This window comes from Acinetobacter sp. FDAARGOS_559 (genome assembly GCF_003940475.1).
Lineage (GTDB): Bacteria > Pseudomonadota > Gammaproteobacteria > Pseudomonadales > Moraxellaceae > Acinetobacter > Acinetobacter baumannii.
Window position 1 is genome coordinate 1 of sequence record NZ_RKJG01000002.1, and the last position, 57671, is coordinate 57671.

The 57671-nt window shown below is 35.1% G+C and carries 67 protein-coding genes and 2 pseudogenes (1 of these 69 running past the window's edge); 17 read left to right on the top strand and 52 right to left on the bottom strand.

Annotation, left to right across the window (positions count from 1 at the left end; genetic code table 11):
- The 21 genes from EGS71_RS00035 to EGS71_RS00135 form a co-directional block, all read right to left on the bottom strand.
- The coding region (locus EGS71_RS00035; RefSeq protein WP_133307016.1) for a conjugal transfer protein TraG N-terminal domain-containing protein at nt 1-2981 on the bottom strand (2981 nt) is incomplete at its 3' end.
- A 15-nt stretch (nt 2982-2996) separates the two neighbouring features.
- Nucleotides 2997-4424: a conjugal transfer protein TraH gene (locus EGS71_RS00040; protein ID WP_000692620.1), complete on the bottom strand. Its 1428-nt coding sequence runs from the start codon at nt 4422-4424 to the stop codon at nt 2997-2999.
- A 33-nt stretch (nt 4425-4457) separates the two neighbouring features.
- Nucleotides 4458-4787 (bottom strand): hypothetical protein, encoded by a 330-nt coding sequence (locus tag EGS71_RS00045; RefSeq protein WP_000644930.1) that lies wholly within the window; start codon nt 4785-4787, stop codon nt 4458-4460.
- 38 nt (nt 4788-4825) lie between these two features.
- Entirely contained in the window at nt 4826-5638 is an 813-nt protein-coding gene (locus EGS71_RS00050) for a conjugal transfer protein TraF (protein WP_001037429.1), read from the bottom strand.
- Nucleotides 5631-7688: a conjugal transfer protein TraN gene (gene traN / locus EGS71_RS00055; RefSeq protein WP_000591718.1), complete on the bottom strand. Its 2058-nt coding sequence runs from the start codon at nt 7686-7688 to the stop codon at nt 5631-5633. Before traN ends, EGS71_RS00050 begins: the two co-directional genes overlap by 8 nt.
- Nucleotides 7685-8392: a type-F conjugative transfer system pilin assembly protein TrbC gene (trbC, locus tag EGS71_RS00060; RefSeq protein ID WP_000733535.1), complete on the bottom strand. Its 708-nt coding sequence runs from the start codon at nt 8390-8392 to the stop codon at nt 7685-7687. The genes traN and trbC overlap by 4 nt, the downstream gene beginning before the upstream one ends.
- 14 nt (nt 8393-8406) lie before the next feature.
- Entirely contained in the window at nt 8407-9450 is a 1044-nt protein-coding gene (gene traU, locus EGS71_RS00065) for a conjugal transfer pilus assembly protein TraU (protein ID WP_000713230.1), read from the bottom strand.
- On the bottom strand, nt 9447-10085 hold the full coding sequence (gene traW, locus EGS71_RS00070) for a type-F conjugative transfer system protein TraW (protein WP_000672680.1): 639 nt from the start codon (nt 10083-10085) through the stop codon (nt 9447-9449). The genes traU and traW overlap by 4 nt, the downstream gene beginning before the upstream one ends.
- Entirely contained in the window at nt 10072-10572 is a 501-nt protein-coding gene (gene lepB, locus EGS71_RS00075; protein WP_001058570.1) for a signal peptidase I, read from the bottom strand. The genes traW and lepB overlap by 14 nt, the downstream gene beginning before the upstream one ends.
- Nucleotides 10573-10619: 47 nt before the next feature.
- A complete protein-coding gene (locus EGS71_RS00080) occupies nt 10620-11015 on the bottom strand; it encodes a hypothetical protein (RefSeq protein WP_000778182.1) in 396 nt (131 codons plus the stop codon).
- Nucleotides 11012-13738 carry a type IV secretion system protein TraC gene (traC, locus tag EGS71_RS00085; protein ID WP_000147410.1) on the bottom strand — a complete coding sequence of 909 codons (2727 nt, stop codon included), beginning with the start codon at nt 13736-13738 and terminating at the stop codon, nt 11012-11014. Before traC ends, EGS71_RS00080 begins: the two co-directional genes overlap by 4 nt.
- Nucleotides 13739-13747: 9 nt before the next feature.
- Nucleotides 13748-14392 (bottom strand): type IV conjugative transfer system lipoprotein TraV, encoded by a 645-nt coding sequence (gene traV, locus EGS71_RS00090; protein ID WP_000823132.1) that lies wholly within the window; start codon nt 14390-14392, stop codon nt 13748-13750.
- The gene (locus EGS71_RS00095; protein ID WP_000876194.1) at nt 14393-14653 is read right to left on the bottom strand and encodes a hypothetical protein; all 261 of its coding nucleotides are present in this window, start codon (nt 14651-14653) and stop codon (nt 14393-14395) included.
- A 42-nt stretch (nt 14654-14695) separates the two neighbouring features.
- A complete protein-coding gene (locus EGS71_RS00100; protein WP_000714143.1) occupies nt 14696-15418 on the bottom strand; it encodes a DsbC family protein in 723 nt (240 codons plus the stop codon).
- Between the two features lies 1 nt (nt 15419).
- Nucleotides 15420-16736, bottom strand: a complete 1317-nt coding sequence (locus EGS71_RS00105; protein WP_000063840.1) for a TrbI/VirB10 family protein — start codon at nt 16734-16736, stop codon at nt 15420-15422.
- Between the two features lie 9 nt (nt 16737-16745).
- Nucleotides 16746-17468 carry a type-F conjugative transfer system secretin TraK gene (locus tag EGS71_RS00110; RefSeq protein ID WP_000776095.1) on the bottom strand — a complete coding sequence of 241 codons (723 nt, stop codon included), beginning with the start codon at nt 17466-17468 and terminating at the stop codon, nt 16746-16748.
- Nucleotides 17449-18027 (bottom strand): TraE/TraK family type IV conjugative transfer system protein, encoded by a 579-nt coding sequence (locus tag EGS71_RS00115; protein ID WP_000376692.1) that lies wholly within the window; start codon nt 18025-18027, stop codon nt 17449-17451. The genes EGS71_RS00110 and EGS71_RS00115 overlap by 20 nt, the downstream gene beginning before the upstream one ends.
- Nucleotides 18028-18031: 4 nt before the next feature.
- Nucleotides 18032-18325, bottom strand: a complete 294-nt coding sequence (gene traL, locus EGS71_RS00120; RefSeq protein ID WP_000094493.1) for a type IV conjugative transfer system protein TraL — start codon at nt 18323-18325, stop codon at nt 18032-18034.
- A 21-nt stretch (nt 18326-18346) separates the two neighbouring features.
- Nucleotides 18347-18700, bottom strand: coding sequence for a hypothetical protein (locus EGS71_RS00125; protein ID WP_000424621.1), 354 nt, complete (start codon nt 18698-18700; stop codon nt 18347-18349).
- Between the two features lie 50 nt (nt 18701-18750).
- Nucleotides 18751-18987, bottom strand: a complete 237-nt coding sequence (locus EGS71_RS00130) for a hypothetical protein (RefSeq protein ID WP_001078617.1) — start codon at nt 18985-18987, stop codon at nt 18751-18753.
- Nucleotides 18988-19003: 16 nt separating this feature from the next.
- A complete protein-coding gene (locus EGS71_RS00135; RefSeq protein ID WP_000568625.1) occupies nt 19004-19630 on the bottom strand; it encodes a lytic transglycosylase domain-containing protein in 627 nt (208 codons plus the stop codon).
- A gap of 287 nt (nt 19631-19917) precedes the next feature.
- Here EGS71_RS00135 and EGS71_RS00140 point away from each other — a divergent pair, with 287 nt between their 5' ends.
- Both EGS71_RS00140 and EGS71_RS00145 read left to right on the top strand, forming a co-directional pair.
- Complete coding sequence (locus tag EGS71_RS00140; protein WP_223831807.1) at nt 19918-20196, top strand: hypothetical protein; 279 nt, start codon at nt 19918-19920, stop codon at nt 20194-20196.
- A gap of 25 nt (nt 20197-20221) precedes the next feature.
- Nucleotides 20222-20653, top strand: a complete 432-nt coding sequence (locus EGS71_RS00145; protein ID WP_001190813.1) for a hypothetical protein — start codon at nt 20222-20224, stop codon at nt 20651-20653.
- Between the two features lie 41 nt (nt 20654-20694).
- Here EGS71_RS00145 and EGS71_RS00150 read toward each other — a convergent pair whose 3' ends face one another.
- A complete protein-coding gene (locus tag EGS71_RS00150) occupies nt 20695-21333 on the bottom strand; it encodes a recombinase family protein (protein WP_001995382.1) in 639 nt (212 codons plus the stop codon).
- A 256-nt stretch (nt 21334-21589) separates the two neighbouring features.
- On the opposite strand from EGS71_RS00150, the gene EGS71_RS22395 reads away from it, so the two are divergent.
- From EGS71_RS22395 to EGS71_RS00200, 8 genes are all read left to right on the top strand, one after another.
- Nucleotides 21590-22249, top strand: coding sequence for a hypothetical protein (locus EGS71_RS22395; protein WP_000581089.1), 660 nt, complete (start codon nt 21590-21592; stop codon nt 22247-22249).
- Between the two features lie 3 nt (nt 22250-22252).
- Entirely contained in the window at nt 22253-22477 is a 225-nt protein-coding gene (locus EGS71_RS00160) for a hypothetical protein (RefSeq protein ID WP_001058203.1), read from the top strand.
- 484 nt (nt 22478-22961) lie between these two features.
- The gene (locus tag EGS71_RS00170) at nt 22962-23414 is read left to right on the top strand and encodes a hypothetical protein (RefSeq protein ID WP_000776261.1); all 453 of its coding nucleotides are present in this window, start codon (nt 22962-22964) and stop codon (nt 23412-23414) included.
- Between the two features lie 535 nt (nt 23415-23949).
- A complete protein-coding gene (locus tag EGS71_RS00180; protein ID WP_002011434.1) occupies nt 23950-24516 on the top strand; it encodes a hypothetical protein in 567 nt (188 codons plus the stop codon).
- Nucleotides 24517-24553: 37 nt separating this feature from the next.
- On the top strand, nt 24554-24832 hold the full coding sequence (locus tag EGS71_RS00185; RefSeq protein ID WP_002011416.1) for a hypothetical protein: 279 nt from the start codon (nt 24554-24556) through the stop codon (nt 24830-24832).
- Nucleotides 24833-24853: 21 nt separating this feature from the next.
- Complete coding sequence (locus tag EGS71_RS00190) at nt 24854-25237, top strand: transposase (RefSeq protein WP_001055589.1); 384 nt, start codon at nt 24854-24856, stop codon at nt 25235-25237.
- A complete protein-coding gene (tnpB, locus tag EGS71_RS00195; protein ID WP_000619347.1) occupies nt 25234-25569 on the top strand; it encodes an IS66 family insertion sequence element accessory protein TnpB in 336 nt (111 codons plus the stop codon). Before EGS71_RS00190 ends, tnpB (EGS71_RS00195) begins: the two co-directional genes overlap by 4 nt.
- Nucleotides 25570-25643: 74 nt before the next feature.
- Complete coding sequence (locus EGS71_RS00200; protein WP_001094424.1) at nt 25644-27227, top strand: IS66-like element ISAba25 family transposase; 1584 nt, start codon at nt 25644-25646, stop codon at nt 27225-27227.
- 205 nt (nt 27228-27432) lie between these two features.
- Here the strand turns inward: EGS71_RS00200 and EGS71_RS00205 are convergent, their stop codons facing one another.
- The 4 genes from EGS71_RS00205 to EGS71_RS00220 all read right to left on the bottom strand — a co-directional run bounded on the left by EGS71_RS00205 (nt 27433) and on the right by EGS71_RS00220 (nt 33870).
- Complete coding sequence (locus tag EGS71_RS00205) at nt 27433-27858, bottom strand: hypothetical protein (protein ID WP_000261891.1); 426 nt, start codon at nt 27856-27858, stop codon at nt 27433-27435.
- A gap of 90 nt (nt 27859-27948) precedes the next feature.
- Nucleotides 27949-31224: a MobF family relaxase gene (mobF, locus tag EGS71_RS00210; RefSeq protein ID WP_000953856.1), complete on the bottom strand. Its 3276-nt coding sequence runs from the start codon at nt 31222-31224 to the stop codon at nt 27949-27951.
- An 11-nt stretch (nt 31225-31235) separates the two neighbouring features.
- The gene (locus tag EGS71_RS00215) at nt 31236-33395 is read right to left on the bottom strand and encodes a type IV secretion system DNA-binding domain-containing protein (RefSeq protein WP_000644960.1); all 2160 of its coding nucleotides are present in this window, start codon (nt 33393-33395) and stop codon (nt 31236-31238) included.
- A 4-nt stretch (nt 33396-33399) separates the two neighbouring features.
- Complete coding sequence (locus EGS71_RS00220; protein ID WP_000192272.1) at nt 33400-33870, bottom strand: hypothetical protein; 471 nt, start codon at nt 33868-33870, stop codon at nt 33400-33402.
- Nucleotides 33871-34447: 577 nt separating this feature from the next.
- Between EGS71_RS00220 and EGS71_RS00225 the strand changes: the two genes are divergently transcribed.
- Entirely contained in the window at nt 34448-34777 is a 330-nt protein-coding gene (locus tag EGS71_RS00225) for a hypothetical protein (protein ID WP_001066685.1), read from the top strand.
- Nucleotides 34778-34806: 29 nt separating this feature from the next.
- Here EGS71_RS00225 and EGS71_RS00230 read toward each other — a convergent pair whose 3' ends face one another.
- The 10 genes from EGS71_RS00230 to EGS71_RS00280 form a co-directional block, all read right to left on the bottom strand.
- Entirely contained in the window at nt 34807-35001 is a 195-nt protein-coding gene (locus EGS71_RS00230) for a hypothetical protein (RefSeq protein WP_000560244.1), read from the bottom strand.
- 15 nt (nt 35002-35016) lie between these two features.
- Nucleotides 35017-35349 (bottom strand): hypothetical protein, encoded by a 333-nt coding sequence (locus tag EGS71_RS00235; RefSeq protein WP_000597531.1) that lies wholly within the window; start codon nt 35347-35349, stop codon nt 35017-35019.
- 144 nt (nt 35350-35493) lie between these two features.
- Nucleotides 35494-35778: a hypothetical protein gene (locus EGS71_RS00240; protein WP_000270931.1), complete on the bottom strand. Its 285-nt coding sequence runs from the start codon at nt 35776-35778 to the stop codon at nt 35494-35496.
- Between the two features lie 144 nt (nt 35779-35922).
- Nucleotides 35923-36420 carry a molecular chaperone DnaJ gene (locus EGS71_RS00245; RefSeq protein ID WP_000758689.1) on the bottom strand — a complete coding sequence of 166 codons (498 nt, stop codon included), beginning with the start codon at nt 36418-36420 and terminating at the stop codon, nt 35923-35925.
- A gap of 35 nt (nt 36421-36455) precedes the next feature.
- On the bottom strand, nt 36456-36770 hold the full coding sequence (locus EGS71_RS00250) for a hypothetical protein (protein WP_000708714.1): 315 nt from the start codon (nt 36768-36770) through the stop codon (nt 36456-36458).
- 1054 nt (nt 36771-37824) lie between these two features.
- The gene (locus tag EGS71_RS00260) at nt 37825-38583 is read right to left on the bottom strand and encodes a hypothetical protein (RefSeq protein ID WP_001053127.1); all 759 of its coding nucleotides are present in this window, start codon (nt 38581-38583) and stop codon (nt 37825-37827) included.
- A gap of 66 nt (nt 38584-38649) precedes the next feature.
- Nucleotides 38650-39033: a hypothetical protein gene (locus EGS71_RS00265; protein WP_000654348.1), complete on the bottom strand. Its 384-nt coding sequence runs from the start codon at nt 39031-39033 to the stop codon at nt 38650-38652.
- A gap of 138 nt (nt 39034-39171) precedes the next feature.
- Nucleotides 39172-39870: a hypothetical protein gene (locus EGS71_RS00270; RefSeq protein ID WP_000873188.1), complete on the bottom strand. Its 699-nt coding sequence runs from the start codon at nt 39868-39870 to the stop codon at nt 39172-39174.
- Between the two features lie 66 nt (nt 39871-39936).
- Nucleotides 39937-40119 carry a hypothetical protein gene (locus EGS71_RS00275; protein WP_000373385.1) on the bottom strand — a complete coding sequence of 61 codons (183 nt, stop codon included), beginning with the start codon at nt 40117-40119 and terminating at the stop codon, nt 39937-39939.
- Between the two features lie 48 nt (nt 40120-40167).
- Entirely contained in the window at nt 40168-40734 is a 567-nt protein-coding gene (locus tag EGS71_RS00280; protein ID WP_000710385.1) for a hypothetical protein, read from the bottom strand.
- Between the two features lie 200 nt (nt 40735-40934).
- On the opposite strand from EGS71_RS00280, the gene EGS71_RS00285 reads away from it, so the two are divergent.
- The 5 genes and pseudogenes from EGS71_RS00285 to EGS71_RS00305 form a co-directional block, all read left to right on the top strand.
- Complete coding sequence (locus EGS71_RS00285) at nt 40935-41294, top strand: type II toxin-antitoxin system RelE/ParE family toxin (protein ID WP_000312250.1); 360 nt, start codon at nt 40935-40937, stop codon at nt 41292-41294.
- Complete coding sequence (locus EGS71_RS00290; protein ID WP_001096429.1) at nt 41294-41593, top strand: helix-turn-helix domain-containing protein; 300 nt, start codon at nt 41294-41296, stop codon at nt 41591-41593. The genes EGS71_RS00285 and EGS71_RS00290 overlap by 1 nt, the downstream gene beginning before the upstream one ends.
- 451 nt (nt 41594-42044) lie before the next feature.
- On the top strand, nt 42045-42428 hold the full coding sequence (locus tag EGS71_RS00295; RefSeq protein ID WP_001055589.1) for a transposase: 384 nt from the start codon (nt 42045-42047) through the stop codon (nt 42426-42428).
- Nucleotides 42425-42760: an IS66 family insertion sequence element accessory protein TnpB gene (gene tnpB, locus EGS71_RS00300; RefSeq protein WP_000619347.1), complete on the top strand. Its 336-nt coding sequence runs from the start codon at nt 42425-42427 to the stop codon at nt 42758-42760. The genes EGS71_RS00295 and tnpB (EGS71_RS00300) overlap by 4 nt, the downstream gene beginning before the upstream one ends.
- A 74-nt stretch (nt 42761-42834) precedes the next feature.
- Nucleotides 42835-43959: pseudogene (locus tag EGS71_RS00305) on the top strand (IS66-like element ISAba25 family transposase); the annotation flags it as partial.
- A 74-nt stretch (nt 43960-44033) separates the two neighbouring features.
- Here EGS71_RS00305 and istB read toward each other — a convergent pair.
- Together istB and istA are read right to left on the bottom strand one after the other, a co-directional pair.
- Nucleotides 44034-44807, bottom strand: a complete 774-nt coding sequence (istB, locus tag EGS71_RS00315; RefSeq protein ID WP_001053381.1) for an IS21-like element ISEc57 family helper ATPase IstB — start codon at nt 44805-44807, stop codon at nt 44034-44036.
- Nucleotides 44807-45832, bottom strand: a complete 1026-nt coding sequence (gene istA, locus EGS71_RS00320; RefSeq protein WP_002009888.1) for an IS21-like element ISEc57 family transposase — start codon at nt 45830-45832, stop codon at nt 44807-44809. The genes istB and istA overlap by 1 nt, the downstream gene beginning before the upstream one ends.
- An 88-nt stretch (nt 45833-45920) precedes the next feature.
- On the opposite strand from istA, the pseudogene EGS71_RS00325 reads away from it, so the two are divergent.
- Nucleotides 45921-46382 (top strand): annotated as a pseudogene (locus tag EGS71_RS00325) (IS66 family transposase); the annotation flags it as partial.
- Nucleotides 46383-46593: 211 nt separating this feature from the next.
- Here the strand turns inward: EGS71_RS00325 and EGS71_RS00330 are convergent.
- The 14 genes from EGS71_RS00330 to EGS71_RS00405 form a co-directional block, all read right to left on the bottom strand.
- Nucleotides 46594-47130, bottom strand: a complete 537-nt coding sequence (locus EGS71_RS00330) for a hypothetical protein (protein ID WP_000731978.1) — start codon at nt 47128-47130, stop codon at nt 46594-46596.
- A gap of 49 nt (nt 47131-47179) precedes the next feature.
- Nucleotides 47180-47734: a hypothetical protein gene (locus EGS71_RS00335; protein WP_000790084.1), complete on the bottom strand. Its 555-nt coding sequence runs from the start codon at nt 47732-47734 to the stop codon at nt 47180-47182.
- Between the two features lie 19 nt (nt 47735-47753).
- Nucleotides 47754-47972 carry a hypothetical protein gene (locus tag EGS71_RS00340; RefSeq protein WP_001043201.1) on the bottom strand — a complete coding sequence of 73 codons (219 nt, stop codon included), beginning with the start codon at nt 47970-47972 and terminating at the stop codon, nt 47754-47756.
- Nucleotides 47973-48011: 39 nt separating this feature from the next.
- The gene (locus EGS71_RS22595) at nt 48012-48392 is read right to left on the bottom strand and encodes a hypothetical protein (protein WP_002011402.1); all 381 of its coding nucleotides are present in this window, start codon (nt 48390-48392) and stop codon (nt 48012-48014) included.
- A 213-nt stretch (nt 48393-48605) separates the two neighbouring features.
- On the bottom strand, nt 48606-49574 hold the full coding sequence (locus tag EGS71_RS00350) for an IS30 family transposase (protein ID WP_012308653.1): 969 nt from the start codon (nt 49572-49574) through the stop codon (nt 48606-48608).
- A 272-nt stretch (nt 49575-49846) separates the two neighbouring features.
- A complete protein-coding gene (locus EGS71_RS00355) occupies nt 49847-50104 on the bottom strand; it encodes a hypothetical protein (RefSeq protein WP_000834290.1) in 258 nt (85 codons plus the stop codon).
- Between the two features lie 104 nt (nt 50105-50208).
- Entirely contained in the window at nt 50209-51489 is a 1281-nt protein-coding gene (locus EGS71_RS00360) for a hypothetical protein (protein ID WP_001093570.1), read from the bottom strand.
- Nucleotides 51490-51501: 12 nt separating this feature from the next.
- Nucleotides 51502-52605 carry a toxic anion resistance protein gene (locus EGS71_RS00365; RefSeq protein ID WP_000933769.1) on the bottom strand — a complete coding sequence of 368 codons (1104 nt, stop codon included), beginning with the start codon at nt 52603-52605 and terminating at the stop codon, nt 51502-51504.
- 596 nt (nt 52606-53201) lie between these two features.
- Entirely contained in the window at nt 53202-54431 is a 1230-nt protein-coding gene (locus EGS71_RS00380; RefSeq protein ID WP_001024502.1) for a hypothetical protein, read from the bottom strand.
- 135 nt (nt 54432-54566) lie between these two features.
- Nucleotides 54567-55823, bottom strand: a complete 1257-nt coding sequence (locus tag EGS71_RS00385) for a ParB/RepB/Spo0J family partition protein (RefSeq protein ID WP_000096600.1) — start codon at nt 55821-55823, stop codon at nt 54567-54569.
- 3 nt (nt 55824-55826) lie between these two features.
- On the bottom strand, nt 55827-56600 hold the full coding sequence (locus EGS71_RS00390) for a ParA family protein (RefSeq protein WP_000724905.1): 774 nt from the start codon (nt 56598-56600) through the stop codon (nt 55827-55829).
- Between the two features lie 192 nt (nt 56601-56792).
- Complete coding sequence (locus EGS71_RS00395; protein ID WP_002016330.1) at nt 56793-57182, bottom strand: hypothetical protein; 390 nt, start codon at nt 57180-57182, stop codon at nt 56793-56795.
- Nucleotides 57157-57567 carry a type I restriction-modification system subunit M gene (locus tag EGS71_RS00400; protein ID WP_001998891.1) on the bottom strand — a complete coding sequence of 137 codons (411 nt, stop codon included), beginning with the start codon at nt 57565-57567 and terminating at the stop codon, nt 57157-57159. Before EGS71_RS00400 ends, EGS71_RS00395 begins: the two co-directional genes overlap by 26 nt.
- A 28-nt stretch (nt 57568-57595) precedes the next feature.
- On the bottom strand, nt 57596-57671 hold the 3' end of the coding sequence (locus EGS71_RS00405; RefSeq protein ID WP_001067227.1) for a hypothetical protein. It continues 422 nt past the right edge of the window; the window shows 76 of its 498 coding nt (coding positions 423-498); its start codon lies beyond the right edge, outside the window; its stop codon occupies nt 57596-57598.

The window sequence follows — 57671 nt, forward strand, 5'->3', positions numbered from 1 at the left end:
CTTCTGTTCCACTGGCCAAATGAAGCACCATTACTGTTTATATGGGTTTCATTTTTTGGCATAACCTTTTCTTTCAACTCGGTAAATGCTTCTTTCGCATGACCAATAGGATCAAAATCAATCGTGTCCTTAATATCTTTACGTTTCCATTCTCCTACTTTTTCTTCAAGCTCAAAGTTTCTATCTTTTGTGTGCTCAGTTTTATTATGTTGATTCTGCTGAATAACTGACATATTACCTTCAATATCATCCAGACTATTTTTCACACCACTAATTGCTGAAGATGGCCCCGTATTCACTGACACTTGTTTAATTCCAGTACCAATATTGCTAGAATTTTCAGCAAAATCCGCACTGATCCCACTTCGGCTTCCCACATTGCCTTTATTTGATCTAAAGTCACTTGGCAAATTAAATTCAATTGGCTTTCCGTCAGCATATGTGCTTGGAGTCTCTTTAATTCGTGCAGTTTCATTAGCTAAATAATCTTGCATGTATTGGGTTTGTTGCTGCGGACTTAAATTACTAAATTGAACCTGGTCTAGGCCAAAATGTTGAGCAACTTCTTTTTTAAACTTAGGATCTTGTGCATAGTTATAACCACTTTCCATTGAATGAGAGCTTGCAAAAGAAGTACTACGTGCTTCTTCATTTCTTGAACTTAATTGTGCATTTCTATTTTCTGCATAACTATTATTTTCATAAAGGCTGGCCGAACGTTCATGACCATTTGATGAGGTGTGAGTTTCATTTTGACTTTCATGTTTGTTATGTTCTAGATCATTACGATAATTAACTCCGGTAGATACACCGCGATACTCATCAACTGCTGAAGTTCTGTTTTGACCTTCATCTTGTGTACCACTCCAGTTAATACCTTTCTGACCTTGTGCATAGACTCCAACACCAGCTTGAATACCAACTCCAGCTTTACCACCTTTACCACCTTTACCACCTTCACCTTTAGATTCAGGTTGAACATTCCCCGGATTAGTTGGAGAGCCAGCAACACGTTTTTCTTCAGAGCCTCCACCACCACTTCCGGCACCACCACCTAAGCCTAAATTTCCGTTTGCTCCGGCAGACATGGCCGTATAATCTGTCTTACTTAATGAAACACCCGTATGTGTAGTATCTGATTCGTTTTGGTTCGTTCCAGTCGTATACCCTTTCGAATTTCCAACTCCTGTTACTGAAGAATTAGATACACCCCTCTCATCCGTTAAGCCATATGTTTCAGATCTGTTATATGAGTTTGTATTCGTTGAACCAGTTGCTGTGTCATATGTCGCACCAACGCCATATACAGAATCTGTACTCTGTCCATATCGGTTTTCGTTGCTTCTGCTTATTGATTGGCCTGTATGAAGAGATTGCGCTGTTGTATCTTCAAGCTTTTGAGTATTCATAACTCCAGATGGGGTTAGTGTATGGCTAGTTCCATACTCATTTGTTAAAGTTGTTAAACCTCGGCTTTGTGAAAGATTGCTATCATATTTGTTCATTGAAGTGTTGTTGACTGAAGATGAATCAATATTAGTTTCACCCAATGTCATATTACCCATTGCCATTGAACTGCCGATCGACGAACCTGCTGAGGTAAAGCGCCCAACTATTTGATTTCCAATTGCAGCTATATCACCATAAAATCCTCGTGCTATCCATGCAGCTAGAGGTATAGTTAGAATTACAAATAATCCAATAACAGTTTGAATATCAACGACTGTGGAGTCTAATACCCCCATTTTAGTAAAGGGAATGCCCTCACTAAAATCTAGAGCTTCTGCTTTCCGTCTTAGATATAGCATTGAAGCATGATTAATTAATGCGAAAATTAGAGGAAAAAGGCCAAGCGTTAAAAAGCTTGTAAAGTAACCGGATAAAATATTTACTGCCGTACTCGGTTTTAAAACTATTAACATGACCGCTATTGGGAATGTTGCATATAGAACAACTTCTAGCCAATTTCTCACTATCGGAATGACTTCAAATGCTAATTTTGATAAAACTGCGGCTGCACCTTTCATTTGTTCTGAAGCTGCTGCTGCACCTGCCGATGCCATTAATTCTTGTATACGAGTTTGATCATTAATAAGTGCCGGTAATTCAGTATTTGCATCTTTCATAATGTTATTAAACATACTTTGTTTAACAGCATCAGAAGCACTTTGATTAGCTCCAAGTATCCAGCTATAACTTGTTCCAACAGCATTTGTATACATAGATAAAGCAGTCGCTTCATTAAAATCTATAAATGCATTTTTTCCGTAATAGCGCATTGCTGCTGCAATACCATCGTTAACTTGTTGCTTTAATCTTGTTGCTCCTTCGACACATGTGACGGTTTCAGGTGCACCTTTCAAAATACCCAGAGTTACAAATCGCGCTGGATTTGTATTGGAAAATAGCTTGTTCCAACTATCTGTTTTCTGCATCAAATCTTCAGCATTCAATACCCCATCTTGCATGTCGTAAATTGAACATTCTTTGATATATTGCATAATATCAGCACGCAAACTAGGACTAGTGATACTCATTTTATTTGTGTTTCTTATTAGGGCTTGACCAAAGCCCATATCACCAGTTCCTGTTAAACTTAGGCTGCTAGGTACGGAAGTAAGTGTTTCATATTCTTTAGTTATCCATCCCGTTGTGAAATTTGTTGTGAATGCTCCCATTGCTAACAGCCAGGGAACATTACCCACAATTTTTGGTGGCTCTTGCTTAAGTTTATCAACTACGGCCACTGAACTAACCGGCGCCATAATGATTACTACAATAAAGTAAGCCCAACCAAAATTTCTAACAAACTTTCCTAAATCTCTATCTAAAGCAAATACAAAAAGCGAAGCCATGATCGCAGTTAAAAAGATGAATTTTAAAGCCCCTACCCAGTCGCTACTTCCCATGAGAGATGCAACAGCATTAAGGATTAAGTAGGTACTTTCAACGTTCCAGTACGTTTCAATTGTAAAGTCCATAATTATTATCCCTACTTATTTATCTAATGTGTTAGCGAAGACAATTGACTGTCTTAAAGCTGGAGCTAAATTTGAATGTAAAGTTCGCTCCATATGCTGAACTTCCTGGGCGATATTAAATGAGACATTGGAACGTGCGTAAGCAACTTGCGTGCTTTGGTTCAAGTCTGCTCTTGTTTTATCTAAGGTTTCTCTAATCTTAGTAACTTCTTGAGCAGTTACAGCATCAGCCGTTCCAGCAATAATATTGCCTAAAGCAGCTTCAACCATCTTTGAAGTTATTTCAAAGTAAGCAAGAGCATATTTCGCTGCTATCAGTTCTTTGTACTGGTCTAAGGCCATCATTGCAGCAGTACTATCACCACCATATCGAGTATTCAGTGCTATGATTTTATAGATCGGAATATCTGTTAAATTGATGAATTGAATGATTCCACCAGCATCAGTAATTGGGCGACGTTGCGAAATAGCATCCGCTAGTAATCTCATCTTTTCATCTACTAGCGAATAGAATGTTTCATTAGTTGTTAAGTTGTCTTGAACAAGAGATGTACATTCATCTTCACGTGTACCATCGACACAACGCCAAACTGGAAATTGTGCTTGTGAACTTGCACTAGTACCAATGAGTGTAGAAATATTATCGATTCTTCGCGGATAAGCGACTATTTTAGGCGTTCCATTGGTTGGATCTTCAGTTATAACTACTGTACCCACCATTGCCATGATTAAGTATTTTTGGTCTGTAGGTAATGCTGAAATTTTTGATAATGCTTTCCAAGTCAAGTTACCATCCGGTATATGATTTTTCATATTTGGATCTTGATTAGATAAATTATCTAAAGTTTGATTTGTTTGTTGTGAATTTCCCTTATTCTTGGTCCATGCTTCTGTCATATCACTGAAGATATTTTTTATTGTTCCAAAATTCATTGAAGATTGTTCGCGTCCACGCAATGCAACAGTAGAAGTTGCTGCATTAACAATCCCTTTCGCTGCCTCACACGAATCAATGTTCATTCTATTAATTTGTTGAGAGGCAGATTGAAGAGCTTGCAGAACGTTATCGCAAGTCGGACATAAATTTTGTAAAGCTAATTTAAAGCCATATCCCAATGCATTTGAGCCGATATTTTTTAGCATGGCTACAAATTGTTCTTTATTTACAAAGCTGAAGCCACCCATATACAAGTCAATGCCGCCACAACCAGCATTAGCTGAAGGAGGGGTAATAGCAGCTAGATTATATGTGGTGTTGGGAGTTCGCATAAACAAACTCCCACCTGTCATATAATTCATAGTCTGGCCCTGGATTGCGGTTGGCTGAGTAACATTTCCACGCGCATTTATTTGGTCAAAAACTTCTTGCATTGAGGCTGGATCGGCATTTGCAGAAACCGTAATACCAAATAGAACACCTATAATTAATGCTTTAATTTTCATAACATCACCTTAAGCCGTGAGGCTCCTTTATTATTAAGATACTTGAATTGGTTTATCGCAATTCTCATCAGAGGTTTTAGTACCACTTAATTCTGGTTTTTTAAGTTTTCTGCTCCTTTCGTTTAATGAACTAGAATGTAAATGTTGCGGATCCGCAATCTTAGTTTTACTAGACGTTAATTCTTTATGTTCATTACAAAAACGGCCAGATTCAACTTTGATTAATCTATTTTTCTGAAGTGAATGAGCTGTTTCTCTTTCACTATTAATCTTCAAAAAAACATCTTGCATTGAGTTTGAGCCAGCGAACATAGGGCCAGAACAAATCAAAGATAAGGAAATTACTATTAATTTTGCTTTCATAGAGACACCATAAGCCCTTCGGCTCTAATTAATTAAGTTTAAAAATCTTGACCTGGTTGGGTATTTGTAAGTACCCAAATTCTTTCTATGACTTCATTTAAAGACATTACACCAAATCCAATCGGTGCGTGATCTTTAGTTTTTTTAGATGCAATAAAGGTAGCGGGTACTTTTTCAATACCCCATTTTTGTACCACTGCACGGCCATCTACAGGATTTGGAAAGTCAGGTAATCCAGCTCCATCAACACTAACGCCAAGCACTTCAAAACCATACATTTGTGATAATTGTTTAAGTATTGGAGCCATTTGATGACAGTACGGACAGTCTGATCTGAAGAAGAATATCAATCCTTGTTCTTTACTTAAGTTCTTAAGATATCCATCAATTTGCGTTTGCTTTGCCTGTGCTTGAACTTTAATCGCTGCATTATTAGATGGGTTTCTTAATGAATAATCATAGTCTGGATTCTGATAAACTACTCGTCTCCATTGGTCTGTAAATACAGTTGCTTTGTTTTGTACAAGATGCCATGCATCAAGATAATTTTTGATGTTCTGTTCTGTCGGATACATGACTGCTATATCTTCTCGTTTTTTTAACTCAGCTCGAAGTTCAGTCGCAGTCTTTAATTTATTTAAATCAGTAATAGGATCAAATAAAGGAGCTTGTTTAGGAGTTTCCTTTTTTACTTCCTGAACCGGCGTTTCTTCTTTTGGCTTATTACAATACCAGTTGACTTTAGTTCGATCACAATTCCAAACAGAGTCATAATCCAATACATTATTGGCTTTTGTTAGCTGAGTTAGCCCACTAAATACAACCATTGAAGCTAAGATTAATTTATTCACTGTAGTAACCTCCGACGGCTTGCTTATTTACCCGTTCTCTAATCTTTTCTGCTTTATCTCCCAAATCAACGTTTTTTGGCACTACTGAGTTTTGAAATTCAGTCATATCAATTTTAGAGAAATCTAATTTTTGCAATTGCTCAACAGTAATTCCTTCACAAGTTTCTAATGAAAGACCAAGCTGTTTTCTGCCCTCTCGGTTAATTATCTTTGCCAAGATACTTTTGAAACAGCAATAGGAACGACTCTCTTCAGTACAACCAAAAATAGTTTTTGATGAGCACCATGTCCGCGCATGAGTACATAAACTACCGCCACGTTTTACGGCCAAGTCCCGTTCTTCTTCGTTACATTGAAGCCATCCACCAGTCAGATCTCCCTGAAGGTTTTTCATCATTGAATCATCGTTATATAAATCATCATATTGATAAGTTGAGCCTTCTGTTTGCTGAGCTGCTTGTTCCGGGTTATTACCCATAGCTTGAGTTTGCTTACTTCCAGTTGCATTGTTTGAAGCTTTAGAAACGTCAACTTTTATTTCTTTACAACAGCTCATGATGTTATGACCAGCTAATAGCTTTACAGTACATGTTCCCCCTTCTCCATTGAATACTCTCAACGAACCTGTTGAATCTTTTTCGCCATACACGCCCGCTTCTCGCGTAGCTTCCATCATTGCAATTGCTTGACCAAAATCTTTATCCGGTTCTGAAGATTCTTGATAGCATTTACCGTCAGTACATTTAGCCTCTACACATACTCTTCGATTTTCTTTTCGTGCTTCTGAAGTTTTGCATTGATATGTTTGACTATAAGTTAAGCAATTACCTGCTGAGTCTTTGGATGAACAAACACTTTTAATTTGAGAACAACCAGCATCTATTAAGTTTTGACAATCAGACACATTAGTTTTTTCCGCACACATGAATTGTTTTTCTTCATAAACACATTCGCCATCAATTGTTTTTTTGCATTCTGATTTTATCTCTTTGCATGGTTTAATAGTCGGGTTGTATTTATCATAACAACCATTAACCTTTTGTTTTTTACATGCGCACGCAATTCTTGTTTTAATATTTACACTTGTCCACCAATCTGTGCGTGCATTCCAGTTTTCAAGTCTAACTGTATTAATGCCTTCTTTGATGAATGGTTTTAGATCCACATTCGTTGTTCCTGAGCAACAATGAGCGCCCCCCCAATTAAAACTCCATGCTTCTTTACCATTGATATAAAGTCTTGAACCGTCGTTATTCATAAAATCAGTGAGGCGAAATTCAGCCAAAGATTCCAGATTCTTAACTTCAAAACTATATTCGGCAGTATGTACTCCTTTAGAACCATCAGTTCCAAATAGGCCAATTTTTAAAAAGCCATTTTCCATTGTGATTGTTGAATTATGAAATGGTTTAGTCACTTTTAAAGTAGTATGATCAATTCCGCTTCCATCTTCTCCACAAATCATGTCTTTTATTGGAGAAATACAATCAGTAAAGAGAATTTTGTTTATGCAGCTTTCTGTAGAACTAGTTGAAAATACTGAGCACTGTTTATTTTCAAAAACTGGTTTAACATCGAATTCTTTATTGAAACAAAACTGATTTGTAGAACCTTCAATGCTTGCTTGTGTAGCACTTTCACCAGATACCTTTATAGTTTCCTTAGAGTCTTTTACTAGGGGATCTTTTTTTGGATCAATTTCATAAATTGGTCTAGATGTAGCACTCTTATTAACTAAATTAATAGCCTCACATTCCAAGTTAAGTTGATTGCTTCCACTCATATTTTGGTTTTGGCAGTTCGTAACTTTCTGGTTTCCAATACTATTAACGTTTCCCATTCCATTTTGATAATAGGCGGATTCAGGTGCGTTAGTTGAAAAATTTGGTACTGTATTCTGACCATTTTGAGAATTTACTAAAGAGGATGTGGACTCAATAGAATTTTGGCCAAAATCTCTCCCTTCCTCTTCTGCTGTTTTTGCATGTATGACGCTTGACATACATGCAAAACTCAATATTGTTGCTAATACATGATGTTTCTTAATCATTGATTAGCTCCTTTTAAAAAGGTCAGATATCTCTTTGCGATCTGACTCAATTCAGCCGTTTCTTTTTTCTCCATTTGTTCTAAGGCATATTCAAGACTTATATCACCCGTAATTTTGCTATGATTTTCGGGTAATACACAGCCTTCTTCATCTAGATTTTCTTCTGCCCGTGGTTTTACTAAAACTATAGCCGGTACTGAATCAACCCGGTATTGTTTAAACGCGTTAGGGTTAATTTGAATATTGGCTGATTTAACGCCTATCTGGGATATGGCTTTCGCCATTTCCATGTAGTTACCGTCTTTAAAACCTCTAAAGACAACTACGCCACCAGCCTTAGTAACATCTGTCACTAGTTTGTTTAAAGCATCTTTGGGCATAGATAAGCTTGCAAAAGCTAAAATACCATCAACATTTTTCTTATTTTCTGCTTTACGTTTATATCTTGCTGCAATGTCATCAAGATTTATACCATTTGGTTTTTGAACATTAATATTTGGAAAGTTGTTAGGACGTGCCTCAACACTTTTAAAAATTTCAATTTGCTTTCTTGCTTTTTCTTGAGCCATTTCCCAATCAGACTTTTTGAAAGTCTGATTTTTTACTTTATCCATTTCCTTTTTAATTTCTTGTTCGCTAGGAAAATCTGCACTGTGTACATTGCAAGACAACAAACAAATTGATGCTAGGATTAATTTTTTCATTCTAGTTACTCCTTTTAATACACATAGAACGGTGAAATAGGGCCCAAACAGCAATTTTTCTTTCTGAATAATTCATATGAGAAATGTTCGCCAGTTACCGGCCATGATTTCCCGGCACCCCATACACTTGTCGTTCTGCCGAATGGCTGACAGCATTTACCATTAATTTTTTTAGTTTGTGCCACTGGATAGAGCATCTGATATTTATATGCTGTTTTATCCATAATTGGTTGCGGATAAACGCCACACAATCCAGCTTCTCCATTGGTTCCCCAAGTTAGGAACTGACGATGCATTTTTGCTGCTAATCGTTGTGCAATTAGTGATGAAGCTTGAATATGACTAACATGTGCGCCAACGTTCCCATTTAATGGATAAATTGAACCATTACATCCAGCACACCAGAACAGACCATTTGAACCAAAACCTGCTGATGCTAATACGCAATCCCCTGCACATGCAGCTTGTGTAAGTGGGTTTGTGAATAAGGCTGCTTCTGGAGATAAAATTGCAGACAACTCATCATCATTCCACATCGGATCCAACTCAGTCATATATCCGATATCAAAGTATCCAGTTTCAGTACATGGATGCTCATAGATCACTTCTAACCACATCATGATTGGATCTGTATACCAGTGCGCTTGATAAAATGAGTGCCTATTGTTGTCATCATGCAAACGTACTTCACCTTCCGGTGCTTCTACACCTACGTCCAATTCAGTTCCTAATGAAACCATACAATAAGGAGTACGAGTTACATCTACTCGTCTTACTGGCTCCCAAAAACCTGTTTGAATTCCTAGATAGATTCTTGGGATCGCACAACTACAGAACAATTGCGATGGATTACTATTATCTTCTTGTCCACCTTTCCACAATGGCATTCCTCCCATGCTGATAGGAAAAATGCAAGACCAACAGATATCGCTAATTGGATTAGCAAATTCGCCTGGGCAACGTAAGCTTTTAGATCCATTATTATTTGATCCAGAGTCAGCGGCGAAGCTTAAATTAGTGAAAATTAAAAGGAATAAAATAGTAAAAAATTTCTTCATTTCACTAACTCCTTAGCTGGGACTTCACTAATCTCAAGCATTTTTCCATTTTGTCTAACAATCGATGGTACAGATGTAATTTGTAATCGCTTTGAGATATAACCGTACTGGTCAAAGTAGACTTGACGTTTCCAAGCTCTAGTCAAATCGAACCAAGAGCCATCTACTAAAATTGGAGTAATTCGATTTTTATACAATTCAGTTAATTTTTTTACCGCTTGTACTTGTTCTGGATCTGAGCCTTTAAAAAGAACTAGTGTTTTAGTCATGGTCACGGTATCCAATGGATTTACACTTGTTCCTGCTCTAGCAACCACAACCCCTTCATCAGTTTTTATGTCATTAGATAAGTGCATGGTTGGGTCAAATAACCTGACCTTCTTTACTGTAACAGTAGAAATATTTTCAACTGGTTTTGGGTTTTTAGCAGAGTTCATGGCACGTGAAACAGCTTCTTGCTGTTTCCGCTTTAACTCACCGGTTTTCTCAAGAGCCTTTAATTTCGTATAAATTTGCTCTAATGCATCCGGCTCTTGAATTTTATATACAGCTCCATTAACCCCTAAATCTTTGGAATTAGAGTTAAATGAAATCGCTAAAATTGGTAATAAAAAAAGATATTTAGAAAATTTCATAAGCTTTCCCCAAAATATATTGCTTGTTAATTGTTCCGACCTTTGCGTAACGACTATCAAGCGAGTCTTTATGAGGAGTGCTTACAAATATTTCATTTTTAGGAATTACTTGTGATGAGATAACTTCGAGCTGAAGCTTTCCATCTGCACTTTGTTTTTTTGCTCTACCAATGTATTTATCATTTATAAAGACGTCTCGATCTTTAACAACGATACGATCACCTTCAACACCTGATACAATTTTTACAAAAATAACGTCTTTAGGATATTTGATCTGGCCTTGCCATAAAAAACCAACTAAATCACCCTTTTGTACAGGCTCACCTTTTTTAATTACATATACTTTCCCACTCAAGCTTGTTGTGTGATTGACCGTATAGATAAACCATTTTTGGCATAACATTAGCCCTACACTGACAATCAACATCAAAACAAATGTCACTAGTAAGACGTTTACAACCTTAAACCTTTTAACTTCATTATTCATGAATACACCCTAAGCCGTCAGGCTCCTTAATCAAAAAATCTGTCTAATTATTTTTGATAGATTGTTTCTCTAACCTGTTGTGTGTAATCTTTTACACGATTAGTATCACTTAAAAGCGCTGCTTTATTAACCAAAATACATTTGCATTCATCACTGATTTTTTGAACTGCACTATTAAGTTGCTTAGTAAATTTTTGATTTTCGATATCTGCTATTTTTGATTGTTGAGCTAAATCAACATTTGCTGAATCAAGATTTTTAACGCCTTGATATAACAAGTCTGTTAGCTTTTTCTCATGTTCTTTTACCAGTGTCAGAATATCGATCGTAGCTATCTTTGGACGTTTCATATCATTGTAATAATCCATAGCTCCCGCAATAACTATTACGATGATTGTTAAAACTAAACCTTGAGTCATTTTTTGCATAGTTGAAAGTTTCATACTTCTTCAGCCTCTTTTTTACGCATTAAAGCGTATGTTGCTTCTGTCATACTCATGCCTTTATTCGTGCATTCTTCAATGAAGTTGTAGTCGTCTTTGTTTGTTGATGCCATAGCTAAAGAAAACGGATCCGCAACATGTCTTACGATGTGCTGACCGTTTGGTGAAGTAACCATAATTTCTGAATACCAACCGTGGATACTTTCAATTGACTTAATTTGTTTAATGACAGCTTCAGAAAAGTTCGCTTTTTTCTCTTGAAGTAACTTTTCAAAGCTTTGTTCATCTTGGCGTAAGAAGAATTTCCAGTCTGAAGAATTATATGCAGCTCTAGCAGCATCATTCGCAAATGCGTCATCAATACCTTGAGTACCCATGCCAAATGAACCAAAGTATTTACGTGCTCTACGATAACCTTCTTCAATAAAAGCTGCTGTTTCTTCTGTATCATCAAGTAGTTGCCATGCTTCATCTACAAACACGATTTTCCCTTGAGATCGCGATAAATACATATCTCGCATGATTCGGTTCATAACACCGAAAAGCACAACCGTTTTTAATTCAGGTGAGTCTTTTAGTTCTTCCAGTTCGAGATATATCATCTCGTTATTCATATCGATGTTGGCTTTACCATTAAAGTAACTTCCATACATCCCGTTTGTTTTGAAATTTTCTAACTGAGTACCAAGAGCCCAACCTCGTGCATCAATATTTCCGTTTTGATCTCTAATTTCTTTCAAGAAGTCAGAGATTTGGTCTACGCCATTGTTATTGCGGAATTTTAACCATGTCTCTCTAATAGCTCTTGAAAGGAGAGCTTTATCGTAATCGTCTAATGGTTTGGATGGTGAAGCCATTTTTGCATACATAGGCAAGAGCATTTTCATCTCTTGGGCAAATGTATTTAAGGTTCCTTCTTTTTCCGAAAGTTCCTCATCTTCAATTACCTCTAGCCATGTGAAAGGATTCATACAAATCTTTTCGCGCTTTGCGAAATCAATTGCTTGTCCTTTACCGAGCGCTACGAAGTTTTTAAATGAGCGTCCTACGTCAATAATATATATTTTGAAGCCCAAGCTTTTGTAAGCTGCCAAAATTTCAAGAGAGAAAACAGATTTACCAGCGCCTGACGTACCACAAATATAAAAATTATAGTTCCCCTGTTTATTTGAAAATAAATCAAAAAAACAAGGTGTTCCTCTGCGGCCAAATACCATAATTACCGGTTTACCGAAACCTTGCCATTCTGACAAAATTGGCATCATATCTACGGCATTAATAGTTGTTTTAGTCGTAATCAGCTTTAATTTCTTCAAATCATCTCTTGCCTTTTTTGTCAAAATCATAGGCATTGATGAATAAAGAAGTGGCAGTTGTAAGCAAGATAACGGCATTACGCTAAAGCCGTTTGACTTCCATAAATTGTCAACGTTTGCAGAATAACTATCTAGTTGTGATCTTGGAGCGAATATCCCGATTGTATGATAGAGCTCGCACATCCCTCCACCTTTATGTAGGTGATATGTGATCGCATTCCAATCTCTAGCAATTTCAGCATACTCAGGCTGCCATTTTGCCATTTTACTTTCAGCATTCTGTGTTGAACGAGCTTGCTTTATTCTTGCTTTGGTTTCAGAAGATGTTTTATCTAAGATATGAATACCCATCGAAATTATGTAAGGGCATGGATACTGAAGGGAATTTTCAAAAAAATCGCCAATTACATTTCCCATTTCATAAAGATGTTTGAATTTTGGATACCTCATAACTCCAAAACCACGAAATGCAATTCGATTGTCTTCTTCTAGATCTTCATCGTCATCTTCTTCAATCCATTCAGAATCATAGACTCTTACTGATCTATTAGTTCCCTTAGTTTTATCAATTATAGGTTGACCAAATACTATTTCAGACACACCAACTGTTGCTGAATGACCACGTGGTGTTAACTGACTTTTTATTGATTCTAGACGATTATAATCTTCACTGTAGTATGAGCGAGAAACTTGGAATTCATGTTCTGGTGGAACGGTTCTAAATAAACTCTCAGGGTCAAGCATTGGCTTAATTATTTTAAGCAGTAACATTGGTGTTAAAACAATATTAGGTAATTTAGCTTGTTGTAGTTGAGCACTTGTCTGATGCAACAACTCTTCCATTTGCTTAATTAGTTGTGGGTCTTTATAACTACCCGAACGTGTAACTGATAGAATAATTTTTGGTTTTTTAATAACGTAATATGAGTCTCTTCCGAACTGTGGCCGTCCTTTACGAGACTGGATATGTTTGATTCGATTCTTTGCAAATTCTATTGCGAAATCAGACACTTTACCATTCTGATATTCCGCAACACGTAAATCCAAGTACTCTTGAAGATCATCTTCAAAAATTGTATTACCGAAGTTTAATATCTGAATACCTGTTTCCGCAGGGAAACTTGAAATAATAGATACTATGCGAGAAACGAAGTCCTCATTTGATCCTGTCTGCGGTATGATTTCTAGAGCAAAGCTTACGGAAGGGCCATCATTATAATAAAGACTTCTTTTCACATTAAACATGTTGTATTTAAATATCTGATACATGCCGTAGCTTTCAAGAATCTTATTCGTTAAATCTACAGTTGAGAATTTTTTACCTGTCGGATCATCACCTAATACGTGGACCTTAAACCAGTTTGCGAGCATGGCTCTAAAATTGATTAGTTTGTTATTTCCAGTCATAAGTTAATCTCACTGTCTAGTAAACTTAGAGATATCGACATTCAAGTCTTTTATTTCAGTATTTATTCCATTCAAAATTTCTTTACTATTTGGCTGGCTATTAACTGAAGCATTTACTGGTATAGGACCATCTGAACCTGTTTTAGTAGATTGCGGATCCGCAACTGTAATGGCTGGACTTGAATAGTTTGAAATTGGGGCTCCAATTGGTGCGTATGCATCTTGTAGACGTCGAGAATTGTGTTCAATCATCCACTTCCAATTGTCGATTACTAGATAGAAATATTGTTGATCGAATAAAGTTCTATCCGAAGATTCCCACGGAGCTACCCAAATTCTGAGAGTTTTCGGTTGGCGTAGTAATGGTTCATCTGCGTATGGAGCTACTGGCATTGCATTATCTTTAGTCGCACGTGTACGCTGCATATATGTATTTGCAATTACTTCTTTACTATTGCCATGTTTAACCTGCTGTGACGGCAAATTGTTTGCATTCAAATTCGCCATTACACCTGACATTGAGTCACACAAAATTCCATCTGGCGCTTTGCATGAAAATGAGCTTTGACCATTTAAACCGTCGAACCCTCCGTTAAATGCTGCACATCCACTTAGATTGATTGCCAAGCAAAGTAAAATACCTTTTCTTTTCATTTATAAATTCTCCAATGCTGTATGTGAATCAACGGCTTTTTCATTTTGGAAAGCCAAAATTGATTCATTGAATTTAGTTTCTTCATTCGGCTTCTTAGTTGTCTTAACAGGTGGACGAAGATGTACCTCAAGCTTAGAAATTACTTGATTAACATTTTTTGAGTTATTGACTGTTAAACACTTTTCTTGATAAGGGCTCGTTGCTAGAGCACTGCATCCTGAAAGTAAAAGAATGAATGGACAAATAATTAAATATTTCATTGACTCTCCTGAAGCCGTGAGGCTCACTATCTTTAGCTATCTTTATTTTGATTTCTGAGATGAATTGAGAAGTCGTTCTAGTTCAGAAACACCCACTGCTCCAGGCACCATTGAACCGTCTTCAAATATTAATGAAGGTGTACCTTGAATATTCATACTTGATGCAAATTCAATATTACGATCTATTGGGTGAGCGCAATTTTTGGATGAAGGCTTAATATTTTCAATCATGTAATCTTGAAATGCTTTACCAGGATTCTTAGAACACCAAATTGATACTGCTGTTGTTTTAGCAGTTGGGTGAATACTCTCTAACGGATAAAGGAATGTATAAATCGTTACATTATCAATCGATTGCAAATTACGTTCTAATTGTTGGCAATATGGGCAATCAGGATCGCTAAATACTACGAGCTTTCTTTTCCCATTGCCTTTAACTGTTTTAATTGCATCTTTTAAACGATCAGCATTCGGGAAACCAACTTCAACTATGTTTGAACTTGTTGGAGTCGTTGTTAAATCTGTTTGTGTTTTCATATCAAACAAATTTCCAAAAATGAAGTATCTACCATCTTTATCGGTATATGCCACATTTCTACCCATTACGACTTCATATATGCCGGTTAAAGGAGTTTTATTCACTTGAGTAACAGTAGTTGCCGGATAGTTTTTTTGGATATTAGACTTAATATCTTCTGCTACATCTGCATATGCTATTGAATAGGAACTAATTGCTACGGCAAAAGTTAATAAAAATTTTTTCATATTAGTCATCCATTAAAATGCGTTTTTGTTGATTCATTGGAGTTGCACTTTTAGTTATCAAAAATTGATTCGCTACTGTGCCACCTTGTTGAACAACAATCTCTAAAGTTCGCCCTGCACTAACTTCAATAACAGGAAATAAGTCATTTGCCCGTTGCATATAGAAATCAGAAAGTTTTTCTGCTCCACCTGAAATCGCACCACCTACTGCGGCTTGCTTCAGTTCACTTCCTGAAATCGTTCTAACAGTACCTAGCGCCGATTGGCTTGCTGTACCAACTGTACTACCGTACAGTCCACCTATAGCCTCCATTGCGGATGCTAATGCAGCTTTAGCAAGAATTTGACCTTGTTTACTTACTACACGGCCACGAATACCAGTTTTGCCGTCTTCTCCAACGACTTGACCTTTAATTTGAATTGGTACTGTTTGACCATTAATAATGCAGTTACCACTTTGAATTGTTGCTTTAACACGTTCACTCGATAATTCACCCCAAGCGGCTCCTACAAAACGACATCCTTTGATGTTCATTTTATAATTATTTGGCATATCGAATTTCCCAACTGTTTGGAATACAACTGGAATTGGGTCCGACTGTGCTTGTCCACCAGTTGGTGCATCTACGCCATTAATCATTACGACACGAACAAAACTCCCATCCGGGATAAATGTTGTTTTCTCAGGTCGTTGGCTTTTAACTGAAGTAGATGTTGTATTTCCTTGTTCATCAATTGACTTATTCATGTCAATAATGCCAAAGGTTTTAACTGGAGCTATATTATTTGGTAAAGGTATTCGCTCGCCTGTCTGAGGATCGATACCAGTTCCATTTGGATCTGATAGAATACTTTGTCCATGCAATCCTTGTTTATTTGGATAAGCTGAAGATGTACCAGCTATTCCCCCAAGATTTGGTGGATTTGTATTTGTTGGTTGTGCTACCACTCTTGATTCGGAACGATTAGCAATTTGACTAATACGCTCGTTCATTATTGATAGTTCTGACTTTAACGCATCATTTTGAGCAACTTGAGAGTTAACGGTTTGAGTTAAATCATCAATTTGCTTTTTTTGAGCTTCTTGATCAATTGCGGCCGTTTGTCTCCATTTATCTTGCTCTTCAGCATCACCCGGTTTTTCCACATTTACCGCATTTTCAGGTGCTTGAGTTTTATTCGTTTCTTCTGGTGGACTTCCAGAAAACAAGAAAATAGCAACAATAATGAATAATATTGTGCCTAATATGGCCAACCATTTAATTTGTTTTTTCTTGAGTTTGTCATTAGGATTTTCTAAATCGATATCGTTACTCATTTATATCTCCTAATTATTTTCTCTAACAACATAAACAAATGTCGATCTGCCAGGGCTTAGTGTTAAATTTTGAATAGAAACAGCACTTACACCTTTTCTATAAAATTCCTGCTCTAACAAATTCATTGTTTTATTTGTTAAATTAGTTAGTTGATACATTTCGCCATACATACCGTCGGTATCGTAACGACGCAACAAAACAAATTTAGACTCTTTCCACAAAGGGATTTCTGCTTTTACGAACGAACGGGATATCCCGTCTACGGCAAGTGTCTCTTGAGGATTTTCGGCATCATCTCCCATGACATACATCAATTCTTTTATTTGCTGTAAATAGGATTGAGATCGTTTGCTTGTGCCCGCACCTGGTTTTGGCGGAACTAATACAACCTCTTCGGCCCCAACGCTACGTGGCTGCAATACAAGCTTGTAACGGGTTCCTTCATCATCAGTAACAAATAGAGTTATAGGTGTATTCTGGAAATATGGAGATATTTTAAAATAGAGAGTCCCTTGCTCTTTATCTGGCAAGGTATCCAAAGCTGTTACATCTGATGGCACTAAATTAACAATTCGTCTTCCATCAACAACAAGCACATTTGGCTCTGTATTCGACACAGTTACTTGAACAGTTTCTTGATCAGCTTTAGTAATATGTTGAGCCGCAAATGTAGATGTAGTCAGGAAGATAGAAGATATAAACAATGCAATTTTACTGAGTTGCAATTTCATCTTTCACCTCATTTAATGAATAAAGACATATCGTTCCCTTACTCATCACAAATTTAGTTTGAATCTTTTGTGATTTTTCAGAGACTAAACGATCTGCCAAATAGGTTTTCCTTGTTCCTTCAATGGTTATGGCCTTATCTGCTTCTTGAAAAGTGAAAGCACCTGAAGATGACCACACACTGGTAAGGCCCTCACGTTTAATTTGTGCTTCAGATTGACTTAAATATTTTTGAATTTGTGGGAAGGATGGTTCACATGTAATGCCTAGAATTTTTTCAAAGTTCTTGGATACATTTATTGGTGTAACATTGAATAGATAATTAATTACATAGTTTGAAAAATCTAAATAATATTCTTTATTTGCCGAAGTACTTCCTAAGATATACGTTGGGCCTGAATTATCCGAAGGTTTAATTATTGTTTTGCCACTCCGTGCAAGTACAATATTTGCAATTATTGATAAAGTAAGTAAGCCTATTAAAGAAAAGATCACATAAGTCTGTGATCTATTTCTTGAATTAAGGCTTTCATTTGATGCTATTCCAACTTCTGAATCCATAATGTCATCCGAAAAAGTGGCGATTGTTTGATTCAGGCAACTCCTTTAATTTCGGTGAGTTAGCCACCCAGTAAGTTAGGTGGAGCATATAATCAGGATGTAGACCTGCTTTAGCTTTATTGAAGTAATAAGCTATTGCGAATCCCACAAAGAATCCCAAGAAGGGATGACCAAAAACAAAACCCAGAATGAAGATCAGAAATGAAGCTAAAGCAACATCTTGATCGAACATTAAGAACTTTGATTTAGCATCGATGTACGTTGGAACATAATGAGAAAGTTCTACACCTGAAGACATACCCACCCCACTAAAAAGTTATTAGATAACGGCTGTAAACGAACCTGTTACTAACGACACAATAATTCCAACTACAACGGCAGCAACTGCTGGAATTACAATAACGCGAAGATCACGAGTCCAAGCGAATGCACCAATTGCGAATAATAAACTCGCAAGAATTGCTAATTTCCCGTATGGGCCTTTAATCCAGCCTTCCACTGTTGTCGCCCAAGTGTTAAATGTAGAACCAACACCTGTACCAGTACCTGCGGTTGATAAAGTCATCCAAATAAGCATTGCTGTGACAACCATCAAGGCGATTGTTACTGGACGTTTTAGTTTTTTGATATCAAAGTAAATTTGATGTGTTTGAGCTGGAACAACTAATTCCATATTTTTATTCCTCTTAAGGTTTTAGGTTTTGCCCCCTTAAATGGGGTTATTTATTTGGCTACTGCCAAATGCTTTTCACTGCGCTCTTGTTGAACGCAACTTTTATTTTCTGGATCACATAGAACAAATTTTGATTCTCTGCCTTCACCCTTTTGAAGAACATTCACATATCGGGTGATAGGGTTAGGTTCATTCATACTCTGCTGTTTTGTTTCATTTTTTTGTTCTTTTGCTACTGCTAAGGTTGCGGATCCGCAACATAGTAGAAGCAAAAAAAATCTATTCATTTCATACTCCGTGTGGTTAGAATCGAATTATTTGGAAATTTGAAGTTTTCTTAATTGTTTGATTCACTGAAGAATAATTTGGAATATCTTCGTTATAATTAACTGACTGAGCTTTTATACTTTGAGGTTGTAATGGGGTATAAACTGCTGGTAAGCCCGCTTTTCTTTTATAGCCTTCAAAGTATCTTCTAACATCGGCAGAATATTGATTCATTGCCGTATATGCTTTAGAAGCAGGTCCTCCGTAGTAACACCCTACTGCTCTCCAGACTTCACCAAATTTTTTTAAACAATCAGCAAGAACCCATGAAGCAATTTTTTGAGAAGTACAAGGATCGAATAAATCATTACGAGTAATTCCTTGTTTTCTTAAAGCTGGTAAATGAATGGTATTTATCTGCATTAGTCCTAATGCTCTATTGCCATCTTTAAGTAAAGAACCAACTGCACCAACATGGCCTCTACTCTCTTTCCATCCAATTGCTTTTAATAAAATAGGATCCGTACCATACATACTTGCGGCTTCATCCCAACAAACAGCATATGTTGTTGATGTAACACAAGCTCCAAATACGATTGCTGAAAGTTTTATAATTGAGTTATGTATTTTGTAAGTTTTAGCTCTTTGCATAGCTTCAATCATGTACGAATTAATATGTTATTATCATACTAAAAAATTACATCAAAGTGCTGCAATTTTTTAAAAATAAAAATGCTGGTTTTTATCTATAAATTTCAGTATGTTATAGATTTCATTAATATATTTTTACAATATTTGTTACAATAGGCATACACTTGCTGATGTTAAATAAGCGATATTTAACACTCCCCAAGCCATAATGTTGTTTTTTTGTTTATACAAGCTTAAGAAAAATGGCAAAAAAAGGCATAAATTCTTTAAATCTCATTAATAGTTATGAGTCAAAAATTATGAATGTTAAGTTATCAACTGTTGAAGCAGCTCTCAATACTCCGTTAAAACCATTAGAATTAAATTCCGAAGTAAAATGTCCTAAATGTAAAAGTCGGAATCTCATATGCAGCGTTAGATACCAAACAGCAGATGCAATTCATTTTGAAAATGGATGTTTTCAATTAAAGGAATCAGAAGCATCAAAGATTTTCAAAAAAATTGATCTGGAATGTAAAGACTGTGGCAATAAATTTGAAAATGAAAAAGTTAAGACACCCAATGAAGTGTTGTTCTAAACAATAAGAATAGAAGGAGTGCAAGATGCAAAGTATTGTCAAACATATATTTAGACACTATTTGGTAGCTTTATTAAGTTTAGGAATATTTATTCTGAGTTACTTTGTTGGGATGGTATTTGGTAAATTGCTATTTAAAAACATGAATGCCGTAGAGATCGGATCTATTTTTACAGCCCTTGCCGTTAATTTTTACCTCTCCCTCCTACTGTGTACCTTCACTTTTGTTGGGCAATTTTTTTTCAATTCATTAAAAAAAATTGCAGACACCCCTTTCCAAAATCTCTTAATTCTTTTAACTGGTAGTTTTTGGATGGTTGCTACACGAACTCCTGAAGTGATTACGAACAATATTCCCTTATATAACTTTAATATTAGCCTAATAACTTTATTTGCATTTATGTTGTTCATTAGCAATTCAAAATTTATAAAAGCTTTTATTTCTAAACAAGAATGAAAAAGTCTCAAACAATTGTTGTTGCGGATCCGCAACAACAATTACTTTAAAGCTTGAGATGAATTTGATTCGCTATATCTCTTCCAAACTAGCTTAACTAAAGAAACACTACAATTTGCTATTAATGCCGTTTTTGAAATACTAATATTCTGCTTTCTTAACTCTACAATTTTATCGTGAAGTTTTTTGTCAGCTTTTCTACCATTGTAAAGACCTTTATTTTTTCGAAGTTCAATTCCCTCTTCCCTTCTTTTTTTAATTAACAAATAATCTTCATGTGCCATTTGCAATGCAATTTTTAGCAACATGTCTTGTACTTGATCTAATACAATTTTAGAAATTCCACTAGCATCTTTTGAAAATTCAGATAAATCAATTACACCGGGTATTGAAAGTTTTGCACCTTTTTCTTTAATTGCAACAATTAACTTCTCGGCTTCAGGTAATGGTAATCTACTAATACGGTCAATTCGCTCTGCAATAACTACTTCACCGGCTTGAAGGTCATGTATCATCCTATTAAGTTCTGGACGATCAGGTGTAATACCTGAAGCTTTTTCCCTATAGACTGCTGCAATATAATAACCAGCATTTCGCGCATCATTTATCACCTTCTCTTGTCGCTCAAGATCTTGTTTCTCTGTACTGACACGCATGTAAATACGAGCTACGTTATTCAACAGATCAGACTCCTACATTTATAAACAAATATCATGGGTAACTATAATTGCCATATTTACTATCAATATGGCTTTTTTGGGTATAGTTAAAAAGACCTCAGAATTATATATGGTTAAAATAGAATTTTGAGCATCTAAAATGGCCTAGCCAACCTTGCTGAGTTATATTGACCAAATATACATATTAAATTATATTGATTCAATATAACATCATAAAACTTTATGAATGAGCTGAAAAGCTTATGGAGTACAAAAAATGATCCATGAAAATATCTACATGCATGATGTAATCGATATATTCGATGTTTATCAAAAAGACGATCTGCTTAAGAAATCCAAACTAGGACTCATGAAAAAATGGGATACTTTCTCAATTATAGCCATATTTTTATCCATAATTGCTTTAATCGGTGGTTCCCTATGGTTAGTTGGTTTAGTTAGTCATGAAAAATCTAATAATGTTGATACTGCATTTATGATAGCAATTAGCGGACTTGTATCGATCATTATTAATTACTATTTAAATAAAAAAATAACAGAAATAATTTTAAGAAAAGTTTTTTATTCTTCAAAAGAAAAAGAATTTAAATTATCTAGACCAATGTATATTAACTTAGTATTACTTTCAGATTACGAAAGATGCTCTGCCCTTATTGAAAGAGAAATAACCGAAGATATGTATAAAAAGGTAACATATCTAAAAGAAAAATATAATCTCCCATTAAAAAAACCGCTCGAAAAGATCATGATAGAAAGAGGATTTATATCATATTTTGACTATGAATTTTTATTTATTGATCATTTTTACAAAAGATTCAAAGACATGGAATTAGAAACAATAAAAGAATCAAAGATCTTAGAAGCAAGAGAATGTGTCGGTGCAGCCTATAATATCGCTAATGATAATAAGGAGTAACTAATGAACAATGATACCTCGAAAGTTAATAGATTAGGTAAAAAAATACAATTCGGTATAATTATATTTGCTTTAACTTTAATTTTGCAGTTACTGAATCAAGTTGTTTTTAGAAATAGTGATAATGAAATTTTTTCAAAACTATCATTATTATTCTTAATTTTTACTATGTCATCGGTAGTTATTTTAGTATACTTAGTTAACGAATATAGAAAAAGCAATAAATAACCAATTTTTAAATAGATTAAAAATCTATGAGCTTAATAGCTTAAGGAGATGTAAATGGGTTTTAAATTTAGTTTAATTACCTCAATTATTACGGTATTAGGTATACTACTTGTTTTAATAGGTTTGTATTGGTACAAATCTAAAAAATATCAAAACGATTTATGGGTTCAGAATGTAGGTCAGATGACTTTTTATATAGGTCTATTTCTGAGTATAAACGGCATCGGTTTATCAATTAAATTAAACCAATAAGATAGGGTGAATAAATGGGTCCATTTTTCTATTTAACTGCTCTTGCTCTTTTATTTAGCTGGCATATATTTTATATCCATAGATTTAATAATCCTATGATACTATTCCTTGCAGGGATGTTAGTTATATCATTTATGATAATTCAACCATCCCTTCCTCAAGTATATTTTTTTCAAATTAATTAATTTGCATAAATCACTGTTTCGAGCTGAAAAGCTTATGGAGTTAAATCATGAAATTACAACAACCATTAGACCTAGTTAATAATTGTCTAATTTCTCTACCAGTACCAGACACTTCTTTATTAAATGATACATCTATCGATATCGGAATGTCTTGTATTTCTATAATGTTAATAACAACTGTTATATCACTGATAATTCTTAAGATACTAAGTTTTAAGGTTAAAATCAGTAATATAGCAGTTTTTTCAGTTTCAATTTTTCTAGGTTTATCAGCTTGTTTTATATCTTGGCCCCATCAGTTTAAAAAAGCTATGCAACCATATCAAAATGCGCTTGACCTAGCAGTTCCAACTATTAAATCAGTTAATGACCCTATATTAAGCTCATTATATAACAAAGGTGAAAAGTTTTCTTTTCCTGAATATGGTGCTTTAGCAAAAAAATATAATGAACGATCTCAAGTAATTAAAGCATTTGCAATTAAAAATTCTTGTAAATAAGAAAGGTTATACTATGGATAGTTTTACACTTACTTTATATGTATCAAGTCTTTTATTGTTGCAATCACTGAGTTTTCTTTTTAAGGATGAAGTTGAAGAATTTGATACCTCTTTAATTTGTTTAAGTTTAATGTGTGCAGTTGGAATTAAAGCTTCATTTATTTTTTTTACAACCACACTTTCAATAAACAAAATCGTAAGTATCATTTTTTTGATACTATTTACAATTTTTTCATTAATCCATATTCTCACTAATGTTTACGTTTCTTTCGTAAAAAGAAAATACGGATAGTTTCAACATACGAGCTGAAGAGCTTAAGGTGAATTATATGCATCTTAGATTTAATGAACTTACAACTGTTTTATGTATTGCCGCCAATGCGATTATAATTCTTGGAATCCTTATCATAAGAAAAGGACGACATATTGGTATTGGTCAAGCATTTATTTTCACTGGACTTATCCTTAATACAAATTGCTTTGTTTTTGCTTTAAAGGCCTAAATTCTATTTCTCTATTTCACAAGGATTTATCTATGAACACTAAACTTGATTCGACCTCTAAAGTTTTTTTAACTTTATTTGGAGCAGTACAACCTTTTATTTTAAATTTGGTTTTTATTTTCTTTGCTGTTTTAGCTTATTATATAAATTTTATCCCAAAGCCAGAAGTTTTAATCTTTTTCTTATGCTACCTTAACGCTCAGTCTTTTGGAAAAAGTTTTTATCTTTTTGGTTTATTAAAATATTCCAAAGGTCTTAATCAGCTTCCTTTTAAAGAGCTAGGGGTAATCATTATAAATCTTATTTTTATATTTCTTATCCTATTTTTTTCTTATTCCTTCTCTAATTTAAGTTTTTCTTCTGAAAATACTAAAAGTGCTTTTGGTACTTTTTGTTTAATTTTAATGATTGATTTAATTCTAACTCCTTACACTTTTAAGTATTTCAGAGAGTATTCTTTTATTAGTATTACCGATAGTTCCGCTGATAATGCAATTGTTGTTGATGACAAAAAGAAAGGGATTTTCAATTTTGTCTTCAGTATCGCTTCATTAACTTTAGGTATGCTCGTTCTCAATTTTGTTAAGGGATTATTCTAATTTTCCTTTCAAATAATTGATTGCTTGGAGATTTAATATGCCTAATTTTATTTTTAACCCTGAAACTTTTGTGACACCAGGCCACGGCTCTGATCCCGGTGAGTGGAATGATGATGATCGAAAGGACATTACAACTCTTAGATATCTTTATCCTGAGATAGCACATTGGGGCGATTTAGCTATAGGTTCTGCATTTGGCTCTTATTCTTTCGATATTCTTGAAGTTCAATGGGCTGAATGGATGATTAAGCGTAAGCATCCGGCTAACACAGCCTTACCAAGCGGTCCTATAAGCCTTAATTTAGTTCCCACCTAAAAACAAGTGGGGACTTAATCCATGAACATGGATATATATTCAGCAACACCTCCTGTTGCTAAAAAACGCAGAACATACAGCAAAGAATTCAAACTCAGTATTGTCAATGCCTGTAAAAATCCTAATACCTCGATCGCTTCGGTCGCACTGCAACATAGTATTAATGCCAACCTTGTCAGTCGTTGGATCAGGATCTTCAGCCATCATGAGGGTGCCGTGCAGGATCCTACTCATGTGAATCCAGCATTTATTGCTTTGCCTTACACTGCTGCAATCAGCCAACCTATTGATGAGAGGATCACGTTGTGTATCACCGTGCCTCATACGAATAATGATATTCAGCTAAAATGGCAGACATCAGAAATACCTGCCTTGGCAGAATTACTCAAGGCACTGGCAACATGATCCGTATCAATGAAATTTGGCTCTCTACCCAGCCCATGGATATGCGAGCAGGAATGGATACTGTCATGGCTCAGGTGGTGAGAGCCTTTGGCTACATCAAACCGCATTGCGCCTACCTGTTCTGTAATAAACGTGGTCATCGTATGAAAGTGTTGGTACATGATGGACTGGGCATCTGGCTGTGTGCCCGGCGTTTGGAACAGGGTAAATTTCACTGGGCTCAAGTTCACCAAGGTGAAACCGTGGCCCTCAGCCCGGAACAGTTACAGGCATTAATCCAAGGTTTGCCCTGGCAGAGAATTGGATTGCAGCAAGTGGTGAATATGCTCTAAACCAAGCTCGACCATTCTGCCATCCTCCAAACGTTCTATTTCATTCTCTTCATGACCTCAGGCATACTGCGGTCATGAATACGCTGCCTGACTTAAGCCAACTGACCCATGAACAACTGCTGGAATTCACCAGACAGTTGGCGATGCAGCATCAGTCTCTAGCACAATCAAACCAACAATTGGATGCCAAAGTTCAACATCTTTCTATTCTCAATCAAAAATACGAGCATGAACTGGCGCTGTTTAAAAAGCACAAATTCGCCCAAAAGAATGAACACTTAACGGCAAAACAAATCCACCTATGGGATGAAGCGGTTGAAGAAGATATTGCTGCTGTTGATCTGGAATTAGAACGATTAAATGCAGATAAAACCGATGCAGCGACACAGAAAGCCAAAACCAATAAACCTAAACGTCGACCACTGCCAGATCATCTACACACCATCCGTATTGAGCATGAACCTGCATCAACCCAATGCACTTGTGGATGCCAACTCCGTCGTATCGGCGAAGATGTCAGTGAGAAACTGCATTTCAGACCGGCACAGTTCTATAAGGAACAGCATGTGCGTGGTAAATGGGTCTGTGATCAGTGTGACACTCTGACTCAGCAAGCGATGCCCGCCTATGTGATTGATAAAGGCATTGCTTCACCTGAATTGCTCAGCCATGTGCTGGTATCGAAGTATGCCGATCATTTGCCGCTGTACCGTCAACGTCTGATCTATCAGCGGGCGGGAATCGAACTTTCTAGATCAACTTTATCTGACTGGATAGGTCGCTGCGGTGTAGAACTGGAACCTCTGGCCAATGCCTTAAAAGAGGTGGTGCTGCAACAGCGGGTGCTGCATGCAGATGAAACACCGGTCACCATCATGCGGATGGGTGAGAATGAGAAAAAACCGAAGAAAGGTTATGTCTGGGCCTATGCCACCACACAGTACAATCCAGTTCAGGCGGTGATCTATGACTTTCAGGATAGTCGTTCAGGCCAGCATGCTGCAGAGTTCTTGAAAGGCTGGCAGGGCAATCTAGTCTGTGATGATTACAGTGGTTATAAAGCACGCTTTAAATCAGGCCAGGTCATAGAGGTCGGCTGCATGGCCCATGCACGTCGTAAATTCCATGAACTGCATGTGACCGGGAAAAGTCAGGTCGCTGAACAGGCATTGGTGCTGATTCAGAAACTGTATGCGATAGAAGCAGAACTCAGGAAAAAGACCGATGGTACAGCGGAAGACCGCCGCGAATACCGACAACAGCATAGTCAACCAGTGATGCAACAACTATATGAATGGCTCAACCAACATCATCTGACAGTGCCATCGAGTTCTCCCACCGCCAAGGCCATCAATTACACTCTGAAGCGTTGGCCAGCCTTAAGCCGCTATCTGGATGATGGCAATCTACCGATATGCAACAATTGGGTAGAGAATCAGATGCGTCCCTGGGCGTTGGGGCGCAAGAACTGGCTGTTTGCAGGTTCGCTGCGCAGTGGTCAGCGAGCGGCAAACATCATGACTTTAATCCAGTCAGCAAAGCTGAATGGGCTGGATCCGTATGCCTATTTAAGTGATGTGCTGAAAAGGTTACCGACACATAAAGTGACCCAGATTGAAGAGTTACTGCCGCACTGCTGGAAACCTAAATCGAATTAAAAAATAGGTATGGGATTCAGCGGACGCTTACGATTAAGCGCGATGATAGCTTTCTTAATTATTGTTGCTGGCGTCAATTGTATGGTGAGTGGCAATTCCATTTAGATATTGATAAAGTAGACCAAGAAGTCTCGCATTTATGGAAAATTTAATTTTTCTTTATGTAAGCTTTACGAAATAAATAAAAAGCCCTTATGGGCTTTTTTTAAAGTTCAATATTCTCTATTTCATCAATGCTTTGTTTAAGCTCTGGCAATGTTTCAAAATCACCATTCTTTAAGAAGTAATAGACCGCAGCATTAGTAAAACTCGATAGTGTTTCACCCTTTTTCTGTACTGCTGTTTCCCGGATTCTTTTAGCTGTTTCTACTTCAATTCTTATTACAGTTCTTGAGCCTTTAATCATCTTATAAGCTGGTTGTAATTTTCTAACTTCAGCAGTAATTTTCTCATTATTTACTGTATCCTCTAAGATCTTTCCAAGCACGTAATTAAAGGGTAATTTTTTCAACTTTTGATAGTTACCTAATATCATTTTCAAAGTTGGGCTTAGTAGGACCTGAAATGGTTCTCTTTCATCATACACACGTTTTGAAACATTGTGCATTACTGCATTACTCGTTACCACCATTATCCCCTTTACCTTTACCGATAACTACATTAGGCTTAATTTAATATAGCATTTATAAACCATATACCACAATTTCATAATACTCTGTTCCTATCTTTCTAGCTCATTAGTTACACCAATTTTTTCATTTTCGATGATATGTTCTGGTACTTTTTGACCAACTTCTTTAACTGTATCCAAATAACTTGTTTTATCTTGTTTAAACGTAATTGCTTCTCGTGTCATTTGTTTATTATCAGTGTAAATCTGCAAATTATGCTCTTCCCTCGTTACAGCAACATAAAATGATCTTGTTCCAAATGTATTACCTAAAACTTTGGTGGCAGCCTTATCACTTTTCAGATCATTTGCTAATTTTTGGCTATTTAGTAATAAAAATACATTACCCTGTGTTAAGCCCTGAGAGGAATAAACAGTACTACTATAGCCGTAATCAAAATGTTTAAACCCACTTCTTGATAGGCTTTTCTCTTTCCCATCCTGGCCTTCTACTATTACTTTATCTTCATGAATATCCTTGATTTTATATCTTTCACCATTCTTGATCTGTTCATCATCTTTTGTCCTGGTAATTCTTATTACATCTCCCTTAGCTATCTTTCTTTGTTCTGATTTATATACTTCTACACTTCCTTTTTTAGGGTTCCATTTAATTTTATTTTTATCCTTATCAATTAATACCAATTTACCTTCTTTGTCTTTCATCATTACTTTTAGATAGTCACCTTTTTCAATTTTGATTCCTGTGTCTTTATCTGTAAATGATTTCCCAAAACGTATCGTCATATTAGGCTCATAATTATTAATATGTTTACGCTCCGCTTCAGTGAAATTGGTATTTACTAAGATCTCAAAATTATGATCATTATGATCTAATTCATTTAGTTTTTTCATTTCGCTTCTTACAAGTGAGTTCAGCATTACTCTATCTGAGTTAAAGGGAGTAATGATAAGGCTATTATCTCTTGATTCCTTATTAAGCCTCATATAATCACCAACTAATTTTTGATGTACTTCATGAATTTCCTGAAATAAGTCATGCTGCTCATGTAGAGCTGGTTGTGTACCCTTTGCAGCTACAACTACTTCATGAATCCTTTGCTGTTTATCAAGTAAATCAAAAGCTTTATCGTTGTTACTTAAATCAATTTTACCTTCTTTGTTTTTTGCAACGACAACAGAAACCACGTCTTTAAGTTCCTGGTTTTTTTGACGGATAATGTCATGCATTTGTGAAGTTTTTAGCACACCTCTATTTTGTACAAGTTCAAATGGTTTTCCTGCACTAATTGACTGAAGCTGCAATTTATCCCCTAAAAAAACAACACGACTATTAGCTTGCTTAGCCAAAGTCAAAATGTCTTTGAAGTTTGTCTGGCTTACAAATGAAGATTCATCAACTATCCAGATTTCATTTTTACGGTTTACTCCCCCATTCTTTTCAATTTCTTTCTGAAGCTCATTTTCTTTAATCTGAAACATGGCCATTGTTTTTGAGGGTATACCAGTTTCCAATTCTAAGTTTTTAGCAGCTACGCCAGTGGCGGCCATACCTTTAACAATAAAACCGTTTTCTGAGGCTACTTTATTCAAAGTATGCAGCATTGTAGTTTTACCCGTACCAGCTAAACCGTCTACGCCTATATATCTACTTTCAGAACTAAATATTGTTTCAAGACTTGCTCTTTGTCCGGGTGTAAACTTCCTCCCTCTCAACTGTTCCTCTTGATCGAGTCTTGTTTTAACTTGAGATTCATCCACTATTGGACTCACGCTTTTTTGTTCATTTTGTATATGTTGTAACGACCAAACTTCGCTATGTGCCAAACGCTGAGTTGTTAACTTCCCATCTACCCGGACAATGATTTTTTCTTTTTCTAGTCTATTTAACTCAGCTCGTACTTGTTCATGAGTTACTTCTTGTATGTCAAATTTCATAGCCGTATTTAGTATCTTTGTTTCAGGTATCATCATTTCTCTTTCGGTGTGATGCCCTATAGCGTAGTAAACGGCTTCTTTTGTTTTTTGGCTTATGAGTACTTGTTGAGATTCACGATTCTTTCTTTGATAAGGTCGTTCTCTAGGTACAGTCTGGTCTTTTGAATTGTTACTCGCTTTAGGTTCAGTTTGTTTCTTACCCAATCTACCTTCATCTTGAATATGCGCTTCTTGGCCCATATTTTGCGTTTCTGGCTCTTTTTGGGATTTTCCTGACACTTGACTAGCTTTTTCATTTGATATGGCGCTATCGCTCGGATTTTGCGTTTCAGAGTTGTCAATTCGTTTATCTGGTGCTTCTTTATCAGCGTTATTAGATTTATCGCTAGAAACTTCCGTTTTCCCTTCAAATGATATATTCGGATCATTTTTTGAGGATCCGGTTTTCCATATGTCTTTTTGGTTTTTTTCTGAAGGTTGCGGATCCGCATTCATCTGATTCGTTTTAATTTTATCTTCTAGCTTATCTACAAAACTTTGTGTAATGCCAAGTTCACTTGCACGTTCCTTCCAAACTTGACGTAATTCAGCCTCATTAAATGCCTGTTTCCTTTCCCGTGTTTTTAAAGCTGCTTGTTCTCTCAAACTAGCAGGTGCATCTTCAATATCAATTCCTCTACTTTTTAAACTTTCAATAATCTGAGTTCTTCGCTGAGAAAACTCTTGTATCATTTCTGGAGTAAAGCCGGCAATTTCAAAATTGCCCTGATTATCTTTTACCTCTACATCAAGACCTATAGCTCTTAAATTTTGAGCGAGATTAGAATTATATATCGAACCTATGGTTGCCTGATTATCATAAATTACTTCGTTACTTAATGCCGTCCATGAATCTTTATCATTTAAAGTCATGTTCATAACAACTGCATGTGTATGAGTTTGCGGATCCAATGCTCTACTAGTATTGTGATTAAAAAGAGCAACAACTAAATTATCACTCTCTGATTTTTGAATTGTGCCATCAACACTGATTCTAGTTTGCGTGTAATGATCTTCAATAGCGGAAATAGTATCTTTAACAGCATCAAGATGTGCTTGTAGCACATCTTGATTTTCAAAAACCTCTGCCATTATCGAAACAGATTTTGGAGCACTAAACGTTAAATCTATACCAGCTCTATGATCAATATAACTTTGACCATTTTCATCTTTCCTAACTCGCCCCAACTGTTGATCTTCTACTCTACCTTCTAGCAAGTCTTTAAAAATATTTGCCTCAATTTGTTCACCATTAATACCTAATACTTGAGCACCACGACCATACCATTCAGTTTGATCCAATGATTGTTGCTCATTAGTATAATAATTATCTAATTGGTAGTAAGACAAAGCCTTTCCTGATTCAACTACATTGTTAACACTTAGCATTATCTACCTACCTAATCATTGTTATTGAACAAGTCTTTAAAACTAGATTCATTAGAATCATTACTTGAATTAGTGTCAGGAGTAACGTCATTATTTTTCTGAACACTTGATTCATCGGTTGCGGCAAGATAGCTGGCAAAAGTATGTAGTCTGTCATTATTAACAACTTTAGGCTTTTCATCTTCGTCCGGGATTATTTCGTCTGGTTGAATACCGTTTTTTTCATTAAGTGATAAATCACTATCTTCTGTTTGAGAATGAAATAAATCTAAAGGTGAATTTTCATAAATATTTTCAGAGGTTGTATTAGATTTCCCAAAGAAACTACTATTTCCAACAAGTGGCACAGTAGAATTCCCAAAGAAATTGCCTTCTTCATTTTGTTGTTCTACTAATGGCTCTTTTCCATCAGAATTCGATTGGGATTCTAAAGCTTCAGCAACCGCAAACGCAGAAATGAAACCCATATTTTCTCGTTCTATAAATGCTGGAACATTTTTTAAGTGAGGATGATATTTCTGAGTAATCTTCGTAACTGGATAATCACCAGGAACTCTTAAGTATCCTGTTAGATCTGGCAACTTCATAATTTCAGATGGTAAAACAATAAAGCGTTCTCTCCTTTGAGTAATAAAACTATCACCGTCTCTTGAATCATTAACCCCCATACTTCTAGACATATTTTTTTCAGCAACTTCCATCTGTCCAAGAATTTCAGACATTCTTTTCGCAGTTTCATTTTCATTAACTCGATAGAACACTTTCGTTTGTAAAGCTGAAATTATTGAACGAGCAATTTTTTCTCCGTACTTTTCTTCAAGTTGAGGAATATCTTGTAGTCCTAAAAAATGACATAAACCGAATTTACGAGTATTTGTAAGAGATAAAGGTAAATCATCCATTTTTGGTAGAGTTGGGAACTCATCACAATACATCCATAATAGTTCACGATGTATTGGTTCTAAGTTCATTACGGCTTTAATGAATATTGAAAACCACAACGTAATAAGTGGTTCAATAGTAGTTTTCTGTTCTTCTCTAAGCGAAAGGAAAATCCATGAGTCTTCTTCAGGCCGACTTACCCAATCACGTATAGAAAACTGTGTACCGGAATCTGGTAAATAGCGAAATGCTCTTAATTTATTTTGTACTGTTGTAAGAACAGCCAGTGCCGTCTTTTCAGCTTTTTTATCAACATGCTTTGAAGCAGCCGTTCCCTCAAGCACAGACGATATTTCTTCAATAGTAAAATGTGCAATCGTGTCATGGAGAGTCTTATTTGAGTGTATACCATTAGCATGTAATTCACGCATGACTTCAGCTAATACTGTTCTACCAGCTTCGCCAAAATAAGGATCTTTACCCTCAACTGGAACAAAAGCATTAGCAATACTATCGAAATGCTCATCATGACGAATTTCAAAAAATGGTGACCAATACGGCATACGTTCATCAAATGGATTTAGAATAATATCTATACCTGGTCGATAAAATTCTGAAGTGAATTCTCCTGAAGGATCATAAACGATAGCTTTTCTTTTATTGTTTCTAACCTGAGATAAATGATCTCTAAAAATTTGAGACTTACCAGAACCAGGAGCACCAAAAATACCAACATTCGTACCTTCTGTATTTTTTACCATAGGTATGTTAGAAATTTTATATGGACTGAATCCTTTCGTACTTTGGATTTTATAAATTAATGCGTCATTAGAAACTAGTTCTGAACCACGAATTTGTTCATCAGACATTACTTCCTTACCATAAGTAAACCAGTAATAAATAAGACCACCGACTAGAAATGAGCTTAAAAGAATACCTAAAATAAATGCTCGAAAAACATAAAACTTTAATTGGTTAAAATAGGGATTAATAATGTGCTGAGCTTGATCAAGAGTGTAATCACGTACAACACCATTTAGCTTCAGTGCTACTCTCGCATCTGGATTATTAAATACTGACTTTAACCAAATATCGTATTGCACACTTAAAGCAAGAAAATGAACATCCTTTAATTTAATGTATAGAAATGCACATACAATGCCAATCGTAATCATCAGGCCAAAAACTATGACATTCATCATGCTTGAAATAAACATTCGAAATTGATGAATCCATATTTCAGAACCTCTCGTAAATTCGATTGCTTTTGAGTTATTCTTTGCTTTCATTCAATTAAGCCTCTGATTGATTACGACGTTTAGCAACTGACTCTCTAGCTTCTTTTGATGCTTGTAAAAAGAGAGCTTCACCAGTGGTTTCGCGTTTATTAAAGTCTTTAACTAATGGCAGATTTTTATACTTAGCAGCTTCCAAGAAAGTTAAAGTAGCAATGAACTCTTCAGTTTGTTTATTCAAACCGTTTTCATAAATCAACTTAGCTAAACTAGAATTTGAGATATCAAATTTTTCATCAATAAAATGAGATTGGTTCGTAAAACTCTGATTGATAAGCTCGACCATATAATTGACTTTGTTGTCAAAGTCATCAATTAAGATTTGGACTTTAGATAATGTAAGGTTTTCAATTAAGATTTTTTCAAGTAACTGACTTGTAGAGATTCCTAATCTATTAGCCATATCATCATAGTATTTCTTAATTTCAGGGCTAACCTTACCTCCAATTGAAACTTTCTTTTGGGTCATGAGTTTGACACTCCTCAAGAGCTGTGGATAAACAAAAGATGAAAAAATTGTAGCACTTTGATGCAATTTTTTTAATTTTCATTTTAGTTCTTTTGGAAATATTTATTTTTTTATGTTCAAAATAGTTGTGTAACCATAGTTTTTACCTATATTTCAATAACATAAATCAAAATCTTTCTGATTTTATAAAATAAAATCGGTTACTCCATATATATTATTTAAAAACAAGTTCTTACATTGTTTTTATGAGTTTATTGGTTAACTTTAAATAAAATGAAAGTTAACACCTATTTCTTTTTATATATTAATAACATATAACAGTTTATAGATCATAAAAGTTAACCATATTTACCTAGTGTTTTATCCACTCAAAACCTTGCACCATAAAGGCTTGAGCTAAAAGCACCGTTAGGTGCGTGGTGTGTGAGAAAAAAATGAGCGGGGTGTCCCGCATCATTTAATCAATCTTAAGTTTTTTAAAAAAATTCTGTTGCTAGATTGGTGAAAATATTTAGTATGTATTTGTCGCCAAACAAAGAAGTTTTGTTTGCTAGTTAAAATTTGAGATGGTGTAAATATGAATAATGTTGCTCAAACAAATGACGAATCTGTTAAGGCTGAAAATGATGCAGCCAATACAAATTCAAATGAAACAAAAGCAAAAGATGAATCAGGTAATATTGAAGATTATTTATCGCCGAAAGGCAAAAAATTAGCTCAACGAAAAGAGCAAATGAAAAGAGAATTAGAATTACTTGATGAACAAATTGCTCAAGAAGTTGAACAAGCAAAATTAAAAGTAAAAGATGATTTGTTTAAACTTTTAGATAGAAATAAGCTTCTTGAAATATCTCCAAAAGTTTGGAAAAAACATATGGACGATATTAAAAAGATTTTATTAGGATAAAAAAAAGCTGGCTTAAAGCCAGCTTTTTTTTAACGTTGTGTCCAGCAATTATTCCTTAATGCATATTCTGCTTCCTCACTGGTCTTGAAGTATTCCGATACACGGCTAACAGGACCATAATTATCAGAATCATAATCAAAAGTTCCAATGTAAAAACCTGCTGCACTTTTTAAAACTTCAAGTTTTAGTTCTTCAGTTGAATCATTAATTCGATGAGCAATCATTGAATCCACTCCTAATCAAATTAAAGCATTTATTAAAGTTTCTGGTGCAGCTTTTTCAAATTCACGCTTTACCAAAAAGCTAAGTGGAATTGAAAAACCTAAAGATTTTCTTTGATGGATTTTATAACGTTTGACTGTTTTGCCTTCCTCATCACGGCATACTTCTATGTGATAAATAGTATAAATAATATTCTCTTTAGTAAGTGCTAGAGTTAAAATTTTAGAACCAGTAATAACGCTTTTTTTGTCTTTACCATCAATAAAGACTTTCTCTTTTTCCAATAAAGTTTCATTGCGAAATTCATTGATAAGATTTTTAATGTCGATCATATTATTTGATTTAATCATTTGTAAACTCCATAAGCTTTTCAGCTCAAAAAATAGAAATCAGCCTATCCGATTTCTTGATTAAATTATAACATTTTCCTTAATTTTTTCAATCACTTTGTTGCAAAAAAAAGCCGTTATTCACGGCTTTTTTTTGTTTCAAAATTAAATCCAAATTGCCTGTTTACAATCCCATTTTACGATTTTATAACTATCACTAATTTCATTCTTCTTATAGTCAAAAGCATTTTGATAAGCCATGTGAATAGCATTGCATACTTCTGGATCACTTAGTTCATCTATTTCAAATTCATCTTGCTTAACTCCTTCAGCTTGACGACCAAAATTGTGAGCTATCCAAAACAATTTATCAGCCAATTTATATTCTAATTTAATTTTACAAATCGAAGCATCAATGACATTCATATTTGAATCAACAATTGCATACATCTTAAAACTCCATAAGCTTTTCAGCTCAAAAAATAGAAATCAGCCTATCCGATTTCACAAATAAATTATATCATTTATGTTGTTGAAATTATACATTTTAAGTAAAAAAAGCCGATTTTGTCGGCTTTTTTTTGTAGAAAATAATTAAGCAATTTTTTTAATTTTACTTCTAGTTTTTACCTTTTCATTTCCGTATTTTGCTCTAAGCTCGTCCATATCTTTGTTTCCTCGTCCTCTGCATTCTGTACCTACATATATCCAAAGTTTTCTAGCATGTGCCCATTTTAAACCAGCCTCTTTTAATGCTTCCTTATGCGTTTTTGTATTGCCTGAAACATATAACCATAGTCCTATTCTCTCAATCTCTAACCCTTCCAAGATTTCTATCTTTTCTAAAACTTCTCTCAATCGAATTTCTGCATCAATTTCTTCATCTCGGTTTTTAAAAGTAGATTTCTCTGAATAGTTACTGTCTGCCTTTTTATTAATTAGAACTTTTAAAAGCTGCTCATATTCTGAATTTATGGCTTGCATATCTTCAGTCGAGCCGCCCATGTCTGGATGATGTTTAAAGCAAAGTTTACGGTATTCTTTCTTTAAATCATCAAGGTTGTTTACATCAGAACTAAACCATTTTTTCATTTTGATCTCCATAAGCTTTTCAGCTCAAATTTTTATTATTCACAATTCAAGATAGTGTAATGATTTTCACAGATTAGACGAAAATTATTAGTAGCAATTTGAGCGGCATCCTCTATAGAATTAGATGTAAAATCTAAAATTCCATCTATCCGATAATTTGAAACTGGACCATATTTACAATCAATAAATACAATTGAGTCATCAATTTGAGTAATGAAATAAATAGTGTCATTGGCTACTAAATGTTTTGGATTTTGTGGTGATTCTGAGAAAAATATCCCATGTTCTTTTCCACATGCAGAAATTAAATTTCTGAAGTAATTAAGGGCAATTTTTGTATAAATTTTCATAGTACACCTTAAGCTTTTCAGCTCATATATAGAAATCAGCCTATCCGATTTCACCCCTTAATTATACTACATTTTCATGTCTTTTTATTAAGAAAAAACATATATTTAGTGTAATTTTTCGTGTTATAAAAGACATTTGCAGAGCAACGTGTCCACGTTGCGAACTGATGAAATTTGCGAGCATCCCCCTCCTTGATTACCGTTTCAAACTTCGAGCGAGTCAGTCAAAATCTGTGATTTTGACTAGACGACCGAAGAAGTGAAACTTCTCCCATTGGACCTTATCCGGTAATAACAAAGCAATCCCGCAGGGTTGCGACAAATAGCCCTCTAAATCGCTCTAATTGCCCCTAGATTCAATTTTAAAGATAAACAGCATCCGATCATGCTGCGTTAGGGATGTTGCCCGTAAGGGGCGAAATACAAGCGTAAAAAAAGAGGATTTGAATCGAGTATTAAAATCAGGTTCAGGCTTTGCATGAAACTTGATTTTAAACTCGATGGATCCTCTTTTTCGCTTGGAGTTCGAGCGAAGCCAACTAGCCCGGCCCGTAGGGAACGCCCATAAAAAGATTAAAAAAAAATCAAGTAAGATTATTTTTTACTTTATAAAGCTCAAAAATTTCTTTCGTATGAAGCTGCTCATAATCAAAAAATAGAACTTTATTTTCTCTCGCTTTTCGTACTTCATCAACTTTACGTCTAAACACCATATTTTTATTGCATAGAATGCTTTATGTATTTTAGCTTTAGCAGTTAGGTTCATGTGAAAATGATTTATTTAATCGTTCATTGCTTTTTAAACCTACTGAACCTTAATTTTCACCTACTAGATATCGCCTACAATATTCATTTTGATGCACATTAGAATAGTGACTACAACCAATAAAATTAATAAGATATACAACCACTTGCCTAAAAATATTTTCAACATATTTAATTTATCAATTGAATTTTTCATCTTTAAATCCTCATGGTTGCGGATCCGCATCACTTGAATATTTACCTCTATCTAGAGATTAAATGCGGGCCTCCGTTGGGAAGCCCCTTATGTTTAAAAATTGGCTATTAAAGTTAAGTCTGTGTATGGATAGAACTTTAAGAAACATTCAAAAGCCATCTTACTTTCTTCTGCTCCACCGTTATTGTACGTGTTAGAAAACTTCTCTATCTTGTAGTCTTTTCCACTCTGCTGAAGGATATAGAAGTTAATTTCTGCTTCGTTAAATGTTTGATAAAAAGTATCTTCATCCATATCTAACGGAAATACATACCCTTCAGTTTGAAGATCAAATTCTAGTTTATTACCTATAATAAACTTGTCTGCCTGACGCTTATTTCGACGTAAAATATCGATAATGTAGTCAGCCCAAAACTGTAGAATCTCTTCTTGATGTTCATCAAAATATACCTTTCCATTATGTCTTACTTGGTATATTGCATGGAGATTTGCACTAATGATTACATCGAATGTATTTATCACATATCCCGCTTCTGGATCTTCATAATATTTTTCTTTTAGATCAAAATTAACTGGAAAGAAAAAACCATTTGCAGTCATCCATTTTGTATTCATGCAACATTCTACAAAGGTTTGATATACACAGTATTCGTAAACTTCCTCAAAAACGTCTTGCGCTAAAATTTGCAAAAGTCTGTTTTCATTACTGCCAAAATTGAGTTTTCTAATTTTGTCCAAAAATTCAGATTTATATTCATCTAAATTTGTCAACTCATCCAGCCCGTCATACTGAGCTACATTAAGATTCCTGATAAAAAATTCATTTTCGCTAATTAAGTCTTGTAAGTTCATTTATGCCACCTTAAGCTCTTCAGCTCATGTTAAAAAGTTTCAAAAAGGGTTTTGTTTTTGATTTATTCAAGCCTCTAAATAGCTGACTTCCTTTGCTTCCAATAGTTCTTGATAGACAAATAAAATCAGATCCCATCGTTTCTTGCCATATGAACAATTGCCATACATGTTTTTGTTATTCTCATAATAGTCAAGGTATATCTCTGAGGGATCCTCGCCTTCAATTCTAACTGTATAACCTCGATCATTATTTTTCTCAGGCCATTTATCCATAATTTCTAGAAAAGATAAGTATTCTTTGAATGGAACATTTCGTTCAACCAAAACACAAACACCTTCATTAAGATCGGTAATTGAGTAGCTGCCCTGACTAACTGTAATCCCACACTGGATGAGTTTTTTATGGTTTAAGAGGAACTGGAATAAATCTTTTAGATTATTGTCTTTCATATTAATCACCATAAGCTTTTCAGCTCAAATTTTGAAGTTAGCCTATCCAACTTCCTTTAATTATTATACATCAAAAACATATTTTTGTATTAATATAAATTTAATTTTTAAAAAAAACGGGCATTATTGCCCGTTTGTTTAGAAAGATGCCAGCAGCTCAATATCTGGTAAAAGAGGTTTAATAGCACTTTTAAAATCAAGTGCATCATATACCCCTGAGACACTGTGAAAAGTACCTACTGGAATAATCTCATTCTCATTTTCTTTCGCATACAGCAAACTTATCAAAATTTCTGAATCTAGAAATTGTTCATTAAAAATTTCATCATCTGAAATTCTTTCTACGAAAATGTATCCTTCCTGATGTAACTCAAATTCATACTTATTTCCTAGTTCTAATTTAAAAATTTTATCATCTGAGCAATGTACCGATTCTATTTTTTCAACGTACTTAATTAGAAACTCAACAAACCTTGTTTCGATTATTGCAGTATCAGTTTTGATCAATGTTTTTAATGCTGTGATATTACAAAACAGTACTACTTCTAAAATAGAAATATTTGTTTTGTTATAATCTTCAACCATAGAAGGGACGTAAAAACCATTGCCAATCATCCAGCTAGATGTAGAAACATCAATGTTCATCATCTCCAAAGTATTTGACACAGCAGATTGATAAACATTCAAAAATGCACGTTCTGCACTTGTAAGTTTCGCGCTTTCTAACTCAGAACCTTTTATTCTATCTAGAAAATCAACAAGCTCATCTTTTCCATCAGCAATTGCTAGAAGCTCTTTACGGGTATAAAAATATAAATTTGCTATAAAGTATTTCATTAACTCACCTTAAGCTTATCAGCTCAATATTAATAGAATCAGCCTATCCGATTCATTCATATTTGATTATTTTTCACTAATTACGATATTACTAATATCATAATTGTTTAAAAGTTCATTTAGAAGTTTTACATCTATATCACTACTGCCTAGTAAAACGTTCAAAAAAATTTCTATCCGATCATCTGGTGTTAGTTGTTCAAGTTTTTCATCATTCCTGAAAAAATCCATGAAGTGTTCGCGGTCCATATTTACCTCCGTAGCCGTTGCGGATCCGCAACGGCTAAAATATATGTCTTAAGCGTAACTAGTGAATTTTTGACGCTCATAAACTTTTGTTCCAGTTTCATCTATGACCGTAAATTTTAATAATCTAGCAATTTCACGATTTCCAATCTGAACATATTCAGACTCTATTTTCTTTCTAAATGCTGGCCCTATAAATTCATTCGGTTTTGGAGTAACCCATCCTCTCATGTCTTCTTCAAAACGATATTTTTCAATCTCCCGAAGTGTTACAGTCTTTGCAGTAGATGAAATTACTTGATAAAAACTTACGTTTGTTTGTTCTGATCCCCAGCTAGAAACAAGAATTGAACCTGGAATAAGTTTTTCTTTGAATGCGTTAGTTTTCTCTTTTTCTATAAGCTCTTTATTAAATATTTCTTTTACCAGATTCAGCCCATCAGACCAGCAATTAAAGTATTCCCATTTTAGCTTTTTTGAGTTTTTTTCAAAAATTCGTGCCGATAAATGAGAGGGTGATAAATAAATTGTTTTGCCTGTAAGTTTGGACTTGAAAATTAGTGAGTCTGAACAAACTAGATGGCCTAGATTGTTAGTTATAAGAGTTGCTTTTTTCATAATATTCACCTTAAGCATTTCTGCTCATTTGAAACCAGCCTATCCGATTTCACCTTTTAATTATAACACATTCTCGACCACTTACAAATTTATTAACGCAATATAAACAAACACTTAAACATAAATATAACCTAAAGGTTATGCTTGCAAATATAACCTAAAGGTTATAAAATAAAGTATCAACTTTATGATGATTTGTAATGGCTTGGGATGTAGAAACAACAGAACTTTTTGATTCTTGGTTGGCAGAACAAGATGAAAATGCTCAAGATAAAATCTTAGCGTCTTTGCTTGTTTTGTCAGAACTGGGGCCAAATCTAGGCCGGCCTCATGTTGATACTATTAAAGAATCAAAATATCCGAACATGAAAGAGATACGTGTGCAAGTTAAAGGTCATCCGATCCGTGGTTTCTTTGCATTTGATCCAGAACGTAAAGCCATTGTTTTGTGTGCTGGAGATAAGAAAGGGCTAAATGAAAAAGCCTTTTATAAAGAAATGATCAAGATTGCAGATGAACAATATGAGCAATATTTACGTGATAATTACGGAGATAAATAATGGCTAAATTAAACGATATAATTTCAAAACGCTCACCTGAAAGCCAACAACGCATCAAGAAAATGGCAAATCAAATGCTATTGGATATTAACCTATCGAACCTACGGGAAGAGTTAAAAATATCTCAAGCTGAAATTGCAAAAAATCTAGGTGTAAGCCAAGCTGCTATTTCAAAACGTGAAAAATTAGGTAAAGATCTTAAGATTTCATCATTAAAAGAATATGTTGAAGCTATGGGTGGCAAAGTAAGGTTAGATGTTGAGTTACCTAACGGAAAGCATGTTGCTATATCTATTTAAGATAGACCTAAGAGGTTGTGTTAACACAACCTCTTTTTGTTTTGCACGTTTATCATAGAGCAACGTGTCCACGTTGCGAACTGATGAAATTTGCGAGCATCCCCCTCCTTGATTACCGTTTCAAACTTCGAGCGAGTCAGTCAAAATCTGTGATTTTGACTAGACGACCGAAGAAGTGAAACTTCTCCCATTGGACCTTATCCGGTAATAACAAAGCAATCCCGCAGGGTTGCGACAAATAGCCCTCTAAATCGCTCTAATTGCCCCTAGATTCAATTTTAAAGATAAACAGCATCCGATCATGCTGCGTTAGGGATGTTGCCCGTAAGGGGCGAAATACAAGCGTAAAAAAAAGAGGATTTGAAGTAAGCATCCGGCTAACACAGCCTTACCAAGCGGTCCTATAAGCCTTAATTTAGTTCCCACCTAAAAACAAGTGGGGACTTAATCCATGAACATGGATATATATTCAGCAACACCTCCTGTTGCTAAAAAACGCAGAACATACAGCAAAGAATTCAAACTCAGTATTGTCAATGCCTGTAAAAATCCTAATACCTCGATCGCTTCGGTCGCACTGCAACATAGTATTAATGCCAACCTTGTCAGTCGTTGGATCAGGATCTTCAGCCATCATGAGGGTGCCGTGCAGGATCCTACTCATGTGAATCCAGCATTTATTGCTTTGCCTTACACTGCTGCAATCAGCCAACCTATTGATGAGAGGATCACGTTGTGTATCACCGTGCCTCATACGAATAATGATATTCAGCTAAAATGGCAGACATCAGAAATACCTGCCTTGGCAGAATTACTCAAGGCACTGGCAACATGATCCGTATCAATGAAATTTGGCTCTCTACCCAGCCCATGGATATGCGAGCAGGAATGGATACTGTCATGGCTCAGGTGGTGAGAGCCTTTGGCTACATCAAACCGCATTGCGCCTACCTGTTCTGTAATAAACGTGGTCATCGTATGAAAGTGTTGGTACATGATGGACTGGGCATCTGGCTGTGTGCCCGGCGTTTGGAACAGGGTAAATTTCACTGGGCTCAAGTTCACCAAGGTGAAACCGTGGCCCTCAGCCCGGAACAGTTACAGGCATTAATCCAAGGTTTGCCCTGGCAGAGAATTGGATTGCAGCAAGTGGTGAATATGCTCTAAACCAAGCTCGACCATTCTGCCATCCTCCAAACGTTCTATTTCATTCTCTTCATGACCTCAGGCATACTGCGGTCATGAATACGCTGCCTGACTTAAGCCAACTGACCCATGAACAACTGCTGGAATTCACCAGACAGTTGGCGATGCAGCATCAGTCTCTAGCACAATCAAACCAACAATTGGATGCCAAAGTTCAACATCTTTCTATTCTCAATCAAAAATACGAGCATGAACTGGCGCTGTTTAAAAAGCACAAATTCGCCCAAAAGAATGAACACTTAACGGCAAAACAAATCCACCTATGGGATGAAGCGGTTGAAGAAGATATTGCTGCTGTTGATCTGGAATTAGAACGATTAAATGCAGATAAAACCGATGCAGCGACACAGAAAGCCAAAACCAATAAACCTAAACGTCGACCACTGCCAGATCATCTACACACCATCCGTATTGAGCATGAACCTGCATCAACCCAATGCACTTGTGGATGCCAACTCCGTCGTATCGGCGAAGATGTCAGTGAGAAACTGCATTTCAGACCGGCACAGTTCTATAAGGAACAGCATGTGCGTGGTAAATGGGTCTGTGATCAGTGTGACACTCTGACTCAGCAAGCGATGCCCGCCTATGTGATTGATAAAGGCATTGCTTCACCTGAATTGCTCAGCCATGTGCTGGTATCGAAGTATGCCGATCATTTGCCGCTGTACCGTCAACGTCTGATCTATCAGCGGGCGGGAATCGAACTTTCTAGATCAACTTTATCTGACTGGATAGGTCGCTGCGGTGTAGAACTGGAACCTCTGGCCAATGCCTTAAAAGAGGTGGTGCTGCAACAGCGGGTGCTGCATGCAGATGAAACACCGGTCACCATCATGCGGATGGGTGAGAATGAGAAAAAACCGAAGAAAGGTTATGTCTGGGCCTATGCCACCACACAGTACAATCCAGTTCAGGCGGTGATCTATGACTTTCAGGATAGTCGTTCAGGCCAGCATGCTGCAGAGTTCTTGAAAGGCTGGCAGGGCAATCTAGTCTGTGATGATTACAGTGGTTATAAAGCACGCTTTAAATCAGGCCAGGTCATAGAGGTCGGCTGCATGGCCCATGCACGTCGTAAATTCCATGAACTGCATGTGACCGGGAAAAGTCAGGTCGCTGAACAGGCATTGGTGCTGATTCAGAAACTGTATGCGATAGTGTCAACGGCAATTTAAAACTGACCCCTTTTACCTTAAAACAGCAAAGTAAAATTGACCCCTTTGATGATTTATTAAGACTCAATTTGTGGTTGAATTCCTACTCTCTTTTTATCTTTTAGACGATAACTTTCCCCAGATATTTGTACAACATGACAATGATGTAATAAACGATCCAACATTGCTGCTGTCAAAGTAACATCATCTGCGAATGATTTAGACCACTGGCTAAATGGTAAATTACTGGTCAAAATCGTACTGCCTTTTTCATAGCGCTTGGCAATAACATTAAAAAATAAATTTGCTTCTTCACGACCAAATGGTAAATATCCTATTTCATCGATAATCAATAACTTTGGAGCAAGTACAACACGTTGCATGTAGTTTTTTAATTTACCTTGTTGATAAGCTAGGCTAAGTTGCAACATTAAATCAGCTGCAGTAATAAACTTAGTCTTAATATTATTCATAATTGCCTTATAGCCTAAAGCCATTGATAGATGTGTTTTCCCAACACCACTTGCACCAATAAATACAACATTTTCAGCTCTTGGAATAAAGCTTAAATTAAATAGTTCAAGCAACTGCGACTTTGGAGCACCTAAAGCATAATTAAAATCATAAGCCTCCAACGTTTTGATTTGAGTAAGACCTGAAAGTTGTAAAAGAATCTGTTGACTACGTTGCTGCTTGGCTGTGTATTCATGTAATAGCATAGCTTCAACGAAATCTGCATAACTGCCATCCTTTGCTAAGGTTTGTTGTGCATGATGTGACCATTGTGATGCCACTGTTTGTAGACCAAGCTGACGGCAAAGCTGTTCAATACGCTCATACTGTAAATTCATTAAGAAACCTCCAGTAATTCATCATAGATTGATAAGGGGTGTTGAACACTCTCATGAGGTATGAGTGATGATGGGCTAACATCATCAATTACAGATTTTTTAGAACCATCATTAAATAAAGGTAATGAAGAAAAATATTGTTGTTCTTCAAGCAAACGAGTACTTGGTTTTTCTTTAGTTGTTGCATGAATGCGTTGATTTGCTGTTTCACTAAGCCATCGACCAATATAGGCATTTGCCATATCAACATCTAAGCTAAGGTCAACCACCTTTAAACTTGCTTTTAATGGCACGATAAAACTTGATTTCAAATAACTATTAAAGCGTTCTACTTTACCTTTTGTTTGCGCACGATATGGCTTACAAACACGTGGTCGGAAGTTATATTTCTTAGCACAATCAAGTAATTTAGCATTCCAGCGATGTTGACCATCTTGATAAGCATCACGTTCAATCATAATGGCCTTAGCATTATCAAATAATACATCTTTAGGAACACCACCAAAGAACTGAAAAGCACTTTCTAAGCCATCAATCCATGCATCAGAACGTTCATGATCATAAAACTTAACAAAGGTTGCTCTAGAGTATCCCAAAGTTGCAACAAATGCTTTTAATGTGGTGTGATGACGTCGAATTTTTGTGAAATCAACCTGCATTTGTTGACCTGGTTGAGTCTCAAATCGCTTAATCGGCTCTGGTTGTTTAGTTGGCTTTAATGTATTGAGATAATTTTGTAGTGTTCTAATTTTCCCCGTGTAGCCTTTTTGCAAGATTTCTTGATACAACACTGCAGCCGGTATCCATTCTGGATCGGCGGCATTTACACGTTTGATTAAATACGGTTTATAAGGCTCAAGAATACTCACTTTAGATTGTGTTCGTTGATATTTAGGTGTTACTTGAGATCGTAAATATTTACGCACAGTATTTCTAGAAATACCGAGTTCGCGGCTAATTGCCTTAATAGATTGACCTTGTTGATGAAGTATTTGGATTGTCACTGCTTGCTCCAAAGTTAACATGTTGAGCAGTCCAAAAAGACCACTATATTAACCAAGGGGGTCAATTTTCAAATGCTGTTGGGGGGTCATTTTTACATTGCCGCTAACAATAGAAGCAGAACTCAGGAAAAAGACCGATGGTACAGCGGAAGACCGCCGCGAATACCGACAACAGCATAGTCAACCAGTGATGCAACAACTATATGAATGGCTCAACCAACATCATCTGACAGTGCCATCGAGTTCTCCCACCGCCAAGGCCATCAATTACACTCTGAAGCGTTGGCCAGCCTTAAGCCGCTATCTGGATGATGGCAATCTACCGATATGCAACAATTGGGTAGAGAATCAGATGCGTCCCTGGGCGTTGGGGCGCAAGAACTGGCTGTTTGCAGGTTCGCTGCGCAGTGGTCAGCGAGCGGCAAACATCATGACTTTAATCCAGTCAGCAAAGCTGAATGGGCTGGATCCGTATGCCTATTTAAGTGATGTGCTGAAAAGGTTACCGACACATAAAGTGACCCAGATTGAAGAGTTACTGCCGCACTGCTGGAAACCTAAATCGAATTAAAAAATAGGTATGGGATTCAGCGGACGCTTACGATTTGAATCGAGTATTAAAATCAGGTTCAGGCTTTGCATGAAACTTGATTTTAAACTCGATGGATCCTCTTTTTCGCTTGGAGTTCGAGCGAAGCCAACTAGCCCGGCCCGTAGGGAACGCCAAAATATTTCCAACAGATATTAAATTATTGTGGAGACACCTAGCTAATTACCACACACTAAAGATCATGAATTTGTTTCTGATACCAAATTTTGTTTTCGGCTAGAGCTTGATTGAGACGTTTATTTTTAACTAAATCAAGTATTTCCTTTTGCTCATGATAGGTTATAAGATTGTCTATCTTTGCTTTATTAATTATTTCTCTTACGTCAGGTTCATTCTTGTATTTTTCATAATAAGGATTCGAAATTAGATCTTCCATTGCATCGTTTGAGACAGGTTTTTTTGCTAAATAATTATCTATACATTTTTTTAATGGTTTTGTATCTACACTTGATTTCAAGACATACCTTGTTTCCTTATTTAATTCAATTTTAACAAGCGAAAGTTGACTGATATTAATTACATCCATGCAATTATCGTAAATTTCTGAACTTAATAGATCAATTTCTAGCGACTCAATCGGATAATTGCTTGCTACATAATCTTTTATTTCTTTTTCTACAACCAATTTTTTTAAGGTATTAAGACTATCTTTTGTCATACAACCAGATAATATCGAAGCAATGGCGATCATTACAGCTAGTTTTTTCATCAAATTCTCCTAAAGCTCTTCAGCTCTTTAATGCTCTGATAAGCTACTTTTAAAGACTTTGAAAGTCATGTTGGTATGCAGCTTTACCCAAATCAATTTCATGGTCGTAATGTTTCTTCAACACTAGTCCAAGTATTGTCTGGTATTCATAATAGCTGATTAAATGATCAGCTTTAGCGTTATCAATTAACGAACGTACTTCAGGATCATTTTTGAATTGCTCAACTCTTGTATCATCTTTCAGATTTTTCATTGACTCTTCTGAAATTGGGGTTTTTACCAAATAATCGTCAACACATGATTTGAGATCATTAATATTCACATCTTTATCTAAAACATATTCAGACTCGATACTTCTGATAGATAATTTAACCCTCTGTTTCTTGATCATCCTTTTATTAATATTCAAATATTTACTACAAGTACTATATATCGATGGAGTTACATTTTTTATGTCGCTTATTACAATCATCGAATATTGATCTTGAAGGTAAGTATTGATAGTTTTTTCTACAATTTCTTCTTTTGCAAAAGCAAAATCTTCGTCACTCATGCACCCGGATAAAGCTAATACCAGGGCAAATATTAGAGGTATATTTTTCATCAGTATCACCTTAAGCTCTTCAGCTCACTAAAATTTGTATTTCTTTAACCCTTTTAAAAGGAACAAGGCATTTACTAAATGCATTCAGAAAGTGCATCACTAATGGCCAAACATGTTTTTTTAAAAAAACTAAATCCGTATAAGCCTTCTTTACAATACTGAAGTATTCTTTAGCAGATAAAGTTCCAACAATTTCATTATTGAAGTCAACAGCATAGCTAAATTTAGATTTATTCATAACCTCTCCATAAGCCCTTCGGCTCGTTAAATAATTCAATTATTTATTATCAACTTTTTCACAGTATGCTTTGATCTTTGCAAAGTCTTTATTTGATAGGTTTTCAATGTCATTAGACTTATGACCATTCTCTTTTAACCAGGTTTTGCAATCGACAACGATTTCTTTTGTTTCAACTGAAGAGTTTGATGCATGACTATTTGAAGAGCCGGACACGATCCAAGCTAACAACATCCAAGTCATCCAATCATTTGAAGATTTATGCTTTTGATGTTGTTCATGTTTAAATCTATCATAGCTGCTTAGGCTATTATTTTGCACCGGATACGGTTTTTGAACAGGTTGTTTTACTTCAGTACTTTTCACTACCGGTTTAACTGTTTTGGTTGTCGGATTAGATTTGGAGGTGGTATTAGCCACTGGTTTATATGTGGTGGTTGCTGAAGGTTTAGAAGGTGTGTAGCTTGGTTTACTTATGCTACTACTTGGTCGAGAAGTATAGGAGCTCGGAGAGCTTGAAGAATATGATTTACTACTCGATGATGATGAATACGAGCTTCTGCTTGATGAAGAGCTGTAACTAGATCTAGAAGCAGCATAGCTGGTAGAAACTAATGTTGAAACACGGCGAATTCAAACATGAGGTGCGACAGTTTCAAAAGCCATATGATAATCAACAAGCTGAGCAAATTTCTCTAATGGTGTAAGCCAATCTAACGCCTTTCTAGGACGAGTATTCAGTGACATGGCAACTTGATTTAAATAATGCTGATCTGCCTGATTTAAATCAATCCCTTTAGGTAAATATTGCCTAATTAAACCATTCATATTTTCGCATGTGCCTTTTTGCCAGGGTGAATGTGGGTCACAGAAATATACATCTATGCCTAAATCTTCTTCGAGTATTTTATGTTCTGACATCTCACGTCCACGGTCATAGGTCAACGTTTTACGCAGTTCTGCAGGTAAATATTTCAGAGCTTCAGTTAAAGCCTTGCGCACTGATTCTGCCTTTGCATCAGGTAATGTTGCCAAGATACAGAGCCGTGTATTTCGTTCAATAAGTGTTGCTATCGAACTTTTATTGTCTTTACCTTTAATTAAATCAGCTTCCCAATGACCCGGTATTTTTCTTTCTTGAACTTCGGCTGGGCGCTCATGAATAGTTTTAATATCCTGTAATATAGAATCTTTTTTAGGTTCACCGTTAGCTTTTCGCTTTTTATTTTCATGACGTAGACAGGATAATAAGTCTTTTTTCAACTCACCCTTGGGTAATGCTCGTATCGTTGAATAAATCGTTGTATGGCTTACATTCATTGTTTGATCCAAATCAGGAAATGTCTTTAAACGCTTTGCTATTTGCTGAGGAGACCATAAACAACGGATCGCTTCAACAATAAATTTCCAGAGGATTGAATCGATTTTGAGTTTTCTGTGACCACGTCTACGTCTAGCAAAAGTGTTATCAGAAGCATATTGAGCTTGATAAACGTCATTGATGCTATTTCTTTTAAGCTCACGATAGATCGTACTAGGATGTCTTTTAATAAGTTCAGCAAATTTTCTGGCTGAAAAGCCTTCTTTTCTTGACTCAAGCATTAATGCAGTACGATCTTCAAAGTTAAGATGATGGTATGACAATTTTATATACTCCATAAACCCTTTAAATTAATTAGGTGGTTTATGTCGCACTTCAAGTTTTACTCTGCCTATCTTTGTATTCACCTAGAAAAAAATTCTGATTTAATGCGAATATTAAAAATATTATTGAGAATATAATTGCTATACGATAAGACTTAAATAACTCTTGAAACTTTATTTTTGAATAAACTTTGGATGTTGGAGAGTTCGATAATATAGATTCCATACTTTTACCTATTTGATGAACTTATATTTTTATCTGTTGGGCACACCCAACCTTTTATTTCAGTTGATGTACCGTCTTTCGGAGAAGTTATATAACCTACTGTTTTATATAAGCATGGCTCACCTTGAGCACTAACTTTAGGCCATAAAGCTGCGTGGATATGATCAAAATGTTTAATGAAAACAAATATAAAGAAGAGAAAAATAGCTATTATAAAAATAGTAGCTATTTTATTTTCAAAGCAATGTAGTTCACTTTTCATGAGAACACCTTAAGCTTTTCAGCTCATCAATCTATTAATACTTTCAGTACCAATAATACAATATATCGGATTATATTTTAATCATTTTATTTAAAAATTAATCCTTAATTATGCTTATAATATGGCTCAATCATTTTTCTAATTTTATTTCTCAGTTCATATTGCCTTAATTCAGATAAACCGTTAAGTATGCCAAAAGGGATTAAAATAAATAAAAACCAATAAACTACGGCTTTATAATAAAAGTTCCAAAAGCCACTAAAATTATCATTCTTTTTGGTGATTCCTAAAGCATACTCATACGAATACTTAATATCAGGATTAATAGAAAAAGTAATATCATCCTTTTTTAAATCTGCTAACTGCAAAAGTATGGTATACCCTTTTTGAATAGCCTCCCTATTCTGTGGTGTCAAAGTTCGTGAACCGTTCAAATATTCTACTAAAACGTCCTGTGATTTATTATATATTTGAACCGTACTTTCATAATTTTTTAGAAAGAATTCTTTGTTATGTTTTCCTATTGTTGAAGAAGGATTTGAACCATTCACCATGTTATAAACATCAAGTGCTGCAAAATGAACTGGTTCTTTAATTTCGCTTTTATTATCACCTAACGTTAGTAATCCCGCTACAAGAAGAACAAGTACAAAAATTATGACGCAAACATAATTTACTAAAGATAAGTCTCTGATATTGAATTTGTCATATTTTTCAGGGTCTTTAGAAATTTCTATCAGGGCCTTATTATCACTCTGTAAAGCTTTAATAGAATAATTGGTGTTCCACATATCCCCGTGTGTCTTCGCTATATCAAAGTTACCCAATTTATCTTTAGCAAGATTAATAGCCATATCAAAAGACTTAAGGCTTAAGTCACTGTTCACAATTTGCAGGCTATTTAAATCATTAAGCTTAGATAGCTTTTTATACTCATCTTCATTATCAGAAGTCAGTTCACTTAATTTCTTTTGTAAGACCTCTCTAAGTCTTTGACGTAATTCAAAGTTCCTTTGATACTTTTGTTTTTCAGCAATACAACCTTCGATAAGTTCTTTAAGTTTTCGCTCTGTATTTTCATACTGCTTAAGAATTAAAGGTAGTACATATTTAGCTTTCTGTATTGCTTGTATATGTTTATAAACTAGTTCTTTATCGTAGACGTATAGAATAGATCTCTTACTTTTTTCAAATTGTTGAAATGTGAATGATGACATTACGTTAAAGTAATCTTCATGGATTACACCCATTTTATATCCGCAATCTTGTAAGGTCGTAAGGGATTGCGGATGACCTGGTAAATCCTGAATTTCACTTAATAATGAGTCTAGTTCGTTTTCATTAATGAAATTTGTTTTTAATGCAGATAAGTACTTAGTGTTCATAACATTTCCCCGTTAATCTGCACTGATTTTTAATTGTTGCGGATCCGCAACGACCAGGCTTTTGAGCTGATCATTTAATTGTTGTGCCTGTAATTGTGTTTCTTTTCGCTTCTGAGCTGAAGTTTTGTTGATTGCCATAACTTCTTCAAAAGCAGTTAATGTATCAAGCTGCACCTTCTGAAGTGTCTCAATATCTATAACTTGGCGATTGCTTTGTTTTGCAATATGAATTGAAGTTTCTTTAAAATCTTTCGCGCTTTCTAGAAGTGTTTCGTTTGTGAAATTATCAATTTCCTCACCTAATTGTGAGTATTTCTTTTGATCTAAAATATTCAAGGCCAACATTAATTGTCTTTGCCAGGCTGGAATAGTTAAGCCAGATATAGTTTGGAACTTTTCAATTAACGCAATATTATTGTTCTGCAAAAAAGTAATCTGAGGCAACGTTTGTAAGGCACTTAATCTCAACAATTCTAGATCCGTAATACGCTTATCTAAACGCTCTAAGATTTGTGAATATGCATTTGCTCTTTGCTTTGCTAGATCTGTACCTTCACTGTTAAGTGACTCAATCAAGCCAATAAGCTCATTTTTTTTATATCGACCAGCTATGACAGCAAAACCTAGTTGAGTATAAACAGAAATTGTATGCTCAAATAATTTCGTCAAGCTATCATTATTTAATTGCAACCCTTTCTGAGCTTCTGCTACTTGCAATAAATTATCATTTAATTGTGATTCTACTGTCTTAAATTTAGTAATAAGCCTGTCTTTTGAATTACCAATTTTTGCTAACAGCCCCCCTATCAACGGTATATTTGATTTATCACTACCAATGGAAAAGTCTGTTCTTTTTAATTTTACAGTAATATCCGTCATTAATTCTCCCATAACTCCCAACTGATCATTAGTAACTAATGACAGCATTTGGTTAGAAAGATCAGCTAACGAATCACGGTTATTAGCCCCCAACTCAAGTACCTTTTGTGGGTTCTTAATTAGATCTAAGTTTTCAACTATTGCTAAAACTTCATCTTTTCTATCAATATCAAGATCAAGTTTTTCCATTTCATTTTCAATTGAAAATACTTGTGTTGTTAATTCATTATTTAACATTTTAAAACTCCTTAAGTCTTGCGACTCATAATTAATTTAATTAATTCAATATCTGTTTAAATAAGGTCCAACTTGTAAAACCGACCATAGAAATGGTAGATATTAAAAGCAGCAAAGTAAGTTTTCTATCATCATCCTCTTTTATATCCAAAGACATACCGAAAAGTCCGAAACTAAGTACAATTAGAATAATATTTCTAATTATTACAAGGTCCCATATATATTTAAGAAATAGGATTAAAGTCATCAATCCTAAGAGAAATGTTAAAAATCCGATGAACCAACGTAGGACTATTACAAGTTCTTTCATAAACACCTCAAGCTTTTCAGCTCTCCTTACAGCATATTTTACTTAACTGGATATACGGGTAATTGTCCTTTATCACAGCTATATGATCTTCGCTCTTTTACCTCTGAACCAAACTTAACGCTAAGAATTTCGTTACCAGCATCATGTTTTAAACGCTTAAGTACTTCTTTTTTACACTCTTGTTCTGATTGGAACGGTATCGTATAAACAGCATGTTTATTCGGAGAGTAAATATTAATAACCAAGAACCAGGCACTAACCCATTTAACCATTTTTTAATCACTACTTATAAAGATGACCAATAAACCAACTGCCCAGGTACTTCTTTCTTTTTCCAAAATAAGTTGTCCGGCAAGTACTCTTCACTTAAATAACAAACTGCGTAAAGTATTTCTGCATAGCAGTGAAGTTTTGTTTCACTTCTTGAATAAGTTGAGAATGTAGGTGCATTTAATAGTGCATAACCGTTTGAAGTAACGGTATATTTATGTCTACTATCAACTATGTTTGTTCCATACAATTGCATTGCATAATCTAAAGTATCTGGTTGAAATACAGGAAAACCGGATACATAACGGTTTCTTAAATCGTCATCTACTGTTTTTGGATCCGCCTCATATAACCAATAGGTATTTTCTGGTACAAAATCACAAATTGATTTCTGATAAACAAGTCCAGTTGCAATGCGTATATCTTCATTAAGTATATAATCTCGTACTTGATTGGCAGCACTTGGACTCTCACAGCTAATAATTAAATGTAGAGCTAATTTTCCATTGCTCTGATCAACTTGGCCGACACCTACGTTTGTACGTGTTCTTGGATATTTAATTACTTTCTCACGCACTGAGACATTTTGATTTTTTTCAGTACCAGAAATTCCAATCGCAAAATCAACTTTTTGGCCTGTCTTTAATTCAACATAATTAAAGAAGCTCGCAATAGATGTGACACTTGGTAAACCTGTTGCTATTAAATTACTGCTTAAATTAGCATCATCAATAAAAACAGTTAAACAAAACTCATCATCAGGTAGTTTTGATTTACTAAATTCAATAGGTCTTAAAGTAATTTCAGGTGTATTAAAGCTATTAATTTTTCCCTGTGAAATCTCAATTAACTCATTGTAATCAGAAAAGGATCTTTCTCGATCTTCAACTGTTACTTCTAAAAGTGCATTCCCATAGTCTTTATTTCGCTTATTAAGCTCATAGTAAATCCCAATTGCTGGCATCGGTGTGATTGCAACCGGCCCTAAGTCTTTAAGTGGAATTGAAACCTGCTTAACTTTAGAATCAACTAGATCAGGAATACCTTTAAACGTTGCACAATTTAATTCCTTAAAACCATTTTTACGCAAGTGTACAGTTTTAGAGCTTATATAGTTTAACGGTATATCAAATTGGATTTCTGCATAGATTGGACTATGCATAGACTTCTTATGGAACAAAGCTGGTGAGTGTGTAGCCTGTTTTGCTGTAGCAAGGAATTCTTCAGTATTAAAATTAATATTCATTTTAATCCTCGCTTTTAAATGTAATTAAACACATGTTGCAAGCTAACGATTTCATAGTTTCTCCTTAAGCTCTTCAGCTCTATAGCTTTTTGAATTATTAAATAAACAAGGAGGTCGCCCCCCTTGTTAGTTGTTTTAAATAAGGTCTTGTTGATTTAAAATAACTTGCATACGAGAGTCTTCAACATTAGAAGATGGAACAAATACATGTAATTGCGCCATAGAATCTAAAATAGTCGCCAACTCATTAACTAGTACTGGATATTGAATTAAGCTTTTCCACGAAAACAAATTAGCTGTATTTTCATCATTAAAGCTTCTTAAAAAGCCACAAGCTACTGATACTAAGTCTTCATCTTCGCTTTCTGTTAAATCTAAAATACTGACGTAACTTTCCAAAATACCATTAAAATAAGCTGTCTCAAGCTCTGAAAATGCCTTTTCATTTGCTTGTTTTACAATCTCTTTTGTTTGCTTTTGAGTAGTAGTCGTAAAAGATTTTTCATCTTTCACTGCTTCAGTATTTTCAACCGATTCTTGAACTTTTGCAGGTTGCTGTAAAGTCTCTTTAGTTTCGGTAATGAGCTCTTGAGTATTGTCCACTTTACTATCTTCATTTTTTTCACCAGCCTTTGGCGAATTCTGAAGTTCTAAAGATGACTGTGTTACGTCTGAAGTGCTTGAGGTAATAATTTCACCCTTCAGCTCTTTAGACCATACACGGGCTAATTTTGATGAAATAGCACCTTCATGATCTGCTACTAACGCTTTAACTTCTTCTGGATACTCAGCTAATAAGTTTTTAATGATCGTGCCAGTTTCAGCATCATTTACCATTTTATTAGCCATAAGGCTTTTTAGATAATCATCTGATTCAAGCAATTGTAATCTTCGAGAAACCCATGTCTTTGACTTATTAATTTCATTAGCTAAATCGTCATAACTATACTTTGGATTCTCTGCCACGCCTTCTTCTAGCATCAATTTTAAATTCGTAGCAACTTCAAGCAAACTCATGTCTTTTCTAAATAAGTTTTCTGACATTTTTACTCGGCGTGAACCAAGTTTGTTATCAATCGTTGCTTCGATAGTATCCAAGTTCAAATGTTTATGAGCTAAATAACGATAATGGCCCATATTAATAATATATTCACCAGGACTATCAGAATCGGCTCTAACTGAAATAGGCTGAAGTAAACCATCTCGCAAAATAGTATTTGCCAGTTCTTTTACATAATCTTGATCATATTCAAGACGTACATTCTGAGGATCCAACTTAACCCGATTAAGCGGCAATTTTAGAATTGTGCGGTCAGAGTTATTGTTAGCATTTAAGTTTGCTGAAGTTAATGAGCTATCAACTGCGTTTAAATCACCTAATAAAGAAGACATAGCTTAAACCCCCATTTTCTCTAAAACTAATTGATTAATTTTTTTGATTTTTCGCCCTACATCTTTTGCTGACGTTTTATCAATTTTCCATACTGGAACTTGTTGTTCACTTGCATCAGCAATTGCAGATCGATTAGGGATGAAAGCAGTCTTATCAAGCATTAAATGACTCAGTTGTTTCTGCAATTCATTTAAAGTTGTTTTTTGAGTAACAGAGTTAGCACTAACCATATTTGGAAGCAGCCCTAGAAACTGAATTTTTGGGTTTACTTCTTTAATTTCTTGTGTGGTATCAATAATACCTCTTAGCCCTAGAATTGAATATTTATCCAATAAAAAAGGAGATAGAGCAAATTCAGAAACTAACAAAGGTAATCGCTGAAACGGGCCGTCTGTAGGAGGTGTATCAAAAATACAGATATCAAAAAATTCGTTAGCCTTAGCAATATTTGATTTGAAATTACGTTGGTATTCTTCAACTTTATCTAGTTTAAACTCTTGTTCTGTAGGATCAAAAAGTGATTTTAAACTCTTATTACCTTTAAAAAGAACAAAGTATTTATCTAAAGTTTCAAAGTTTTGGATATCCGCAAATAGACTATGGGTATCTTTAATCTCAACCGCAACTTTACTAAGTGAGAAACCACTATTACCTTGTTTATCCATGTCTACAAATAGAACACGCATACCGCGCTCATAACAGTAATGTGCCAAATGAACAGCAACAGAGGTTTTGCCAATCCCACCCTTTTCGTTAGTGATTACGATTTTTTTCATTGTTCTTTACTCCAAGCATTTCTGCTCAATTTTGAAATCAGCCTATCCGATTTCTGAATAAATTATACTACTAAAACATACTTTTTTGCAAGAAAAAGATTAAATTTTATAGCGCCAATTTGTCTTAAATAGGTTGTTGCGGATCCGCAACAACCTAAGCTTGTGTAAGTTACATCTATGCATATAAAAAAATCAATCATTAATTAAAATGAAATTAGGCACATAATCTTCAGCTTTATGTACAATTTCCTTTAATTTTTGACTATGCAATTTTATGTCCCACCCTTTTACGTAATACATTAAGCTACACCAGCATTCACGATACTTTAACTTGAGGGTATCACCAACAAAAATACGGCAAGGCACTGCCCACAAACTTAGTTGTATATAACACATTAAAGCAACATTTCTATCAATGTCTGCTGCCTCAATATACAAGTGATCTTGCACTTGTATCTTAGATTCCAAACAGAGTTTTACAGTTGAAAGTAAAGTTGAGCCAGCTCCACAAGCTGGATCGGAAATCGAAATCACCCCCTCTTCCTCAAGTTGTTTTTTAAGGTCGGTCAACAACTTGAGCACATAAATTTGATACCTCACTTGGTGTAAAATATTGGCCGATATGATCATTCCCAATTTCTAATTCCATGTAAATGCTACCTAACACATCATATGGCTCACCCTTTGCTTCGCATAAATCCACCAACAGATAAAACAATTTTTTTATTTTTAAACGTCCACTAACGTCGTAACGATTGATACGTTGAAGATATTCATTTTCAATATTGTGGTTAAACAAATTTTGATATCTATGACCAATTGAGTTTCTTAATGCTGCTGCTGAACAAAAAACAAAGTCATGAAATATTTCATAAATGTTTTTAGATTGGTCGATACTTTTTAAGGTATGTATAAACTCACTTTTCAAAACACTATAAGTTTTACCAATGTTAACTTTTGAATTCACTTTTTTCTCCGCAAGCTCTTCAGCTCAATCAATTAATAGTTTTCAATGTATTGAATTGTATAAAACCATTTAAACCGGCTTTACGAAAAGTTTCTAAGACTTTG

Bases quoted from the DNA above. Each gene is read 5' to 3' on its own strand.
- EGS71_RS00290 (WP_001096429.1), top strand. From the start codon at position 41,294: ATGGCTAAATTAAACGATATAATTTCAAAACGCTCACCTGAAAGCCAA.
- mobF (WP_000953856.1), bottom strand. From the start codon at position 31,224: ATGCTAAGTGTTAACAATGTAGTTGAATCAGGAAAGGCTTTGTCTTAC.
- EGS71_RS22395 (WP_000581089.1), top strand. From the start codon at position 21,590: ATGATCCATGAAAATATCTACATGCATGATGTAATCGATATATTCGAT.
- traV (WP_000823132.1), bottom strand. From the start codon at position 14,392: ATGAAAAGAAAAGGTATTTTACTTTGCTTGGCAATCAATCTAAGTGGA.
- EGS71_RS00330 (WP_000731978.1), bottom strand. From the start codon at position 47,130: ATGAAAAAACTAGCTGTAATGATCGCCATTGCTTCGATATTATCTGGT.
- EGS71_RS00185 (WP_002011416.1), top strand. From the start codon at position 24,554: ATGCCTAATTTTATTTTTAACCCTGAAACTTTTGTGACACCAGGCCAC.
- traU (WP_000713230.1), bottom strand. From the start codon at position 9,450: ATGAAGAAATTTTTTACTATTTTATTCCTTTTAATTTTCACTAATTTA.
- EGS71_RS00270 (WP_000873188.1), bottom strand. From the start codon at position 39,870: ATGAAATACTTTATAGCAAATTTATATTTTTATACCCGTAAAGAGCTT.
- tnpB (WP_000619347.1), top strand. From the start codon at position 25,234: ATGATCCGTATCAATGAAATTTGGCTCTCTACCCAGCCCATGGATATG.
- EGS71_RS00220 (WP_000192272.1), bottom strand. From the start codon at position 33,870: ATGACCCAAAAGAAAGTTTCAATTGGAGGTAAGGTTAGCCCTGAAATT.
- EGS71_RS00145 (WP_001190813.1), top strand. From the start codon at position 20,222: ATGCAAAGTATTGTCAAACATATATTTAGACACTATTTGGTAGCTTTA.
- EGS71_RS00350 (WP_012308653.1), bottom strand. From the start codon at position 49,574: ATGCTTGAGTCAAGAAAAGAAGGCTTTTCAGCCAGAAAATTTGCTGAA.
- EGS71_RS00135 (WP_000568625.1), bottom strand. From the start codon at position 19,630: ATGATTGAAGCTATGCAAAGAGCTAAAACTTACAAAATACATAACTCA.
- EGS71_RS00100 (WP_000714143.1), bottom strand. From the start codon at position 15,418: ATGAAAAAATTTTTATTAACTTTTGCCGTAGCAATTAGTTCCTATTCA.
- EGS71_RS00245 (WP_000758689.1), bottom strand. From the start codon at position 36,420: ATGAAAAAATGGTTTAGTTCTGATGTAAACAACCTTGATGATTTAAAG.
- EGS71_RS00045 (WP_000644930.1), bottom strand. From the start codon at position 4,787: ATGAAAGCAAAATTAATAGTAATTTCCTTATCTTTGATTTGTTCTGGC.
- EGS71_RS00390 (WP_000724905.1), bottom strand. From the start codon at position 56,600: ATGAAAAAAATCGTAATCACTAACGAAAAGGGTGGGATTGGCAAAACC.
- EGS71_RS00140 (WP_223831807.1), top strand. From the start codon at position 19,918: ATGAATGTTAAGTTATCAACTGTTGAAGCAGCTCTCAATACTCCGTTA.
- EGS71_RS00240 (WP_000270931.1), bottom strand. From the start codon at position 35,778: ATGTATGCAATTGTTGATTCAAATATGAATGTCATTGATGCTTCGATT.
- EGS71_RS00295 (WP_001055589.1), top strand. From the start codon at position 42,045: ATGAACATGGATATATATTCAGCAACACCTCCTGTTGCTAAAAAACGC.
- EGS71_RS00110 (WP_000776095.1), bottom strand. From the start codon at position 17,468: ATGAAATTGCAACTCAGTAAAATTGCATTGTTTATATCTTCTATCTTC.
- EGS71_RS00230 (WP_000560244.1), bottom strand. From the start codon at position 35,001: ATGATTGCTCATCGAATTAATGATTCAACTGAAGAACTAAAACTTGAA.
- EGS71_RS00180 (WP_002011434.1), top strand. From the start codon at position 23,950: ATGAACACTAAACTTGATTCGACCTCTAAAGTTTTTTTAACTTTATTT.
- EGS71_RS00335 (WP_000790084.1), bottom strand. From the start codon at position 47,734: ATGAAAAATATACCTCTAATATTTGCCCTGGTATTAGCTTTATCCGGG.
- EGS71_RS00385 (WP_000096600.1), bottom strand. From the start codon at position 55,823: ATGTCTTCTTTATTAGGTGATTTAAACGCAGTTGATAGCTCATTAACT.
- EGS71_RS00265 (WP_000654348.1), bottom strand. From the start codon at position 39,033: ATGAAAGACAATAATCTAAAAGATTTATTCCAGTTCCTCTTAAACCAT.
- traC (WP_000147410.1), bottom strand. From the start codon at position 13,738: ATGACTGGAAATAACAAACTAATCAATTTTAGAGCCATGCTCGCAAAC.
- EGS71_RS00125 (WP_000424621.1), bottom strand. From the start codon at position 18,700: ATGGAATTAGTTGTTCCAGCTCAAACACATCAAATTTACTTTGATATC.
- EGS71_RS00280 (WP_000710385.1), bottom strand. From the start codon at position 40,734: ATGAAAAAAGCAACTCTTATAACTAACAATCTAGGCCATCTAGTTTGT.
- EGS71_RS00235 (WP_000597531.1), bottom strand. From the start codon at position 35,349: ATGATTAAATCAAATAATATGATCGACATTAAAAATCTTATCAATGAA.
- EGS71_RS00340 (WP_001043201.1), bottom strand. From the start codon at position 47,972: ATGAATAAATCTAAATTTAGCTATGCTGTTGACTTCAATAATGAAATT.
- EGS71_RS00190 (WP_001055589.1), top strand. From the start codon at position 24,854: ATGAACATGGATATATATTCAGCAACACCTCCTGTTGCTAAAAAACGC.
- EGS71_RS00355 (WP_000834290.1), bottom strand. From the start codon at position 50,104: ATGAAAAGTGAACTACATTGCTTTGAAAATAAAATAGCTACTATTTTT.
- EGS71_RS00285 (WP_000312250.1), top strand. From the start codon at position 40,935: ATGGCTTGGGATGTAGAAACAACAGAACTTTTTGATTCTTGGTTGGCA.
- EGS71_RS00130 (WP_001078617.1), bottom strand. From the start codon at position 18,987: ATGAATAGATTTTTTTTGCTTCTACTATGTTGCGGATCCGCAACCTTA.
- EGS71_RS00115 (WP_000376692.1), bottom strand. From the start codon at position 18,027: ATGGATTCAGAAGTTGGAATAGCATCAAATGAAAGCCTTAATTCAAGA.
- EGS71_RS00105 (WP_000063840.1), bottom strand. From the start codon at position 16,736: ATGAGTAACGATATCGATTTAGAAAATCCTAATGACAAACTCAAGAAA.
- trbC (WP_000733535.1), bottom strand. From the start codon at position 8,392: ATGAAAAAATTAATCCTAGCATCAATTTGTTTGTTGTCTTGCAATGTA.
- EGS71_RS00205 (WP_000261891.1), bottom strand. From the start codon at position 27,858: ATGGTGGTAACGAGTAATGCAGTAATGCACAATGTTTCAAAACGTGTG.
- EGS71_RS00215 (WP_000644960.1), bottom strand. From the start codon at position 33,395: ATGAAAGCAAAGAATAACTCAAAAGCAATCGAATTTACGAGAGGTTCT.
- EGS71_RS00380 (WP_001024502.1), bottom strand. From the start codon at position 54,431: ATGAATATTAATTTTAATACTGAAGAATTCCTTGCTACAGCAAAACAG.
- traL (WP_000094493.1), bottom strand. From the start codon at position 18,325: ATGTCTTCAGGTGTAGAACTTTCTCATTATGTTCCAACGTACATCGAT.
- istB (WP_001053381.1), bottom strand. From the start codon at position 44,807: ATGAATTTACAGTATGAGCGTATTGAACAGCTTTGCCGTCAGCTTGGT.
- traN (WP_000591718.1), bottom strand. From the start codon at position 7,688: ATGATTAAGAAACATCATGTATTAGCAACAATATTGAGTTTTGCATGT.
- EGS71_RS00225 (WP_001066685.1), top strand. From the start codon at position 34,448: ATGAATAATGTTGCTCAAACAAATGACGAATCTGTTAAGGCTGAAAAT.
- lepB (WP_001058570.1), bottom strand. From the start codon at position 10,572: ATGAATAATGAAGTTAAAAGGTTTAAGGTTGTAAACGTCTTACTAGTG.
- EGS71_RS00170 (WP_000776261.1), top strand. From the start codon at position 22,962: ATGAAATTACAACAACCATTAGACCTAGTTAATAATTGTCTAATTTCT.
- EGS71_RS00160 (WP_001058203.1), top strand. From the start codon at position 22,253: ATGAACAATGATACCTCGAAAGTTAATAGATTAGGTAAAAAAATACAA.
- EGS71_RS00360 (WP_001093570.1), bottom strand. From the start codon at position 51,489: ATGAACACTAAGTACTTATCTGCATTAAAAACAAATTTCATTAATGAA.
- EGS71_RS00080 (WP_000778182.1), bottom strand. From the start codon at position 11,015: ATGAAACTTTCAACTATGCAAAAAATGACTCAAGGTTTAGTTTTAACA.
- EGS71_RS00200 (WP_001094424.1), top strand. From the start codon at position 25,644: ATGAATACGCTGCCTGACTTAAGCCAACTGACCCATGAACAACTGCTG.
- EGS71_RS00275 (WP_000373385.1), bottom strand. From the start codon at position 40,119: ATGGACCGCGAACACTTCATGGATTTTTTCAGGAATGATGAAAAACTT.
- EGS71_RS00250 (WP_000708714.1), bottom strand. From the start codon at position 36,770: ATGAAAATTTATACAAAAATTGCCCTTAATTACTTCAGAAATTTAATT.
- traW (WP_000672680.1), bottom strand. From the start codon at position 10,085: ATGAAATTTTCTAAATATCTTTTTTTATTACCAATTTTAGCGATTTCA.
- istA (WP_002009888.1), bottom strand. From the start codon at position 45,832: ATGTTAACTTTGGAGCAAGCAGTGACAATCCAAATACTTCATCAACAA.
- tnpB (WP_000619347.1), top strand. From the start codon at position 42,425: ATGATCCGTATCAATGAAATTTGGCTCTCTACCCAGCCCATGGATATG.
- EGS71_RS00095 (WP_000876194.1), bottom strand. From the start codon at position 14,653: ATGAAATATTTAATTATTTGTCCATTCATTCTTTTACTTTCAGGATGC.
- EGS71_RS00365 (WP_000933769.1), bottom strand. From the start codon at position 52,605: ATGTTAAATAATGAATTAACAACACAAGTATTTTCAATTGAAAATGAA.
- EGS71_RS00260 (WP_001053127.1), bottom strand. From the start codon at position 38,583: ATGAACTTACAAGACTTAATTAGCGAAAATGAATTTTTTATCAGGAAT.
- EGS71_RS00040 (WP_000692620.1), bottom strand. From the start codon at position 4,424: ATGAAAATTAAAGCATTAATTATAGGTGTTCTATTTGGTATTACGGTT.